Source organism: Streptomyces sp. NPDC097640 (assembly GCF_040302705.1).
In the GTDB taxonomy this organism is placed as follows: Bacteria; Actinomycetota; Actinomycetes; order Streptomycetales; family Streptomycetaceae; genus Streptomyces.
In genome coordinates, this window is the sequence record NZ_JBEOSB010000008.1 from 1 (window position 1) to 57,671 (window position 57,671).

Below are 57,671 nucleotides of genomic sequence, written 5' to 3' on the forward strand. Positions count from 1 at the left end.
CAAATCCCTCGCCGACTACCTCACCAAGGTCACTCCGCCAGCCACCGAAAACCAGCAAGAGACTTAAGCCCGCGATTTCCGGCGCATCACACTAGTTCGCTCCGTCGCCCATGGTCGGCCAGCGGAACTGGACCCCGTCGTCCTCCCAGAAGCAGACGGGGCAGATCTCGTAGGAGCCGGGCATGTCTGCGAGCACGCGGTGCCGCAGCAGGTACAGGGGTAGGAGTCGCTCACCTGCGCAGTCTCGTTGCAGGTTCCGCCGGTGTGCCATGGATTGCTCTGACTCGGGACACCCGACCAGTCCGCAGCCAGTCCGCGGGACACCCGTAAACGGCAGTCGGGAGTCAACGCATGCCAACGCGGAAATTCCAGGTCAGAGTCCTGGAGGGGGCTCCGTCGCAGGTCAGGATCAGCCCGCAGGTATTCCGCTTAAACGTGTAGCGGGCCTCTTCCGGCAGGTCGACCGGCCCTTCCTGGTCGATGCGAGCGCACTTGAGACTCGCATCGGACAACTGCCCCTGACGTAGCACGCCGACTCAGTCGCCCAGACCATGGACGTGCACCGGGTCAGGGCCGGGAGCTGCCGGGACGGGATCCACTCGACGCCGTCCATCCCGCCGTTCAGCAGCCACCAGCGCCACGCCTGGCAGTCTTACTCGTCTTCGGCGACCTGGATGATCGTCTTGCCGGGGGTTCGCTTTTCGGGCGCGAAGGCGGCGGCCGCCTCTTGTAGCGGCCGTACCGCTCCGACGATCGGCTTGAGCCGCCCCTCGCGCAGCCGCTGCGCCAGGTCGGCGAGGCGGACCCGGTCGGGTTCGACGACGAAGAAGACCGCGCGTCCGTCCGTGGGGTGGACGGTGACCGGCTCCGCGATGGTGACCAGCGTGCCGCCGGCCCGCACCAGCGCCGTGGAGCGCTCCAGGATCTCGCCACCGATCACATCGAATACGACGTCCACCTCGCCGATGTCCTCCAGGCGCTCGGCGTGCAGGTCCATGAACGTGTCCGCGCCGAGTTCCAGCGCGGTGTCCCGGTCGTCGGCGCGGCCGGTGCCGAACACCCGGGCGCCCACCTCCCGGGCGAGCTGCACGGCGAGGGAGCCGACGCCGCCCGCGGCGCCGTGGATCAACACGGTCTGTCCGGTGGTGAGGCGGCCGTGGTCGAAGAGGCCCTGCCAGGCGGTGAGTCCGGAGATGGGCAGGGCGGCGGCCGTGGTGTGGTCGACGTCGGCGGGGAGCGGGGCGAGGTTGCGGGCTTCGACTGCGGTGTACTCGGCCAGCGAGCCGTTGCGGGCCCAGTCGGCGAGCCCGAAGACACGCTGTCCGACGGTCAGGCCGGTGGTGCCGTAGCCGAGCTCGGTGACCACACCGGACAGCTCGTGGCCGGGCACGGACGGCGTACGGTCGCGACCGGCCCGGTCGGTCCAGGTGCCGGGCCAGGTCAGCTCGCCCGGGGTGAAGCCGGCGGCGTGCACGCGGACGATCACGTCGTTCTCGGCGGCGTGCGGGTGGGGCAGCTCGGTCAGGGTGAGGCCGCCGATGCCGGCGTCGCGGTCCTGGACGGTGATGGCTCGCATGGGTTCCTCAGGCGTGGGGGCGGCGGGCAAAGGCCCTGGCGGTCGATGCGTGTCGGTTGTGATTGCATTTTCGACGATATGGGCGAAGCATTCCAGATGTCTGGTCCAATCCTGTGCCGCCCTGCTGGGTCATTTGCCGGGCTGCGGCAGGCTGCGGCGTCCTGGCCGAAATCGGCCAGTCGAGGACGGCGGCGCGGGAGTGGCCTTGCGCGCGGTCGCCCGCCGCGCCGAGGTCTCGCCGAGCATGTTGCTCACATAAACGTTACTAACATTGCTGTTAGTACCAGGCTCCCCGGCGAGGCGCTGAGCGATCCGGTCTCGGCCCTGCTGGTGTCGGCCGAACGCTCGCTGGCCGCCGAATTGCCCCGCAGGCTCAGGCCCGTACAGCGCTGGCGGCGATCGGCAGCGGCGAGCGCACCTTCGCCCGCGCGGCCGGCGGGATCGGCGCCACGCCGGTGAAGCGAGCCCTGGAGCTGCTCACGGACAAACGGATCGTGGCCGCGGAGCTGCCCGTATCGCTGCGTCCATCGAAGGACCGCTGCCACCGGGTGCACCTGCTCGGCCCGTCCATGCAGGAGGTCGAGCGAGGGCGGGGCGATCTGACCTTGGCGGGTCCGGGAGAGCTGGACCAGCCGGCGCGGCCGGTCGATCGAGCCTTTCGTCCGCGAGGCGCTCGCCCGGATCCTGCCCGACGACCGGCTGCCCGCGGCTCCCGCGGTGGGTGGCTACGGCCTCCCATGGGGGCCGACCCTGTTGTCGTACCCGCTGCGGGATCCGCGCTGGGACTGGTCTGTTCCCGGGTGCAGGGTCCACGCCGAGCGCGAGGTTGTGGGGATTCCCCCGATGTCGGCACCGGCACTCCGCGGTCACGATGCACATGGCGCCGCCGCGCCGCCTCCCGGGCCGCTCGCCTCAGCCGTGGACCCCGACAGGCACCAGCGGTGACGCCTTCCCGTCGAACCGGACAGAAAGCCGTCCCGTGCTCACCTTTCCGTTGCACAGCCTCGTGCGCTCCGTCCTCGTCGAACTGGGCGAGGGCGAGTGGACGGTCGAGGAGACCGACACCTGGTGCCATGTCAGTCCGCCGGCCGGCCGGGCGCGGATCCAGGGCTGGAAGCTCCATGTCTCGGCGACACCGCTGTCAGTGCCGCATGTCCTGCACCGCGCGGCCGAGGTTCTCGTCGCCGCGGGCTGCTCCTTCAAGTTCGCGGGCAGCCTGCGGCTTGTCGATGAGATGACGTCGGCCGGTTACGACCGTGCTCAGTGCGGCAAGATCATCACCGCGTATCCCCGCGACGACGATCAGTTCAGGTCGCTGGCCGGGGAACTCGACGCGGCTACGGCCGGCCTGCCGGGGCCGGCGATCCTCTCTGATCGTCCGTACCGCAAGGGCAGCCTGGTCCATTACCGGTACGGGGCGTTCCGCGGGAAGCCGGTCCTGACCGACGACGGCTCGTACGAGGCGCGGATCGAGGCGCCCGACGGCACCTTGGTGACCGACCATCGCAAGGCGTGGTTCGCTCCCCCCGAGTGGGCGGCTCTGCCGTTCGCCGGGCCGCCGGGGCGGGCGGCGAAGCCTCCGGCCGTGCCCGGGCCGGTGCTGCTGGACGACCGGTTCGAGGTGCGCGAGGCGATCCGCCACTCCGCGCGCGGTGGTGTCTACCGGGCGCTGGACCGCAAAACCGGGCGCGAGGTGGTCGTCAAGCAGGCGAGAGCTCACGTGGGCGGCGGCCTGACCGGGGAGGACGCCCGGGTGCTGCTGCGCCGTGAGGCCCGCAACCTGTCGGAACTGGCGAGCGTGTGCCCCGAGTTGGTGCACGAGTTCGACCAGGACGGCCACGCGTTCCTTGTCGAGGGCCTGGTCGCGGGGGAGCCGCTCGCGCAGTGGGTCCGCACGCGCGGGGTGGAGGCGCCGGACGACAGCGGAATGGTCCCCGCCGAGGCCGTCGCGCTCGCGGCGGACCTGACCCGGCTGCTCGCCGAGGTGCACCGGCGGGGTCTCGTCTACCAGGACTTCACGCCCAACAACGTGATGGTCACTCCCGAGCGGCGGCTGGTGCTGATCGATCCCGAGTGGGGCACCGCTCCCGGAACGTGGATCACGCGAGCGATGACTCCCGGCTTCGCCTCCCCGGAGCAGTTCGCCGGGCCGCGGTACGGTCCCGCCTTCGGCCCGGAGTCGGATCTCTACTCGCTCGGCACGGTGCTGTGCTACGTGGCCACCGGTGTCGCACCCGTCTTCGCCGCGGACGAACCAGATCTCCGCACGCACAGCGAACGGATCCGCTCGCTGCTGGAGGCGGTCACCGCGGAGCGCCCCGCGGCGCGGCTGCTGGCGCCTGCCGTGGTCGGCCTCACGCGGGAAGACCCGGCCCGGCGCTGGAGCGTGCGGCGCGTCCAGGACTTCCTGGACGGCCTGGGCGAGCCAGGGTGCGAGCCAGGGACCGTCCGCGAACCCGGCACGCGGCCGGCGGCGCGGGCCGAGTGGCTGCGGCTCGTCGACGACGGGCTGACGTACGTGCTGCGCACCATGGCGGACCCGGCCGACGGGCCGAAGCGGCTGTGGCCTGCCGGGCCGTTCGGCGACAAGGCCGACCCGTGCGCCGTCCAGCACGGGGCGGCGGGTGTCCTGGGGACCCTCGTCCGCGCCGGCGAACTGCTGGACCGGGGCGACCTGCGGGACGCGGTCGCGCGGGTCGCCGAATGGATCGATGCCAGAAGCATTGATGTGCCCCGCGTCCTTCCCGGCCTCTACTTCGGCCGCTCGGGTGTCGCCTGGGCGCTGTACGACGCCGCTCGCCATCTCGGCGACACCGGCCTCGCCGACCGCGCCGCCGAACTCGCCCTGTCCGTCCCCGTGTCCTGGCCCAACCCGGACGTGTGCCACGGGGTCGCCGGAGCCGGTCTCGCCCAGCTGCGCTTCCGGTACCGCACCGGGCGGGAGGAGTTCCTGGAGCGTGCGGTGGAGTGCGCGGACCGTCTGGTGGCGGTCGCGGAGACCACGGCACGGGGGGTTGTGTGGCCCGTACCGGACGGCTTCGACTCCGCACTCGCCGGTGCCCGCCACCTCGGCTTCGCCCACGGTGTGGCCGGCATCGGGGCCTTCCTGCTGCACGCGGCGCACGAGACCGGAGACCAGCGGTACGCCGACCTCGCCACCGCCGCGGGGCAGACCCTGGTGGCCGAGGCGGAACGCGGTCCCTGGGGCGCCCGCTGGCGCTCCGACGCGGCGCAGGAGCCCGGCACGGGGCTGCTCTACCACTGGTGCAGCGGTTCCTCGGGTGTCGGCACGTTCCTGCTGAGCCTGGCGCAGGCCACCGGCGACGACGCCTGCCTGGAACTGGCGAAGGAGGCGGCCACGGCCGTCCATCGGGTCCGCTGGTCCTCGCCCACCGCCGCCTGCCACGGGCTGGCCGGCGACGGCGAATTCCTGCTCGACCTCGCGGAGGCGGTCCCTGACGGACCGTACCGCCGCTGGGCCGAGGACCTGGCCGGTGTGCTGTACCAACGGCACACCGTTCGGGACGGCCTGCTCGTCATTCCCGACGAGACGGGCTCCACGCTCCGGGCCGACTACCAGACCGGCCTGGGCGGCCCGGTCCAGTTCCTGCTGAGGCTCGCACACGGCGGCCCTCGCCCCTGGATGCCGTGGTCCTGACCTCGGTGATCACACCCACTCCGACGATCGACAAGAGACCGACAAGAGACTGACGAGAGACAGAGGAAGAGACATGGACATCGATCTCGACGCGTTGCAGCTCCTCCCCGCCGCGGAGACCGCCGCCATCTGCTGGTTCACCTGCCTCGGCAGCTGCAACGGCTTCACCTGCGACGGCACCTGCGGGCGTACGGACGCGTGACGCACCGAGCCGCACCGGAACACCGCTCAAGTTCACCTCCGAAAGGTCTCGCACATGGACATCGACATCGACATCGACGCGCTCCAACTCCTCTCGGGAGAGGAGACCGCCGCCGTCTGCACCGCCACCTGTGCCGACACGTGCCACCAGGGCGGCACCTGCACCCAGACGTCCGGCTGACATGTCCCGGCGTCCGATCGGAAGGCCGGCATGGCCTTGGGACAACCACTGCGGAAAGGCGACGACATGGAATTCGATCCCGACGCGCTCCAGCTCCTGCCCGCTCCGGGCCAGGTGGAGGGCGTGCCCACGACCTGCGGGGGGATCACCTGCGACACCGGAGCCACCTGCGGCGTCACCTGCCCGGTGACCAACTGACCTGACGTCCGTATCCATGGCCGACTACATGGCCGACCGAGAGGAACCACCGTGCCGGAACCGCAGGACGAGGCCGTGACGCAGCCGTCCTCCGGACGCCCCGCCCCCGGGCGGGGGCTGCCCGGAGTGACGCTGGAGCGGGGACGCGTGCTGTTCGTGTCCTCCGGCGCCATCGGCGTCACCGCCCTTCCCGAATGGGCCATGGCCCTGCGGTTCCGGTACGGCTGGTCCGTCCGCGTCTGCCTCACCTATTCGGCCGACCGGCTCGTGTCCAGGAGCGCGCTGGCCGCCGTGACACAGGCCCCCGTCGAAGGCCCTGGCTGGTCCACCGAGCGGGGCGTCGTACCCCACCAGGAGCTGGCCGAGTGGCCGGACCTCGTGATCGCCGCCCCGGCCACCACCAACTTCGTCGCGAAGTGTGCGGCCGGCATGGCCGACAGCCTCGCCCTGACCACCGTTCTGTGCACGAGCGCACCGGTACTGATCGCACCGAGCATTCCGGAGAACGCCCTGGCCCGGCCGGCCGTGCAGCGCAATCTGCGGCTTCTGAAGGAGGACGGCTACCACGTGGTGCCCATGAGCCCCGCGGTCTCGGCCCACCGCGGCACCGTCAGCCCGTCCGGTATGCCCGGCCTGCCGGCGATCCTGAACACCGCCGCCCGCGTGCTGGGCAAGCGGGGGCGCAACAGCGCCGTCGATGCGAAGAAGCAGCCCGTTGCCTGAGGTTCTCGCCGCCGCGGCCATCCCGTCCGGCCGTTCCCTGCTGTGGGATGCCGCCCGCGAGACACGAGGCCGGCTCACGCTCCTCGCCGTACTCATGCTGGTGCGCAGCGCCACCGCCCTCGCCGCGCCCGCCCTGCTCGCGGTCGCGGTCAACGGGGTCCTGCACGGCTCGAGCGACCCCGGCCCCGCGACGCGCTGGGCGGCGGTGGTGACGCTCGGCGCTCTCTGCGAGACGGTCATGATGCCGCTGGGCGCCTCCGGCGCCGCACGCGGCGCCCGACGGCTGCGCATGCGCCTGGCCCGGCATCTCATCGGCCTCGGAGCCGGACAGCCCCAGCCGCACGGCGAGTCCGTCACCCAGATCACCCAGGCGGCCGCCCAGGCCGGCATGCTGCCGATGGCTCTCGCGCAGTCGGCGGTGACACTGACCGGTTCGCTCGCCGCACTCGCCTGGCTGTGGACCACGGACTGGCGCTCCGCCCTCGCCTTCAGCCTGGCGGCCCCGATCACGGTCGTCATCGCCCGCCGGTTCATCGGCCGGGTCACACGGACCCACTCCGCGTACCTGGCCGCGCAGGCCGAGATCGCCAACCGGCTCCTCACGGCGCTCTCCGGCGCCCGGACCATACGCGCATCCGACACAATCGACGCGGAACGGGCGCGTGTGCTGCGGCCACTGCCGGACCTGTCGGCCGCGGGGTGGCGGATGTGGCGACTACAGCGGGGCACCGTCTGGCAGTTCGGCCTCCTGCTGTCGCTGACCGAGGCCCTCGTCCTGGCGGTCGCCGGACTCGGCGTCACCCAGGGCCGGTTGTCCCCCGCACAGCTGCTCGCCGTCACCGGCTACCTCCAACTCGCCTTCCAGGCACTCCAGCAGATCGACACGCAGCTGATGCTGGCCCAGGCCAGCGCCGCCGCACGCCGCTTGGCCGCCGCACTCGCCACCCCACCCCAGGCCTACGGCCGGGGGAAGGCCGCGGCCCCGACCGCCGCCCAGGGCGCGCTGAGCCTGCGCAAGGTCACCGTGCGTCGGGACGACGAGGTCCTGCTGGACGGCATCGACCTCGACATCCCGGCCGGCGTCTCGGCCGCACTCGTGGGCCGCACAGCCTCCGGCAAGAGCCTGCTCGCCGGCCTGCCCGGCCGGCTCACCGAACCGGACGAGGGCGATGTGCTCCTCGACGGCATCCGGGTGCGCGAGCTGACGGCCGCCGAACTGCGCCACGCCGTCGCCTACGCCTTCGAACGCCCGGAACTCATCGGAACCACGCTGCACGACACCATCGCCTACGGCCGCCCGGACACCTCCCGTGCGGCAGTGGAACGGGCCGCCCAGGTCGCGCGCGCGGACGGCTTCATCCGGCGCCTGCCCGACGGTTACGACACCCCGCTGGCATCCGCCCCCATGTCCGGCGGTGAACGGCAACGCGTCGGCCTCGCCCGGACCCTGACCCGCGACGCGCTCGTCTACGTCCTCGACGACGCCACCTCCGGCCTCGACACCGTCACCGAGGCCGAGGTCAGCGCGGCCGTCACCAACGCCCTGGCCGGCCGGACGAGACTCGTCGTGGCCCACCGCGTCACCACCGCCGCCCGCTGCGACCTGGTCGTATGGCTCGCGGACGGCCGTGTCCGCGCGGTGGCCCCGCACACCGAACTCTGGCCGGACCCCGCCTACCGGGCGGTGTTCGCCATCGCCGAGGAGGATCCGTCGTGACCGAGATCGCCGACTGGCGTCCCGGGCTGCGCCTGCTGCGCTCCGCACTGCGTGACACCGGCTCCCCGGCGCTGCGCCTCGCCGCCTGGTCGGCCGTGGAGGCGGCGCCGGCGCTGGCCTCCGGCTGGGTGCTGGCGCGCGCCCTGGACCAGGGGTTCCTGGACGGACGCCCGGCCACGGGCCTCGCCTGGCTGGCCCTGCTGGGCGTGCTCCACACCGTCCGGGCCGTGGCCGAACGCGCCGCCTTCGACCCGCTGGCCCACATCGTCGAACCGCTGCGCGACGAACTCGTACGGCGGCTCGTGCACGGCACGCTGTATGCCGCCGTTCACCGCGTCCGCGCCGCCGACGCGACCGATGTGTCACGGCTGACCAGCCAGGTCGACGCGGTGCGCGGCATCGTCGGTGCCCTGCTGCGCACGGCCCGGCCGCTGGCCGTGACGCTGATCGCGGCGCTCACCGGCCTGGCCGTGCTGGATCCGCTGCTGGCCGTCGTGGTCGGGGTGCCCCTCGCGGCGGCCGTCGCCGTGTTCCTGGTGAGCATGCGCGCGGTCACCCGCCGCCGACAGCTCTATCTGGCCGCCGAGGAAGAGGTGGCCGCCGTCACCGGGGCGGTTCTCGCCGCCGGGCGGGACATCACCGCACTGGGCGCGGAGGAACGGGCGGCCCGTGACGTCGAGCGCGCGGCGGACGCCTCTGTGACGGCCACCTCGGCGGTGGCACGGGCCGGCGCCGTCCGCACGCCGGTCATCCTCCTCGGCGGCCACCTGCCCGTCCTGCTGATGCTGCTGACCGGACCGGCCCTGGTACAGCGCGGTGGGATGTCGGCGGGCGCGGTCGTCGGCGCCGTCATGTACGTCACGATGTACCTGATCCCCGCACTCGAGCTGATGACCGGCTCGGTCGCCGGCTACTGGAGCCAACTGCGCGTCCTGACCGCCCGACTGGCCGCGGCCTCGGACACCCCGGACGAGCCCGGACCCCTTGCGGCGGCCGAGGAGCCGCGGGAAGGGGACCTGGAGGTCCACAACCTGACCTTCGCCTACGGGCCGCACGCCGAACCGGTGCTGCGCGAGCTGAACCTCGCCGTCCCGTCCGGCGACCATCTCGCGATCGTCGGCCCCAGCGGCATCGGCAAGTCGACGCTCGCCGCACTGCTCGCCGGCGTCGAGACACCCCTCCACGGCACGGTGACCATGGCCGGGCGGCCCGTGAAGGCGGGCCGGGTGGCCCTGCTGCCCCAGGAGGCGTACGTGTTCCCTGGCACCGTCGCCGACAACCTCCGCTATCTCGCGCCCGACCTGGGCACGGAGGCGCTGGACCGGGCCGTGGAAGCGGTCGGGGCGCGGGAACTCATCACCCGCCTCGGCGGATACCACGCCGAGATCACCGATCCCGCCGGCACGCTCTCCAGCGGGGAACGTCAACTCATCGCGCTGGTACGCGTGTACGCCTCACCGGCCGCCGTCGTGGTCCTGGACGAGGCGACCAGCCACCTCGACATGGCGGCCGAGGCCGTGGCGGAAACGGCCTTCGCGGCCCGCCCCGGCACCCTCATCGTGATCGCCCACCGCCTGACCAGCGCCGCCCGCGCCCGGCGCGTCCTGCTCCTCGACGGCGAACACCCCGTTCTCGGCAGCCACACCGAACTCGGCGCCACCAGCCCGGCGTACGCGGCACTCGTCGGCCACTGGACGGCACAGGCACCGCGACTCACCTGAGCACCGCGCTCTCGCCTGCCCCGGCGGCCAGGGCCGTCCGGGACCGTACGCCGGTCTTGCGGAAGATACGGGTGAGATGCGCCTCGACGGTCTTCACGGAGATGACGAGCGTGTCCGCGATGTCACGGTTCGGCAGGCCCAGCCGGACCATCCCGACGATCTCCGACTCCCGGGCCGACAAAGGGGACGTCAAGGCGGTGTCGGCCCGGGGCCGGCGCCCACCGATCGCACGCTGCTGGTCGATGGCCGCACGCCGGAGCCACGCGGACCTCGTCGCGACGGCCAGCGCCTTGGCGCGGCCCGCCTCCTCCGCGGCCTCCGGCAGCCGGCCGGCGCGGGCCAGCCGCCGGGACAGCAGGAGGCGGGTACGGCACTCCCACAGAGCCATGCCCTGGCCGGCGAAACCCGACACGGCCTCGTTCAGCAGCCCCAGCGCGACGTCGTCATCGGCGGTATCCGCCCGGGCACACAGGTCATGGGCCTCGCGTCCGGGTGCGTTTTCGGTGCGCACGTCGTTGCCGCGGCCCGGCACTCCGGGGACGCCTTCGGGCGGCACAACGGCCCACCACAGCCGCTCGGGGGCGGGCATGGCCGATGCCATCGCCACGGTCGCCGTCCCCCGGCGGCCGTCGCGCCACGCGAGGACCGACGAGCGCAGCAGACGGGCCGGACCGGCCAGGTCGGGACGGTGCAGGGTACCCGCGCGTGTCTCGCAGTCCTCCGCCGTCCGCAGCGCCTCCTCCAGCCCCCCCAGGGCGAGCAGCGCCCACCCGTGCCCCAGCAGGAGCCGGGGCAGCAGCCCGGACCGTCCGGCCCGGCGCGCCGCCCGGCTCCCCCGGGCGAAGAGGCCGGCGGCGGCCGGGAAGTCCTCGGCGAAGTTCGCCGCCCAGCCCAGCCGTACGACCGTCTCCAAATGCTCCGCCAATGCCGTGGCGTCCAAACCGTGCAGGAAGGCCCCCGCGGCAGCCGCCCCCGTACGGTAGGTGGTGGCGTGACCGGCCATGGCACCGGCCAGCGCCACCACGGCCGCCGCCTCCGGTCTCGTGTCCTCGGCCAGCAGCCGCCGTACGGTGGGGATTTCACCGCGGACGGCAGCCATGAGAGCGAGCCGCAGCCGCAGGGGAGGGGCCTCGTCCTCAGAAGCGGCCCGCAGGCCCCCGGCGAGGAGCTCGCGTGCCTCGTCATGCCTGCCCAGGTCGATGGCCAGACGGGCACGGAGGTCGGCCATGACGGTGGGGTCCTCCAGAGCACCGAGTTCCGGCAGCAGTTCACGGCGCGCACGATGATCCCCGGAGTGCTCCGCCGCCTGCCAGAGGGAGACCGCGAGTCGACGGCGCAGCGCGGACGGCACGTCGAACGGCGCGATCCGACGCGCGGCGCGCAGCCATTCCACGGCGCGTTCGGGGGACGAGCCGAGAGCGCGGTCCGCCGCGTCGGCGAGCAGCCGCACCGCGGGCAGGTCGCCGGGAGCGGCGGACCGGGTGACATGAACGGCCCGTTCGACGGGGTCGGCACCGGCCTCGTCCAGCACCTCGGCGGCCCGGGCGTGCGCGGCGATCCGGGCGCCGGGCGGCATCCGGGCGTACACGACAGCTCGCACCAGGGGGTGGCGGAAGCGGAACAGCGGTGTGCCGACGATATGGGCGCTGATGACGCCGCGCTCGACGAGGGCGTCCAGCGCCGGGAGCACGGCGGCCACCTCACGGCGGGCGACGGTGGCGACGAGCGTCACATCGAAGGGGTCTCCCAGTACGGCCGCGGCCCGGGCGAGCTCACGTTCGTCCGGGCCGAGCCAGGCGGGCTCCCGGGCGTGCTGGGAAAGCGGGGCGGCGAACAGGCCGGTCCGTGCCAGTGCGCGCAGTTCGAGGTCGCTGAGCGGGGCCAGGGTGGGCAGCCAGCCCGGAAGGCCGCGGGTCAGCTCGTACAGCAGGCACCGGCGCTCGACGGACAACCCCGAGCCGAGCAGCCCGGCGAACTGCTCCCGGGTCAACGGCGCGGTCCCGATGCGGTACGCCCGCTCGCTGACGGGCTGTTCGGGCAGGACGGTGCGGGCGACGACGGCGGAGGCCAGCGGCACCGAAACGGGGAGGGTGCCGGCCGAGCCGTTGTCGTCGAGACAGACGAGGGGGCGTGCGCTCGCCGGGGCGCCTGACGGATTCCACACGACAGCCAGTCCGCGCTTCTGCGCCTGTGCGGCCAGCTGCTCCAGCATCCGTGTCCGGCCGCTGCCCGGCTCGCCGGCTATCTGGATCTCGCACACCGCGGGTGTTCGCGGCCGGAAGGCCTCGGCGATGGCCTGGTCCAGCACGGCGGTCACATCGTTCATGGGATCAGCCAGAGAAGTCTCGACGCGGACCGACAGCCAGCGACGCGGTGGTGTGCGTCACTGGGCTGGTCGGCTGTTCGGCGGGCTGTCAGCAGACGATGACGCTCGTGTTGCTCTCGCAGCCGAGGGCGATGCTCATGCTGCTCGCGGCGACGAGGCCTTCTTCGTCCGGACCGTTGTCGGTGTTGAGATCCTGAAGTTGCAGAACCTGCGGCATGGCGTATTCCTTAATGAGGCGAGCGCTGTGACGCCTGCGGCGGAGTGTGGAAGGACCGCCGGAGACCCCCTAGTGGGCGGTGGTGAACGACGGCGGGCTGCAGAGGATCACGCTCGGCGTGCTGATCTCCACCGCGCCCTCCTCCGCGCCTTCGATGTCGGAGGTGAGCTCCTGAAGTCTCAGAATCTGATCCACGGCTGAACTCCTTCGGCGGGGGTGAGGAGGTGTCAGCCACCTGACACCTCCCCACCGATGGTGCGACGCTGTCGGGCCGGCGTTACTAGCAGACGATGAGGCTGAAGTTGCTGTCGCAGGCGAAGCCGCTGAGCGAGCTCCAGGCCTCGACGCCGTCCTCGTCGTGCCCCTGGCTGGTCTCGAGCTCCTGAAGCTCCAGGATCTGAGGCATGGTGGTGTTCCTTTCACTGATCGGATTGTTGGTGACCCCGGCCGACAACAGACGCGGCCGGGAGCTTGTGGGGTCTCATCGGGGGACCGCGTCCACGGTGAAGAAGGGATCCGGGGCGGGATCGAGCAGTTGGCTGAGGAAGAGCAGCACCCCCGAGGAACCGCTCCAGAGTTCGGCGCTGAACCGGAGCGTCTGGTCGCCCAGGAACCGCACACCGTCCGCGTGCGGAACGGCGTGTGTGTACAACGCCTGTGCGACGCGCAGGGCCGCCTCCCGGGCTTCGGTGTCGCCGGTGAGACGGGCGTGCTCGGCCAGGACCAGGCCGAGACCCGAGAGCCCTTGGTACAGCCCGGGCATCGCGGTGAACCTCGAGTCGAGCCGGGCGAGCAGCCGGGGCAGATCCCCGGCCAGCCGCTCGTCATCCACGGCGGCGGCGTATCGGGACACCGCGAAGGTGACTCCGGCGGTACCGCTGTACACGTACGGCATGGCGCGGCGGTCGGCCGCGGAGACCGGGAAGGACAGGTCGGGGGCGAGCGGGTCGGAGGCACGGTCGAGTTCCGCATGGAGCAGGCGCATGCCACGCGCGAGCGGGCCGCTGTCCCCGGTGACATGGGCGAGTTGCTGCAACATCAGGGCGATGCCGCTCCGACCGTGCAGGAGGCCGACCGCGTCGTCGGGACCGAGGTACGGGGTGAGCTCGCTGTCCGGTGGCAGCGCGGCCGCGATGGCCAGGGCTCGGTCGAGGTGACGTTCGTCGCCCGTGTGGCGGTACAGGGCGAGATGGGCCATCGCGATACCGGCCGAGCCTTCGGACAGGGTGGCGCTCCGCGCGGCGAGGGGATGCGGGGTGGCGGTGGACAGCAGGTCGGCCGCTTCCTCGATCAGGCCGTGGTCCGCGAGGACCCACGCGATGCCCGACAGGCCGACGTGCAGGCCGGGTGGCAGAGTCGGTGCGGCCGAGAGCGCGTCGCGCCGCAGCCGTTCCAGCGCCCCCTCGGGCAGCGGCCGGCCGGCCCGGGTCAGGGCGTGCAGGACACCTGCCGTGCCGTAGGCCACGCACAGCGTGTTGGCCAGGTACCCCTCCGGGACGGTGGGGAACACGCGCTCCGAGTGGGCCGGATCGGCCATCGCGACGAGGGCGTCCGCGGTGCTTTCCCGCAGTGCGGCCAGATGCGTGAGCGGGTCGCTTTCCACGTCCGCGGGCGTGGGGAGCGAGGGGCTGTCGGACGGGGTGTGATAGCGGGTGGCGTGCGTCCACAGAGAGTCCGGTACCGGCGCCGTCTTCTCGATACCATGACGCAGATGTGTCAGAACGTCGGGGTTGCGGTGGGCGACCAGGTTCAGCGGGAAGATCAGGAACTCGGCGATTCCGCTGAGCCCGTAGTGGTCGTAGATCTCGGGATCCGCGCCGGTCAGGCTGCGGGGCGGGCTGAATCCGGGCGTGCCCATGGGGGCGAAATCGCTGCCGACGCGCGCTGCCGCCTCGAAGTCGATCAGCCGGACCGCGCCGTCGTCGGTCGCCATCACGTTGCCGGGGCTGACGTCGACGAATACGAAGCCGAGGGAGTGCAGCCTGTCGAGGGCCTCTTGGGCCCCCGTGAAGACCCGTTCGCACCGGGCGAAGTAGTCGGCGAAGTCGTCGTGCGTCGGTGCCGTTCTGATGCTCGGGTTGTGGGCGACAGTCCACGCGTTCAGGGTGCGGCCCTCGATGAACTCCGTGACCAGGAACTCGTGCTCCCACTCCCGGAAGTACGCGATCGGTTCGGGTGCGAGCCCGGGGGCGGCGGCGTGCAGGGCCTTGAGGGTCTCCCACTCGGCCCGCAGCCGCTCGGGCGCGGTGGTGTTGCCGGCACTCACGCCGGTGTGCGGCCGTGCCTCCTTGATGAACACGCTGCGGCCGGTGCTGTTCTCGCGCCCCCGGTAGGCGCCTCCGCCGTTGCTGGGCCGGAGCACGGCCTCGAAGGTGAACCCGCCGAAGGACAGTTCCTCGGAGGGGGCGGAAACGGATTCCGCGAAGGGGTCTTCTATGCCGGCCGGCAGGTGGAACGACACCCCACGCTGGTCCTCGACCAGGTTTCCGTGGCCGTCACGGACGAGCGGCAGGCGCGTACCGTCCGGATTCAGCCGCTCGGACCGCCGGTAGGCCCCGTAGCGGTAGTGCACCGTGCGGGATGCGCCGAACCGCCGGTCGCTGAGGACGTACGGGCCCTCCTCATCCTTCAGCGCCTCGCTCAGCGCCTCCATCACCTTGCGTGAGGCCGCGACATCCGGGGGATAGGCGGCGATGAACTTGCCGCTCTGCGGACGGGCCGCGTGTTTCTGGTGCATCCACTCGTAGAACAGCTCCGCGGTGATGTGCTTGAAGGCTGTGCCCTGTTCGAAGAGGACGCCGGCGGCGATGTCGAGGACCTCGTCGAGGCGGTCGGGCCGGGCCGAGACATGCACCTTCCAGCCGCAGTCGGCGAGTGCGCCGTCCTCGGGCAGCCACATGGTCCACACGCCTGCCTGGCTGGACGTCCACCCGTCCGGGACCTGGCTCGGACGGAACAGCCAGCCGGGCGCGGGAGCGCTCTCCAGCGGTGCGTAGAAGTCCGGGTCGGCGACAGTGAATCCGTACGGTTTCCTCATCCGTCTCTCCAGTGGGCCGCGTACGAGACCGTCCAGTACGGCGAAGCGGTCGGGCCCGCTCTTCTCGCACCGGTTGACGCACCACACGATGGGCGAACCGCATGCGCCATGTCAACTGAAATGAATGACCTTCAAAAACTCATTCACATGAGCTAATCTGCCGTCCGGTCAACCCACAAGGAGACAGTCATGAGCAGAGTTCTGGCCCTCCAGTCCCTGGAGCCGGCGGAAACCGAGGTCGCGGACGCGTTGCCCACGACCATGACCATCACGACCAGCAACAGTCATCTGAGCGTGTTCATGGACTGCTCCACGACCGTCACGCGGGCAGTGGAGTAGGGAACACGCGGGACGTGCACAACTGACGGCGTCTCGAACGACTCTGGCTGACGGCGCATCGGCGGACATCGGGGATGTCCCTCGTCTCAGGCGCGACCCGAGCTTTCGGTTCCCGCCGCGACGTGGTCGCGCATACGGTCGAGAACGTCGCCGACCACCCGGGAACGGACGAGCGCGCGAGTGACCCGAACCAGCCAGGCCGCCTCGTCCTCGGTGGTTTCCAGGTGCGCCGTCGGAGTCCGGCGGTGCTGGTCCGGTGTGCCGCTGTGCGTGCGGCCGGCCCGCTTGTTCTCCAGGGCCGCGGCGATGACGGCGGCCTCGAGGACGGCCTCGGGGTCGGCCGCCGCCGGGTCGGCGCGGTCGAGCGCCTCCATGGCCCAGGTGAGTGCTTCCGCCTGCTGATAGGCCCTCAGGGCCAGGCTGCCGTCCCGGATCTCGATGACCCTGCGGTAGAGGGCGAACTCCGCCCGGCGCAGCCCGGGGCGCCGGACGGCGGCGTCCGGGTCCAGCGCGATCTCGGGCAGTTCGGCGTAGAGCGCCGACCACAGCGGTTCCAGGTTCTTGTGCGCGCGGCGGGCGCGCAGCCGGCGCAGCGGGGCGGTGATCCGGTCGCCCCATCGGGTGGCCGTGGCACCGGCCGTGGCGAGGACGGCGGTGACCATGCCGAGCGTCGTGGACACGACGTCCTCGCCCAGGCCCTGGCTGCCCTGGGAGAGGTTGGCGGCGGCGTCGTCCAGAGTCCACAGGGCCCACACCGCCGCGGTGGCCGCGGCCAGCGTGGCCAGCCTCAGGCCCGTGCGCAGCGAGCCCGGTGGCGTGCGCCGCGTCTGCCGGATCACGGCTTGCGCGAGGACGTACAGGCACCAGCAGGAGTAGCCGGCGAAGAGGACGTTGTACGAGGCGAGGACCCAGCCGCGGCCGGGCGCGGCCACCGCCGACGCGCCGACGGTGGTGACGCCGGCGCCGAGGAACAGTCCCACCGCCGCGGCCTGGACGAGGACGGCGGCGCGGATGCGGCGCCGGCGGCATAAGACTTTCTGTTCGGCCGCCGGTGGATCGATGGTCAGCGCGATCAGTACGAGGAAGGCGGCGGCGGCGACGTTCAGCTGGTACGTGAGGAGCAGCTCGGCATCGGGCGAGGGAAGCAGCCGGTCCAGCGAATCCATCACCGCCGGGGCGTTGAGCAGCATCGCCGTTCCCGCACACAACGCGAACCCGGCCACGTCGCGGTGGGCCGGATCCACTCTCCCGCCGCGGGTGGTCACGAGGCGGTGCACGGCGAACACCAGGAAGACGAGGGCGGCGAGAGACGCGGTCAGGTTGGTCACGGGTGCCGCCGCCGGTGCGCGTTGCGGGGCGAGTCCCGGTGCTGTCCGCGCGGGCCGAACAGCGAGTGCAGCCGGGCCTGTTCCGGATCGGCCGACGATGCCTTGGCGTGTCCGGCCCGGTCGAGCTGAGCCGCACGGCTCAGGATGAGCGACGCCACGAGCTCGGCCTCTTCCTCCTGCGGCTCGCTGTAGACGGTGCGTCCGAGAACCCGCTGGACCAGCGAAGGCGGCAGATGGGGCAGTAACACCTCGACGGCCGAGGACACCGCGGGAGACGTCTCGTGATGGCCGCACAGCAGGTGGGCCACCTCGTGCAGCTGGATGTGCTGCTGGTGGAGTGGTGTGGTGTCCGCGGGGAAGAGGATGCGGTCGGCGCGGTCGGTGGTGACGAGCAGCCCGCACGGAAGATGCGGGCGGGCCGCGACCGGTACGAGCTCGATCGGCCGGCCCCGGGCCTGTGCCAGCATGCCGATGAACGTGGCCGTGTCGAACGGGGTCGGCAGGTCGAGGTCGTCCACCAGACGCCGACATCGTTGCCACAGGTCCTTGCTGCTCAGGCCGCTGCGCACGCGCATCCTCTTCCCCCGGTCGCTGTGTGGCCGTTGTCGCGGGTCAGCCCTCGGTGCGGTCCGCGCCCTCACGGCGGGCGAGGACGTCGATCATGTCGCTGATCGTGCTGACCGCCTCCGGCGAGAGGTTCACCGCGCGCAGCGCCATGCTCCGGACCCCGGCGTCCCGCAGGGCTCCCAGCAGCTCCAGCTCCTTGGCGATGGCCGCTCCCTTGTCGTCGTCGAAGAAGTACGCGACCGGGACGTCGAAGAACTGGGCGAGCGCTTCGAGGTGCCGCTTGGTGGGGTTGTCGCGGCGGCCCGTGCGCAGCTGCCACAGGTAGGTGGTGGAGAAGCTCTCCCCGGTGACCTCCCGGCAGGCGCGCGCGACCTCCTCGTGGCTGAACTGTTCGCGGTTGGGGCGCCGGACGATGCGGAACAGCGCGTCGATCTTGTCCGCGAGAGTCGTCGGCGCGGACGGCTCGGTGTCGCTCACGTGCGGCTCCCTTCCACCACGGGGTCAGCCTGAATGAAACACCCATGAAAACACGTCCATCTTAGCTTGCGTCCGCGTGGGGTGGCCGGTCACTTGAGGCCGGAGGTGGCCGTGCCCGTGACGAAGCCGCGCTGGAGGATCAGGAAGAGCACCAGCACGGGCACGATGTACATCACGGAGCCCGCCGCGACGAGGTTGAAGAGCCCGCTGCCGTGCTCGTTGACATAGCCGGTGGCGATCTTGATGGAGAGGGTGGTGCGGTCGTCGTCCAGGAGGAGGGCGGGCGCCACGTAGTCGCCCCAGCTCCAGCTGAAGGAGAGGATCAGGCTGGTGGCGACGACGGGCCAGGACTGGGGGAGGAAGATCCGCCAGAAGATGCGGATCTGTCCGCAGCCGTCGATGATCGCCGCCTCCTCCAGCTCCTTGGGCATGTTGGTGAAGAACTGCCGGAAGAGGAAGATCAGGTACGGTGCGCCGCACAGGCCCCACAGCACCCAGGGGACATAGGTGTTGACCAGGCCGGCCTTGACGAACAGCAGGTAGGTCGGGATCAGGGTGATGATCTGCGGCATCATCATCGTCGACAGCATGAGGCCGAAGACGAACCGCTTGCCCGGCGCGTGCAGCCGGGCGAAGCCGTACCCGGCCCAGGCCGAGGCCAGGGTGATCAGCACGGAGTAGACACCGGCGATCGTCAGCGAGTTACGGGCGTAACCGAGGTAGTCGAAGAAGGTCAGGGCCTGCCGGAAGTTGTCCCAGGACGGGTCGTGCGGCCACCAGTGGATGGGGATGGCGCGCAGTTCGGAGGGCGCCTTCAGCGAGGTGATCAGCAGCCAGCCGAAGGGGCTGAGGAAGAAGACCAGGGCGGCGACCAGGAGGAGGTAGACGACTTTGCGCCGGGCCAGGACCATCACTTGCCTCCGATCGTCCGGGACGTGGACTTCGCCTGTTCGGGGTCCACGGAGTAGAAGACCGCGCCCTTGCTGATCCGGAACACCAGGAAGGTGACGGTCATGATGAACGCGAAGAGCACCCACAGCAGCGCGGACGCATAGCCGTAGCGGCCGTTGGCGAAGTACTGGGAGAAGACATCGATCATGATGAAGTAGTTGCTCTCGGGAACCGCCCCGACGCCCTTGGGGGTGGGGTCGAGGGAGATGAGGAGCGGGACGAAGGTCTGGAGCGTGGCGATGATCCCGGTGACGAACTGGAAGAACAGCACCGGGGAGAGGAGCGGCAGGATGATCCGGGTGAAGGACTGCCACTGGCTCGCCCCGTCCACCCGCGCCGCGTCGATCAGCTCCCTGGGGATGTCCTGTAGCCCCGCCAACGAGATGATCATGACGTTGCCCGCACCCCACACCGTCAGCATGATCAGCACATAGCGGGCGTAGGGATCCGCCAGCCAGGCGACGCCGTTGACGCCGAAGAGGTCCAGCAGGCCGTTGGCCGATCCGGAGTCGCGGTCGAAGATCAGCTTGAAGGTGAGAGCGGCGCCGACCGGCGGGACGACGGCGGGCAGGTAGAGCAGGGTGCGGAACAGGCCGCGGCCACGGATCGGCTGGTTCAGCAGCACCGCGAGGAAGAGTCCCGCGACGATCGTCAGTGGCACCGTGATCGCGGCGAACAGCCCGGTGCGGGCCAGGGAGCTGAGGGTGTCGGGGTCGGTGAAGACCTCCCGGTAGTTGTCCAGCCCCACGAAACGGGCGTGGGGGGACAGGCCGTCGGAGTTGGTGAAGCTCAGCCACAGCGCGTAGCCCAGCGGGAAGACTGTCAGGCCCAGGAAGCCCAGCAGCCACGGCCCGGTGAACAGGTAGAAGGAGGCGGCCCGTCGCAGCCGCGGCGAGCGGGGCCGGAGTGCCCGGCGGGATCCCGGCCGGGGGATCGCCGCCCGCGCCGGCGAGGCCGCCTCCGGTCCGGTGAGCTGATCGGCGCTCACCCCACCAGCTCCTTGCCCCGCGCGAGCTGCTGGTTCATCCGGGAGTTCAGCGCGTCGGCGATCTTCCCGGCCGAGGTGCCGGACTTGATCGCGCCGGGCAGCACCTTGCTGAGCACGGCGTTCAGGGCGTCCGTCTGGGCGTACGGGCTGACGGGCAGCACCGAGAAGTACGGCAGCTCCTTCTCCTGGACCGCGTAGGCCTGCTTCTGGAGCGGGGTGTCCACGGGCAGCTCCGTGCGCAGCGAGTTCAGGGACGGCATGCCCCAGCCGTAGTCCACCCGGTCCTTGGCGGGCCGGCCGGCGAAGTACCACTCGAAGAGCTTCCAGGCCGCGTCCTTGTTCTTGGCGTCCTTGGGGATCCAGAAGCCGGTGCCGCCGAAGCAGGGGCTGACGCGGTGGCCGCCGAGCTGCGGTGCGGGCGCGAGGCGGGAGACCTTGGCCAGCCTGGCGTCACCGGCGATGGTCCCGCCGAACCAGTGGCCGTTGCAGCTCATCGCCATCCGGTTCGCCTGGTAGGTGGGCCCGTCCCAGCCGTCCGGGTTGGGGTTGACGAGGTTCGGGCCGATGTCGGCCCTCGCGTAGTCGAGGTACCACGTCAGTGCTTTGCGCGCCTCGGGGGAGGAGAAGTCCACCGAGGCCATGTCGTGGGCGAACAGGCTGCCGCCGGCCGACGCCGTCATCCACATGAGCTGGGAGAACACCCCCATCCCGGTGGCGTTGAGGCCGTACACCTTCACCTTGCCGAGCCGGCGCGTGGTCAGCCGCTTGCCGAGGTCCAGCCACTCGTCGCAGGACAGCGGCTCGGTCTCGCTGGGCAGGTCAAGACCGGCCTCCTCGAACAGGTCGGCGCGGTACCAGAACAGGCAGTCCTGCGAGTAGTCCCTGGCGAGGCCGTACCGGGGGCCCGCGCCCTGCTTCCTGCCGTCGAAGCGCCACACGTCGTTGGCCGGGGCCAGGTCGGAGGCCTTGAGCACCTCGCTCTTGGCCAGGTACGGATCCAGGTCGGTCATCAGTCCGCGGACGGCGAAGTAGGGCGTGTCCGTCGCGCCGATGCCGCGGACCACGTCCGGCGGGTTCTTGCCGGCCAGCATGGCGTTGAGCTTGGTGACGTCGTAGGTGATGACCCTCAGGGTCACATTCAGCGTCTTCTCGATGCTCCTCTTCGTCTTCGCGTCCCACTCGTCCGTCAGCGTCATGACGGTGAGCGTCTTCCCGCCGCCCCCGGAACCGCCCCCGGAGTCGACGGAGGCGGCACAGCCGGGCAGGGCGGCGGCGGTGAGCGCGGCACCGGCGGAGGCGGCGAGGAAACGGCGCCGGTCGAGAGAGGCTCTGGCTGAAACAGGCATGACGGTGAGGCCTTTCGTGCGGCAGGCGTGCGGGGATGCGCGGGAAACGGGTGCTGCCGCGCAGGACGGCACGAGGAAGGGAAGAGGAGAGAGAGCGCTGTTCCGCACCCGGCCGCGGTGGACGGCCCATGGGTCGTGCGGATGGCGATATCGCCCGCACCGGTGGGTGCCGAGCGTCGGTGATCCGGTTCTTCGGCGGTGTGGCGTCACGCCCCGAAACGTCTGCCTGCCCGAACCGGTTGCGGAAGACTTCGGCGAAGGTAGGCGGCGCGGCCGGGCAGTGTCAAGAGGCCGGAACACCTCCATGACCACGGGGGTTGGCGGCGTGCCGCCCCCGTCGGCAACAACCTTGAGGCAGCCCTCTTGACTCCTCCGGTGCTGCGGTGGCAGCGTTTTGTATCGCTACAAGAAACCGGTTGTTAATCAACCATGACGCCTCGATCGAGGCAGCCATGGGTGGGGAATGCCGCACCACCCCTGCTTGCGCCCCCGCGACCCAGCGCCCCCGCAGCCATCGCACGCTCAGCAGCCCATCGCACGCTCACGCATCACGACACCCACGCAGGAGTACGTCCGTGCCCAACGCCACCGCGGTGATCAACCTCGACATCGAGGGCCCGACGATCAGCCGCCATCTCTACGGCCACTTCGCCGAGCACCTCGGCCGCTGCGTCTACGGTGGTTTCTGGGTCGGGGAGGACTCACCGATACCCAACGAGGGAGGCATCCGCCTCGACGTCGTCCAGGCCCTGCGCGCCCTGAACATCCCCAATCTGCGCTGGCCCGGGGGCTGTTTCGCCGACGAGTACCACTGGAAGGACGGCATCGGCCCCCGGGACCGGCGGCCCCGCATGGTCAACACCCACTGGGGCGACATCGAGGAGAACAACCACTTCGGCACCCATGAGTTCATGGCCCTGTGCGAGCTGCTCGGCGCCGAGCCGTACATCAGCGGCAACGTCGGCTCCGGCACCGTCCAGGAGATGAGCGAGTGGGTCGAGTATCTGACCCGCGACGGCGACAGCCCCATGGTGCGGCTGCGCAAGGCCAACGGCCGTGACCAGCCCTGGCGCGTGAAGTTCTGGGGCATCGGCAACGAGACCTGGGGCTGTGGTGGCAACATGCGCGCCGAGTACTCCGCCGACCTGGCCCGCCAGTACGCCACGTACTGCCGCGACCACGGGGACAACAAGCTCTACCGCATCGCCTCCGGCGCCTCCGACGACGACTACAAGTGGACCGAGACGCTGATGCGGCAGATCAGCTGCTTCGGCTGCGAGGCCACCCCGAAGAACTTCTTCCAGGGCCTGTCGGTGCACTACTACACGATCGCCGGCCCCTGGGAGGCGAAGGGCAGCGCCACCGACTTCGACACCGCCGACTACTACCGCACCATGGTCCAGGCCCGCCGCATCGACCGCATTCTGACCGGCCACTCCACGGTCATGGACGTATACGACCCCGGCCGCACGGTCGGTCTCGTCCTGGACGAGTGGGGCACCTGGTGGGACGTCGAACCGGGCACCGACCCCGGCTTCCTGTTCCAGCAGAACACCCTGCGCGACGCGCTCGTGGCGAGCACCCACTTCGACATCTTCCACCGGCACGCGGCCCGCCTGCACATGGCCAACATCGCCCAGACCGTCAACGTCCTCCAGGCGATGGTCCTCACGGACGGCGACGCACTGGTCCTGACCCCGACCTACCACGTGTTCGAGATGAACAAGGACCATCAGGACGCCACCTCGCTGGCCGTGCATCTGAGCGCGCACGACGCCCGCCGCCGGGTGGGCGACACCGAGCTCGACACGCTGTCCGCCTCCGCCAGCGTCAAGGACGGGCAGGTGCTCGTCTCCCTGACCAACCTGGACGCCGAGGAGCCGGCCGAGGTGACGCTCGACCTGCGCGGCGGCTCCTTGGGCGCACCGGTCGCCCGTCTGCTGACGGCCGACAAGCTCCAGGTGCACAACACCCCGCAGGACCTCGCGGCGGTCGCCCCGCGGCCGTTCCACGGCCTGACCGTCACCGACCGGGGGCTGTCCCTGACGCTGCCGCCCCACTCCTTCCTCACCGTACGGGCTCCGCTGGGCTGACCTGTCCACCGCGGCCGTCCACACCCTTTCCGCACCCGCAAGCACCCGCAAGCACCCGCAAGCACCCGCAAGGAGTCACGCATGGCCTCGTCCCCGTCCCGACGCACCGCCCTCCAGGCAGCCGGTGCCACGGCGCTCGCGGCAGGACTCACCAGCCTGACGGCCACACCGGCCCGGGCCGATGAGACGGCCGACACCCCCGCGCCCCAGCTCGTCACCTACCCGGTGCCGTCCGGGGTGGGGACCAGCGCCGGTTTCAAGGTGCGCGTGCGCACCGCGCCCGACGGCGACTGGCAGACCCTCGGCGTCTACGGGGTGGGCACGAAGGAGATCAACCCCACCACCGGCTCCGGCAAGGTCTGGGGCTCGTCGCTCGTGTACTTCGACTTCTGCGGCCCGGTGGAGCTGGAGGTCACCTATCTCAAGGGCGGCACCGAGAGGGCCCGGGTGAGACCCGACTCGTACGGCATCAAGCCCGACCTCCTCGGCGACACCCTGCGCTTCACGCTCGACGAGCCGAAGGACGTCGTCGTCCAGATCAACGACGAAGTCTTCGACTGTCTGCACGTCATCACCAACCCCGTCGAGCGGCACGCCCCGTCCGCCGACGACCCGGACGTCGTCTACTACGGCCCCGGACTGCACACGGTCACCGGCAACATCCTCACCGTCCCCAGCGGCAAGACCGTCTACCTGGCGGGCGGCGCCGTCCTCAAGGCGCGGATCGACGCCTTCGACGTCGAGCGGGTGACCGTCAAGGGGCATGGCGTGCTGCTGGCCCCGACCTCCACGGTCGGCGGCGTACACATCGAGGGGAGCAAGAACTGCCGGGTCGAGGGCATCATCATGCTCGGCAGCGGCGTGGGCTTCGGGGAGGCCGAGAACGTCCACGTCACAAAGGCCCGTGTGTTCACATGGGGGCAGTGGGGCGACGGCTTCCCCGTCTACTGCTCCCGGAACATCACCTTCGACGGCTGCTTCGCGCGCACGTCCGACGACTGCTTCTCCATCTACGCCCACCGCGGGGACTTCTACGGCGACACCCGCCACATCACCATCAAGAACAGCACCCTGTGGGCCGATGTCGCCCACCCGGTCAACGTCGGCACACACGGCAACAGCGACAACCCCGAGATGATCGAGAACCTGGTCATCAGAAACGTCGACATCCTCGACCACCGCGAGCCCCAGATGAACTACCAGGGCTGTATCTCCCTCAACGCCGGGGACTCCAACCTGATCAGGAACGTCCGCGTCGAGGACCTGCGGATCGAGGACTTCCGCTGGGGCCAGGTCCTCAACTTCAGGGTCATGTACAACGCGAAGTACAACACCTCGGTCGGCCGCGGCATCGAGGACGTCTACATCAAGAACCTCACCTACACGGGCGAGAACGCCAACCCGTCGCTGTTCCTCGGCTACGACGCCGATCACGCCATCAAGAACGTCACCTTCGAGAACCTCGTGGTCAACGGCGTGGTCATCGCCGACACGATGCGCAAGCCCACCTGGTACTACACCACCGACACCGTGCAGTGGCACGCGAACGAGCACGTGATCAACATGAGGTTCCTGACCACCGCCGAGGCGCAGGCGGCGGCCGCGTCATGACCGCCTCCCCGACGAGCCGCCGGGGCTTCCTCGGTGGCACGGCGGCCCTGCTGCTGGCGGCGGGCGCGAGCGGCACGCTCGTGCCCGGCGCCGCGCGGGCGGCCGCCCAGGATGGCGCCGGCAGCAGAGACTTCACCCATCCCGGGCTGCTGCACAGCGCCGGCGATCTGGCCCGGATGAGGGCCGCGGTCGCCGCCGAGGAGTCGCCCGTCCACGACGGCTACCTCGCGTTCGCCGCGCACGCCCGCTCCCGGCCGACGTACGTCATCCAGAACACGGGCCAGATCACCTCCTGGGGCCGCGGCCCGGCCAACTTCATGACCCAGGCCGTCGCCGACTCGGCCGCCGCCTACCAGAACGCCCTCATGTGGGCCGTCACCGGCAATCGGGCCAACGCCGACAAGGCCCGCGACATCCTCGACGCATGGTCGGCCTCGCTCACCATGGTCACCGGCGCGGACGGGCCGCTCGGCGCGGGGCTCCAGGCGTTCAAGTTCGTCAACGCGGCCGAACTGCTGCGGCACACCGGCTACGACGGCTGGGCGGAGGCAAACATCGCCCGCTGCGAGCGGTCCTTCCTGGACGTCTGGTATCCGGCGGTGTCGGGCTACACGCTGTACGCCAACGGCAACTGGGACCTGGCGGCCCTCCAGTCGGTCCTGGCCATCGGCGTGTTCTGCGGGGAGCCCGCCCTCTTCGAGGACGCGCTGCGGTTCGCCGCGGCCGGCCCGGGCAACGGCGGCGTCGCCCACCGCGTCGTCACCGACGCCGGCCAGGGCCAGGAGTCCGGCCGCGACCAGGGCCACGAACAGCTCGCCGTCGGCCTGACCGGCGACATCGCCCAGGTCGCCTGGAACCAGGGCGTCGACCTGTGGGCCTTCGACGGCAACCGCATCCTCGCCAACTTCGAGTACGCCGCCCGCTACAACCTCGGCGGCGACGTCCCCTTCACCCCCGACCTCGACCGCACCGGCAAGTACATCAAGAAGACGGTGTCCGCGACCGCCCGCGGCAACCTCCCCCCGGTCTACGAGATGGCCTACGCCCACTACGCCGGGGTGCGGGGCCTGGACACCCCGGACACGAGGGCGGCCGTCTTCCGCGGTGCGGGCGGCGCCCGCGTCGTCGAGGGCGCCAACGACGACCTGCCCGGCTGGGGCACCTTCGCCTACGCGGGCGCCACGGCCCCGCCACCGGGCGTGCCCACGGCACCGGCGGGGGCCACGGCGGTCGGCGACCCCACCGGGGCCACCGTGAGCTGGCTGCCCTCGGCGTGGGCCACCGGTTACACCGTCCGTCGTGGAGCGCGGTCCGAGGGGCCGTACGAGGAGATCGCCACCGGCCTCGACAAGCCGGCGTACCGGGACAGCCACACGCACCGGGGCCGGACGTACCACTACACCGTCACCGCCACCAACTCCCGGGGCACGAGCCGTACGTCGAGTCCCGTGGCCGCCACCGCCGGGCTTCCGGAGCCCTGGTCGACCCGGGACATCGGGGAGGTGAAGACCCCCGGTTCCGCCGCCTTCGACGGCGAGCGCTTCGTCCTGGAGGCGAGCGGCACCGCCGACACCCACCGCCTCGCGTATCTGCCCCTGCGCGGCGACGGCGCGGTCACCGCACGGATCGTGTGGCCGCTCAGCTCCCAGTACTCGAAGATCGGCGTCACCCTCCGCGACTCCCTGGACGCCGACGCGGCACACGCCGCCATGCTGATCCAGGGGCTGCCGCTGCACACCTGGAGCGGGGTGTGGACCGTGCGGCCGACGGCGGGCGCCGAGGTCTCGGCCACCGGCAGCACGCCCGTCCCGCCCGCCCAGCAGGACGCGATCACCGTGAACGCGGCCTTCCCGATCTCCGGCCTCGGCACCCTCCCGGAGTCGGCGACCCCGCTCCGGGCCCCGTACGTCGAGGGCGCGGGCGACGGCTACCGGCTGCGGGCGCCGTACTGGGTCCGCGTCGCCCGCAAGGGCCGCCGCTGCACGGGCGCGATCTCCCCGGACGGCGTCCGCTGGACCGAAGTCGGCTCCAGCGAGGTCGGGCTGGGACACACCGCCTACGCGGGCCTGCTGCTCACCTCCTGCCTCGGCGTCGACGAGGCCTACGCCGAGACCGGCACCGGCGCCTTCGACGACGTCACCGTGGTCTCCGCCACCGCCGGTGAGGTCTGGTCCGTGCCCGGGCCCACCCGCACCGCGGGCGACCTGAGGGCGGCGAGCGGAGCCGACGCGGTGGAGCTGGCCTGGACCGACCCGGACCCGTCCGCCCGCTACAAGGTGGTGCGTGCCACCGACGCCGACGGCCCGTATGTCACCGTCGCGACGGGCGTCGGCCCGGTCGGCTTCGGCACCCGCATCCGGTACGCGGACGCGACCGGCAGGCCCGGGACGACGTACCACTACGCCGTCGCGAAGGCCAACACCTCCGGGCGCGGCCCGCGGTCGGAGCCGGTCGCCGCGGTGATGCCGACGCCCTCCATACCCCAACTGACCTCGGCCGCGCGGGCCTTCGCCAACCAGGGCGTCGAGTTCCGGCACCTCCTGAGGGCCTCGCACGAGCCCATACGGTTCACCGCCGACGGTCTGCCCGGCGGCCTGCGCGTCGACAGGCGCACCGGCCTGATCTCCGGAACGCCCCGCGAGACCGGCGAGTTCACCGTCACCACCACCGCGGGCAACGCGGCCGGCGACGGCACCGCCACCCTCGCCCTCACCGTCGGCACACCCCCGCCCGCCCCCTGGACCTACGGCGACCTCGGCGATGTGATCCTCGACGACCGCGCCCACGGGACGCTCGGCGTGGTCGCGATCCGTACGCCGGGCAGTACGTCGTACGACGGCGGGACCTTCGAGGTCCGGGGCGCGGGCGTCGACCTGACGGTCAACAACCAGGGGATGACCGGGCAGTTCGTGCGGCAGCCCGTCACCGGCGACTGCACGGTCACCGCCCGGCTGGTCTCCCGTACCGGAGCCACCGCCGACCGGGTGGGCCTGCTGATGGCCAAGTCCCTGTCGCCGTTCGACCAGGCGGCCGGGGTGATCGTGACCGGCGGAACCAGCGCGCAGCTGATGCTGCGCAGGACCGTGGCCGGCGCCTCCGCCTTCTCCGGCACCGCGGCCGTCCGGCTGCCCCTGCTGCTGCGGCTGAGGCGTACCGGGACCGCCTTCGCCGCGGCCGTCTCCTCCGACGACGGCGCCACCTGGACCGACCTCGCCTCCGGCGAGATCCCCGGCTTCGGTGACGCCGCCTTCCATGTGGGCCTCGTGGTCTGCTCCCGCAACCCCCTGGCCCTCGGCACCACCGAGTTCGACGAGGTGAGCATCGACCCCGGCCGGATCTCGCCGGCCTCCGCCTGATTGGAGACGCACATCCGATGAGCCGCAACGACTTCCCCCCACCCACCTCCGCCACACCGTCGTCCCATCGGGCCGAGCCGAGCCGACGCGGAGTGCTGCGCGCCGTCGGCGGGCTCGCCGCCGTCGGGGCGTGCGGCGCGCTCACCGCCCGGTCCGCCGCCGCCGCGCCGACCGTCTGGAACCACCCCGGCGGGATACACCATCCCGGCGACATCAACCGGGCCAGGGTCAAGGTGGCCGCGGGCGTCGACCCGTGGTACTCGACCTGGCAGGTGCTGACCGCCAACGCCCACTCCGCGCCCACCTGGACGGCCCGCCCGCAGGCCACCGTCTACCGCGGGGCGGGGACCTCGAACAACTACACGCTCCTCTACAACGACATCGCCGCCGCCTACCAGAACACCCTGCGCTGGCTGATCAGCGGCGACACGGCCCACGCCGACTGCGCGGCCGCCATCTGCAACGCCTGGTCGGGCACCCTGACGGCGCTCGACGGGCCCACGGACGCCTGCCTGCTCGCCGGCCTCCAGGGCTGGCAGTTCGCCAACGTGGGAGAACTGCTCCGGGACTACGACGGCTTCGACCTCGAGGCCTTCCAGCAGATGATGCGGAACGTGTTCTACCCGTGGAACCACGGCTTCCTGACGTACCACAACAACACCTGCATCACCCACTACTGGGCCAACTGGGACCTGTGCAACCTGGCCTCCCTCATGGCCATCGCCATCCTCTGCGAGGACGGCGCCATGTTCGACGAGGCCGTCACCTACGCCAAGAGCGGCGCGGGCAACGGCGCCATCGGCCACGCCGTCCCGTTCCTGCACACCGACGACGACGGCTACGCCCTCGGCCAGTGGCAGGAGGCCGGCCGCGACCAGGCCCACAGCGTCATGGGGATCGGCCAGATGGGCGTGGTCTGCGAGATGGCCTGGAACCAGGGCGTCGACCTGTACGGCTATGACGACAACCGGTTCTTCAAGGGGGCCCAGTACGTCGCCAAGTACAACATCGGCCTGGACGTACCGTTCACCACCTACAGCTGGGGCAGCGGCCACAACTGCGCGTACAACGAGCAGACCGTCATCAACGACTACGCCCGCGGAACCATCCGCCCGGTGTGGGCCATGCTCCACTACCACTACAACCGGATCAAGCGCCTGGACGACAAGTACATCGCGGCCATGTGCGACCTCGTCGGCATCGAGGGCGGCGGTGGCGACTACGGCGGCAACAGCGGCGGCTACGACCAGTTCGGCTTCGGCACGCTGATGTACCCCAAGTAACCCCCGGGCGGCCCCGCGCCCCGGGCCCGGGGCCGCCCACCACGGCACGCGCACACCACCACACCGAAGCAGGAGTACATCCGTGTCCCACAGTGAACGTCCCCTCGAGACGGTGGTCGAGGTGGACACCCGGGCCCCCGGCACCCCCATCTCGCCCGACCTGTTCGGCGTGTTCTTCGAGGACCTCAACTACGCGGCGGACGGAGGCCTCTACGCCGAACTCGTACAGAACCGCTCCTTCGAGTACGGTCCCGCCGACCACCCCGACTGGCACGCCCTCACCGCGTGGGAGCTGCTGGAGCGGGACGGCGCCGCCGGAACGGTCACCGTGTCCACCGACGCACCGCTGCACCCGGCCAACCCGCACCACGCGGTCCTGCGCACCACCGCCGCCGGCGCGCAGGGGCTCGGGGCGGGGCTGCGCAACGAAGGCTTCGACGGCATCCCCGTCCGGGCGGGGGAGACCTACGACGTCAGCCTCTTCGCCCGCCTCGCCGACGGCACCGCGAACCGGCTGGTGGCGCGCATCGAGAGCCGGGACGGGGAACGGATCCACGGCCAGGCCGAGCTGGGGCCGGCGGGCGGATCCTGGCAGCGGCACGCGGCGGTCATCTCCTGTGAAGCGACCGATCCCGACGCCCGGTTCACCCTCGCGGCGACCGGCGCCGGCACCGTCCACCTGGACCTGGTCTCGCTCTTCCCGCAGGCCACCTTCCGGGGCCGGCCCGGCGGCCTGCGCGCCGACCTGGCGCAGGCGATCGCCGACCTGAAGCCGAAGTTCGTCCGCTTCCCCGGCGGCTGCCTCGCCCACGGGCAGGGGCTCGGCAACATGTACCGCTGGTCCGAGACGATCGGGCCGCTGCACGAGCGCCGTCAGCAGTTCAACATCTGGCACTACCACCAGTCGATGGGCCTCGGCTACCACGAGTACTTCCAGTTCTGCGAGGACATCGGCGCCAAGCCGCTGCCCGTCGTCCCGGCCGGGGTCTGCTGCCAGAACAGCGCGGGGACCGGTCAGGCCGGGCTCCCCGAGGAGGAGATGCCCGGCTACATCGCCGAGGTGCTGGCCCTGGTGGAGTGGGCCAACGGCCCCGCCGACTCGCGCTGGGGCGCGTTGCGCGCCGCCGCCGGGCACCCCGAGCCCTTCGGCCTCGAATACCTGGGCGTCGGCAACGAGGACACCATCACCGACGCCTTCCGCGACCGCTTCTCCCGCATCCACGACGCCCTGCGGGAACGCCACCCCGAGATCACGGTCATCGGCACCCTCGGCCCGGCCACCTTCGGGGAGGACTGGGAGAAGGGCTGGGCGTTCGCCCGCGAGAGAGACCTCCCGGTCGTCGACGAGCACTCCTACAAATCCCCGCGCTGGCTGCTGGAGAACACCCGCCGCTTCGACGCGATGGACCGCGAGGGCCCCCACCTGTACATCGGCGAGTACGGCAGCTGGCGCAACGACGGCCGCAGCGCCGTCGCGGAGGCGGCCTACATGATCGCCATGGAGCGCAACGGCGATGTCGTCCGGCTGGCCTCCTACGCCCCGCTGCTCGCCAAACGCGACCACATCCAGTGGCTGCCCGACCTGATCTACTTCGACAACACGCACGTCTGGCCCACCCTCAACTACCACGTGCAGCGGATGCACTCGGTCAACTCGGGCGACACCGCCCTGCCCGTCACCGTCACCGGGGCACCCCAGGCACCGTCCGTCCCGCGGAATCCCCGGCACACCGTCCACCTCGGCACCGGCTCCGGCACGCGTGCCGAATTCACCGACGTGTTCCTCGGCCCGCTGGACGCCGAGCCCGTGCCCGCCCCGGACTTCGGCGCCTGGCACGCCGAGTCCGGCACCTGGATCACGGACGGCCGGGGCCTGGTCCGGCAGGCGGCGGGCGGCACGGACGCCAGGCTGGTCCTGCCGGACGCGGTGGAGGCGGTGGACGGACGGTCGTACGCGTTGTCCGTACGGGCGAGGAAGACGGGCGGCGCCGAGGGCTTCGTGCTGGGCTTCGCCGGGACGTCGCCCGGGAACCGGTGCCAGTGGACGCTCGGCGGCTGGGACAACCAGTCGACGTGGCTCCAGCGCGTGGACGACGACGTACCGGATGACCTCAGCGACCGCCTGCCCGCGGGGGTCGAGAGCGGCCGCTGGTACGACCTGCGGGTCGAGGTCGACGGTCGGCGCATCCGCTGCTACCGCGACGGCGAGCTGGTCCACGACGTCGAGGACGTCCGGCCGGACCCGGAGGTCCTCGCCGTCTCGGCCGTCCGCGACAGCGCCGCCGGTGAGGTGATCGTCAAGATCGCGAACACCACGCCCGACCCCGTCCCGGTCCGGCTCCGGATGTCCGGCGGGGAGGGCGCCGTGGCCGGCTACGCGCGCACCACCCTCACCGTCCCCCCGGACGCCACCAGCCGGTTCGGGCCCGCCCCGGCCGAGCCCGTCCACGACCGGCCGACCGGGCCGGTCTGCACCCTTCCGCCGCACTCCTTCACCGTCCTGCGCGCCCGCGCCGGCCAGTGAGGGAAGGCAGGGGCGAGAGCGCGGGGCTTAGCATGCGAGTGGGTTCGGAGACTGGGGACAGGGGGCGAGTGTGGCAACGATCCAGGATGTGGCGAAGGCGGCCGGAGTCTCGCCGATGACCGTGTCGAACGTCATCAACGATCATCCGAACGTGCGCAGGGCGACCCGGGAGAAGGTCCTGGAGGCGATGGCCCGGCTCGACTACCGGGTCAACGTCGCGGCCCGCAATCTGCGCAAGGGCCGTACCGGAACCATCGGGCTCGCCGTGCCCGAGGTGAACAGCCTCTACTACGGGCGGCTGGCGGCCGGCATCATCGCCGCGGCCGAGCGCCGCAACCTGCGGGTGAGCATCGAGCAGACGGCCTCCCGGGAGAACGAGCTGGACGCGCTGTCCCTGTCCCGCAATCACCTCTACGACGGGCTCATCCTCAGTGCCGCGGGCATGGGACAGGCCGATGCCGAGCGGCTGAAGGTGGACCACCCGCTGGTCGTCCTCGGCGACCGGATCTTCGGCGGCCCTGTGGACCACGTCGTCATGCCCAACCTGGAGGCCGCCCGGGCGGCCACCCGCCATCTGATCGAGCGGGGCTGCCGGCGCATCGCGATGCTGTGCGGGACGGTGGACGAGGTGGACACCTCCAGCCTCCGCCTCATGGGCTACCAGCAGGCATTGCGGGAGGCGGGCCTGGAGCCGGACCCGGCACTGGTCCAGCAGGTGGACAGGTTCGGCATGCGCGAGGGGGTTCGTCACGCACACGAGATGGCGGAGCGCGGCCTCGCCTTCGACGGCGTGTTCTGTGTGACCGACACCCTGGCCATGGGGGTGCTGCGGGGCCTGGCGGATGTCGGCATCCGAGTGCCCGAGCAGGTGAAGGTGATCGGCTTCGACAACGTCACGGAGAGCGAGTTCTTCATCCCCTCGCTCTCCACCGTCGATCCGGATCACGACGGCATGGCCGAGCGGGCCGTCGACCTCTTGACCGAGCTCATCGAGCGGACCGAGCCCTCGACCCGGCACGAGGAGTTCGTCGGTGGCTTCTCGGTGGTGGTCCGGGAGTCGACCGGCGGCTGACCCGGCCGGAAGCCCTTGGCGCACCCGAAGCGCCCCGAAGTGCCCCGAAGTGCCCTCGCCCCCGTCCGGACACCATGGAGACCCTGTGATCCCCGCGGCCAGTGCCCCCCTCTTCCGCGACCCGGTATTCGACGGGGCCGCCGACCCCGTCGCCGTCTGGAACCGTCAGCGCGGCGAATGGTGGCTGATCTACACCAACCGCCGCGCCACCGCCCCCGGCCCCGGCGTCACCTGGGTGCACGGCACCGACCTGGGCGTGGCCGCGTCGGCGGACGGCGGCCGCACCTGGACGTACCGGTCCACCCTCACCGGTCTGGACACCGAGTGGGGCAGGAACACCTTCTGGGCACCGGAGATCATCTGGCACGACGGGCTCCACCACATGTACGTCAGCTATATCCGCGGCGTGCCGGACTCCTGGACCGGCCCCGCGCGCATCCGCCACTACACCAGTCCCGACCTGCTGGACTGGACCCACCACGGCGACCTGGACCTCGCCTCCGACCGGGTCATCGACGCGTGCGTGTATCCGCTGCCGGGCGGGGGGTGGCGGATGTGGTTCAAGGACGAGACCCGGGGCTCCCTCACCTACGCCGCCGACAGCCCCGACCTCCACCACTGGCGGCCCACCGGCCTCGCGGTCGGCCACCGTCCGCACGAGGGGCCCAACGTCTTCGAACTCGGCGGGCACTACTGGATGCTCGTCGACGAGTGGCGCGGACAGGGCGTGCTGCGGTCGGACGACCTCACCACCTGGGAACACCAGGGGCTGATCCTGGACAAGCCGGGCCGCCGCCCCGACGACGGGACGATCGGTCTCCACGCCGACGTGGTCGTCCAGGAGGACACCGCCTACGTCTTCTACTTCACGCACCCGGGCCGCGGCCCTTCCGGCACCGAGGACGACGGCACCCACGCCACCCGCCGCTCCTCGCTCCAGGTCGCCACCGCCCGGGTCGTCGACGGAAGGCTGCGCTGCGACCGCGACGAGCCCGCCCGCCTCGATCTGGCTCCCGCGTCCGGGTGACGTACCCGGGGGTTCAGGCCGGCTCGATGGAAAGGCTGTGGCGGAAGGCGTTCGTGGGGTCGTACCGCGCCTTCACCCGCTTCAGACGCGGGTAGTTGTCCTTGTAGTAGAGGTGGTGCCACGGTGTGTCCGAGGTGTTCCAGGCCGGGTTCCGCAGGTCGGCGTCGGGGTAGTTGATGTACGCCCCGTCGTTGATCTCATCCGGGACGGGGACACCGCCCGTGCCGGCGTACATCGCCCGGTAGAAGTTCCTGACGCCCGCCTCGAACGTGTCGGTGTCCGAGGAGTTGGCCCAGGCCGTCACATACCCGATCTTGAAGCGGGCCCCGCGGTGGGCGTACGCGGTGGCGTCGGGGGCGACGTCTCCCACCCTGGCGCCGTACGTCGACAGCGTCATCACGCCCGGTACGCGGCCCGGGTCGGGGTCGGTCATATGCGAGAACGCCACCTCGGTCTGGGCGCGGCTGAGCGTCTTCTTCGCGTAGGCCGACTTCATCTTCGTATAGCGGCGGCTCACGCCCTCCCCGGTGCCGATCAGCGCGGCCTGGAGCCAGGGCACTTCCTTCCGCAGCTGGGTGAGCGAGTAGGCCGCGGTGCCCGCGCTGATCGCGTCGAGGTGGTCGCGCATCAGCCGCTCGGCGTTCGACTCGGCGGAGACCTGGCCCATGATGTACGGGGCGCCCAGTACGGCCGGCATCAGGAGGAGGTCGGAGTGCAGCGCGGCGGCGGGTGAGCCGGAGTCGCTGTTGGCCTCGACCCAGGCGCCGTGGTTCTCCATCAGCCGGGTGAACGCCGCCCGGTCGAGGTCCTGCCAGCGCCACGCCGCCCGGAACGTCAGCACGTGCCGCGGCGGGGCCGGCAGCAGCCGTGCCGGGTCCGAGCCGCCGGCGCCGGGGGAGCGGAACCAGTAGCGGGTCACCACCCCGAAGTTGCCGCCGCCGCCCCCGGTGTGCGCCCACCACAGATCCCGGTGCGGGTCGTCGTCCTCGCGGGTGGCCACGACCGTGCGCACCCGCCCGCCGCCGTCCACGGTGACGACCTCGACCCCGTACAGGTGGTCGACGGTGAGCCCGTGCAGCCTGCTCAGCGTGCCGAAGCCGCCGCCCTGTACATGGCCGCCCGCGCCCACCGAGGGACACCAGCCGCCCGGGATGGTCACGCCCCAGCCCAGGTACAGCCTGCGGTACACCTCCCCGAGCGTGGCGCCCGTCTCGACCGCGAAGGCGTTGCGGTCCGGGTCGAAGGAGACGGCCGTCATGCCGGACATGTCGATGACCATCCGGACCTCGGGATTGTCGACGAAGTCCTCGAAGCAGTGTCCGCCGCCGCGCACCGCGACGCGCAGGCCACCGCGCACCGCGTCCCGCACCGCCTCCTCCACGTGCTCGGTGGTGCCCACGACGCGCACGTGATCGGGCGATCCGGTGAAGCGCGCGTTGGTGCCGCGACGCACCAACTCGTAGTAGCGCGGGTCTTTGCTGCCGACCCGCACGGGGCCGAGCGGCGGCGGGCAGGCGGCGCCCTGGCCGGGCGCCCCCGTCGCACTCGCGGTCCCGGCGGCCGGGATCCCGATCCCGGTACCGACACCGACCGCCGCCGCCGAGCGCAGCACGGAACGTCTGGTCTGCTCCCGCATGGTCCCCCCTGGGTAGGGGCCAAAGGTGCCTGAGCGTCGTTAAGCGGATCTAAAACCGGGCGGCGGATCCCGGTTGATCGGGGTCGCCGGGGCGGGCTGCGGGCCGGCGGGAGGGCTGGGAGAATGTCGCTTATGTCGCTGTCCCCTCGCATCGGCGGGACGGCCCACGGAAGGGGGCGACCCGTGCGCGCCTCTCTGGTCCAGCTCGCGGTCTCGGACACGGAATCCGCCGACGACCGCCGGGCGCGCGCCGCCGCGTTGGTCCGCGGCCGGGCCGGTGACGACCTCGTGGTGCTGCCCGAACTCTGGCCGACCGGCGCCTGGGCCTACGACGACTGGCGGACAGGCGCCGAGCCCATCGGCATCGACGGGCCGACCCTGCGCGCCATGTCGGCGGCGGCCAGATCCGCGGCCGTCTGGCTGCACGCGGGGACGGTGGTGGAGCGCGACGGCGGCGCCCTCTACAACACCGCGCTGGTCTTCGACCGGACGGGGGCGCTGCGCGGCACGTACCGCAAGATCCACCGCTATGGCTTCGACACCGGTGAGGCCGCCTGGATGGCCGCCGGGCGGGACGTCGTGACGGTCCCCGACCTGCGGTTCCCCGAGCTGTTCCGGGCACTGGTCGATGCCGGTACGGAGATCCTGGTCGTGCCCGGCGCCTGGCCCGCCGGGCGCCGGGAGCAGTGGCGGATCCTGGTGCGCGCCCGCGCGGTCGAGGAGCAGGCCGTCGTCCTGGCCTGCTGCGCCGCGGGCACCCACGGCGGGATGGAGCAGGCGGGCGGCAGTCTGGTGGTCGATCCATGGGGCACGGTGCTCGCCGAGGCCGGTGCGGGCGAGGAGGTCCTCACCGCCGAGGTCGACACGGCCGCGGTCGCGGCGATCCGGGCCGAGCTCCCGGTCCTGCGGGACCGCGTCCTCGCCATCCCGGCCCCCGGGGCGGGGCGCTACGAGCCGAGCTGAGCTGAGCGCGTCACGGCTTCTTCGGCTTGCCGTCCCCGTACAGCCAGACGTCGAAGAGGTCCTGGAGGTCCTTGCCGGACTTCTTCTCGCACAGCGCGATGAACTGCGCGGTGTCGGCGTTGCCGTGGCGGTGGTCGCGGGTCCAGGCGCGCACGATGGCGAAGAAGGTCTTGTCGCCGACGGTCTCGCGCACCTTGTGCAGCACCATCGCCCCGCGTCCGTAGACGGGCGGGTCCGAGACCCGGCCGGCGCTGGGCGGGGAGGCGGGCGGGAAGTCCCAGATGCCCTCGCTCTCGTCGTCCGTGCCGTCGTAGAAGTCGTCGAAGATCTCCTGGGCGCTGCGGCCGTTGTGGTCCTCCTCCCACAGCCACTCGGCGTAGGTGGCGAACCCTTCGTTGAGCCACATGTCCTTCCAGGTCCGGGGCGTGACGGAGTTGCCGAACCACTGGTGGGCGAGCTCGTGCACGATGAGCGGCTCGCTCGGCGGGGAGGGGTAGAGCGGCTTGGTCTGGGTCTCCAGGGCGTAGCCGAGGTCGGGTACGTCGGCGACGATCGCGCCGGTGGAGGAGAAGGGGTAGCGGCCGAAGGTCCGGCTCTCCCAGTCGATGACCTCGGTGACCTGGTCGGGGACTTCGGCGGCGCGGTCGGACAGCTCGGGGTCGATGGCGACGTACTGGGGGAGCGTGCCGTCGGTGGTCGTGGTGTGGATGTCGAAGTCGTCGATGGCGACGGTGGCCAGATAGCTCGCCATGGGCTCGTCGGTGCGCCAGTGGAAGGTGGTGCGGTCGTGGTTCTCGCTCCGGCGGGTCAACTCGCCGTTGGAGACGGCGGTGTAGCCCTGGGGGACGGTGATGGTGATGTCGTACGCGGCCTTGTCGGAGGGGTGGTGGTTGCCCGGGAACCAGGCCATGGAGCCGGTGGGCTCGCCGACCGCCAACGCCCCGTCGGCCGTCTTGATCCATCCCTCTTCCGAGCCGTCGGGGTCCTTGATGGTCCTGGGCTTGCCGTCGTAGACGACCGTGGTCTTGAAGGCGCGGCCCTTGGGGAGGGCGGCGGCGGGGGTGAGCGTCAGCTCGGTGCCGGAGCGCGCGGTCCTGGCGGGCTTGCCGTCGACCCTGGCCTCGCGGACCCGCAGCCCGGTGAGGTCCAGGTGGAAGGAGGTCAGGGCGCGGGTGGTGCGGGCGCTGATCTCGGCGGTGCCCTTGAGACGGCCGGAGTCGGGGGCGTAGTCGAGGGTGAGGCGGTAACGGGTCACGTCGTAGCCGCCGTTGCCGAGCTTCGGGAAGAGCGGATCGCCGACGCCGGCGGCGCCGGGCTTCGCCCCGGGGACGTCGTCGGCGGTGTCCCGGGCTCCCGAGCCGCCGGTGCAGGCGGCGCACAGCAGCAGGGCGAGGGCGGCGGGCAGTGGCCGCGGGGAGGGACGGGTGCGCACGGCGGGGCTCCTGAGGGACTGGCGGATAAAACCTTTAACGGCACTGAACAACACTGAACAGCACTGAGCGCCGGGCGGACGGCGGTGTACGGGAGGTGTACGGCGGTGTGCGGAGATGTTTCGGGCGTTGATCGCCATTGATAGCGGCCTTATGCGCCGTTGTCGAAGTAAACGTCTCTGAGCTGCGGTTCACCACTTCTGGTGAAGCTCTGGCCTGTAGTTGCGTACGACAACCCTCGGTTGCGAAGCTGTTGCCGACTGTCAACCACTGGGAGCGCACGTGGCCTTTGGTGACCAGCCCGCATACCTCCGCGTCGCCGACGACCTCCGGAAGAAGATCACCACCGGCGAGCTGCCACCGCATACCCGTCTCCCCTCCCAGGCCCGGATCCGCCAGGAGTACGGGGTCTCCGACACCGTCGCCCTCGAGGCGCGCAAGGTGCTGATGGCCGAGGGTCTGGTCGAGGGGCGCTCCGGCTCGGGTACCTATGTCCGCGCGCTTCCCGTCCCGCGCCGGCTGATCCGCACCGGCTACCACGACCGCGGCAGGTCCAACCCGTTCCGCCAGGAGCAGGCCGACGACCGGATCATCGGCACCTGGGAGTCGAGCAGCGAGCGGGAGGAGGCCGGGCGCGAGACCGCCCGGCGGCTGGGCATCGCGCCCGGCGAGCGCGTCATGCGCACCCGCTATGTGTTCCGCGCCGCGGGGGACGCGGTGATGATCTCCACGTCCTGGGAGCCGCTCGCCGTCACCGGCCGTTCGCCCGTGATGCTGCCCGAGGAGGGGCCGCTGGCCGGGCGCGGCGTGGTCGAGCGGATGGCGGCCATCGACCTGGTGGTGGACAACGTGACGGAGGAGGTCTCCGCGCGGCCCGGCCGGGCGGAGGAGGTGCTGACGCTGGGCGGGGTGCCGGGCCATGCCGTCCTCGTCATCTCGCGTACGTATTTCGCGGGCGGCCGCCCCGTCGAGACGGCCGATGTGGTGGTGCTGGCCGAGCGGTACCGCGTCGCATACCACCTCCCGGTGAAGTGAGCGGAAACATTCCTCAACTCCAGTTATCGGATAAGGGTTTGAGCTGAATTTGAGCTCGGTGGAATTTGAGGTAGATTTGAGGTCCGTGGCTGCTGCATGAAAAGCGGCACATCGTACGCAACTCGCGTCACTCAGCCATCCGGGCCCATTCGCGGTATCTGTGCACGAACATTGAGGAAGGGTCGTCGCTTCCTCGGTGGGTTATAGGCGATTGCGGGCGGGATCAATAAGTCCCGTGCCCGGCCGGTAAAGATCCCGCGAAGGGTCCACCAAACCCCCCTTGACTTATGCTTCTCATGGATTTTACCAGTGATTGACCTGCGTTGATGCGGTAAAGAGCGCATCCGTGAGGGGTGGACCTCAAACTCAGCTCAAACCCGCGAAGAACCCCTTCAATTCGCTTGTACGATGACGCGCGTTTGCATCAGGTACAGCTATCGGGGACGAAGGGAGTGTCAGGGACGTTGAGCAATGAACAAGGTTCCCACTCGCATTACAAAAGGTCGCTCGGAACGGTGTCGCTCACCGCGGTCGGCCTCGGTTCCATCATTGGCTCCGGCTGGCTCTTCGGTGCCGAGCGAGCCGCGTCGCTGGCCGGCCCCGCCGCAATTCTCGCGTGGGTGATCGGTGCCGCGGTGGCACTGACCATCGCGCTGACCTACTCCGAACTCGGCTCGATGTTCCCCAAGGCCGGCGGCATGGTCCGGTACGGGCAGTACTCGCACGGCTCGCTCGCCGGCTATCTGGCCGCCTGGGCCAACTGGATCGCCATCGTCTCGGTGATCCCGGGTGAGGCCACGGCCTCCATCCAGTACATGAGCTCCTGGGACTTCGGCTGGGCGAAGCACCTGTACGACGGGAAGGAGCTGACCGGCACCGGCGTCATCCTCGCCTCCGTCCTGCTGGTCTTCTACTTCTTCCTCAACTGGTTCGCGATCACCCTCTTCGCGAAGACCAACACCGCGATCACCGTCTTCAAGCTGGTCGTCCCGGCGCTGACCGCGGGCGCTCTGCTGCTGGCCCACTTCGACAGTGGCAACATCAGCGGCAACGGCGGCTTCACCCCCAACGGCTGGAGCTCGGTGTTCACCGCCGTCGCGGTCTCCGGCATCGTCTGGGCGTACAACGGCTTCCAGTCCCCGCTCAACATGGCGGGCGAGGCGCGCAACCCCGGCAAGTCCCTGCCCAAGGCCGTCATCAGCTCCATCCTCATCTCGCTGGTGATCTACGTCGCCCTCCAGGTCGCCTTCCTGGGCGCGGTCCCGGCCGCCGACCTGTCGCACGGCGGCTGGTCGAGCCTGTCCTTCAACTCCCCGCTCGCCGACCTGGCCACCGCCTGGGGCCTGAACTGGCTGGCGCTGCTGCTGTACGCGGACGCATTCATCTCCCCGTCCGGCACCGGCATGATCTACGCGGCCACCACCTCCCGCATGATCCACGGTGTGCAGGAGAACGGTCATCTGCCCAAGATCTTCGGCAAGGTCGACCCCAAGACCGGCATCCCGCGCCCGGCGCTGGTGCTCAACCTGGTGATCGCGTTCGCGTTCCTCGCGGTCTTCCGCGGCTGGGGCTCGCTCGCCGAGATCGTCTCCGTCGCGACCGTCATCTCGTACATCACCGGCCCGGTGGCCGTGATGTCGCTGCGCCGCCTCTCCCCGGACCTGCCGCGCCCGGTGAAGCTGCGCGCGATGCCGATCATCGCGCCGATCGCGATGGTCTTCGGCTCGCTCGTCCTCTACTGGGCCCGCTGGCCGCTGACCGGCAAGGTCATCTTCATCATGGCCATCGGTCTGCCGATCTGGGCCTGGTACGAGCTGCGCAAGCCGTGGGCCGAGCTGAAGCCGCATCTGCTGGCGGGCGCCTGGATGGTGGCGTACCTGCTGGTCATGGCGCTGGTCTCGTGGGCCGGCGGTAAGGACTACGGTGGTCGCGGCTATCTGCCCGAGGGCTGGGACCTGGTGATCGTGGCCGTGATCGGTCTGTTCTTCTACGGCTGGGGCGTGACCAGCGCATGGCGCAACCCGTCCCTGGTGCAGGCCGAGCAGGAGCTGGCCGCCGAGGCCGAGGCCGCGAACGCGGAGGGCACCGACGGCGCGGGCGAGGCGGGCGACGACCGTCGCGAGAAGGCCGCCGCGGGCGTCTGACACGATGCGGTCCGGACGAGAGTGTCGCCTCGGCGAGGCGACACCTCGACCGGCCACACCGCCGATGACCGGCCGCGTGGCCGGATGAGTACCTCGTTGTAAGAAGGCGTATCCGGTGCGTGAAGGTTGGGCGTAGGCTCGGGCATATGCGGATCGGGAATTCCTTACCGGAGTCACGGAGGCGTGCGTGGGGGCGCGCCAGATTGGAGGGGGCGGACCGATGAGTGACACCAATGCCGTCCTGCCATGGCTCGTCATCCGCCAGGACGACAACGGCAATCGCTATCGCGTCGGCCGTTACGCCACCAAGACCGAGGCCCAGGAAGTGGCCGACCGGCTCGATTCGCGGACCGAGGAGCGGCTCTACGTCGTCGAGCGGACCGAGGCCTCCCGCCAGGTCCGCTGAGCCGTCCCGCTCCCCCTGTACGCCTCCCCCCGCGCCTTTGCTCCCGTAGGGTGCGGCGCATGACGGTGCGCGTGGTGGTGGGCGGAGCGGTGTTCGACCAGGGGCGGCTGCTGGCCGCGCGGCGCAGCGCCCCGCCCGAGCTCGCCGGCCGCTGGGAGCTGCCCGGCGGCAAGGCCGAGCCGGGCGAGACCCCGCAGCAGACCCTGGTCCGGGAGCTGCGTGAGGAGCTGGGCGTCGAGGTACGGCCGCTGGAGCGGCTGCCCGGCGAGTGGACCCTGAAGCCGGGGTACGTCCTCCAGGTGTGGACCGCGGAGCTGTGCTCCGGCGAGCCGCGCCCGCTGGAGGACCACGATGAGCTGCGCTGGCTCCCGCCCGACCGCGTGAACGAGGTCGACTGGCTGGACGAGGACCGCCCGGCGGTGGCCGAGGCGATCCGCCGGCTGCGCGGCTGAGGACTTTCCCCCAGCCACCCCACCCCGCCCCTTCCCGCGGTCGCGGAAGCCTTCAGAGCGGTGACGGTACCGGGCCCGGATATCGGGTATGTACTGATTAACCTCCCTGAATCCGCACATTCCGGCGGGGATTGCACATGTCGGGGGAAGTGATCGGCGTGACGGACAGCTCAGGAGCGCCCGGCTCCGGGTCCGGCGGGCTCGGCTTCGTCGAGTGGGTCTTCCCCGCCGACCCCGTGGCCGTGCGGACGGTCCGCTCCCGGGTGCGCCAGGCGCTGGACGGCTGGGGTCTGACGCCGCTCGGTGATGTGACAATGTTGCTGGTGAGCGAGTTGGTCACCAATGCGCTGCGGCATGCCAGCGGTCCGATCGGCGTTCGTATGTACGCCCTTCGCGAACGCGCCGCGGCCGACCCGGTCCTGCTGGTCGAGGTCTCCGACCCGCTCGCCGACCCGCCGCGCGAGCGCGTGGCCGCCCTGGAGGATGAGGGTGGCCGCGGTCTCCAGTTGGTGGCTCGCAGCGCGCTGCGCTGGGGCTCCCGGCGGGACGGCGCTGGGAAAACGGTGTGGTTCGAGCTGGCTCTGCCCGGTTAAGAGTGTGAGAGAGCACTGATCTTGAGCGCTTGTCAAAAAGCCGGGACGGAACCTGAACGCGGGCTGAGATAGTGCTGTGATCGTGAAGACCGTACTCCGGATGGCCGAGGTGCTGGATACTCGCTATCTGAGAGCCGGTCGGAGCACCTGAGCCGGAGGGGACGGGCGCATGAGCGAGAAGCCAGCGGGGGCGGACATCCCCGAGGAGGCGGTTGGTTCGCAGATGTCGCCGGATTCGCGTACATCCTCATCGTCGGATTCGTCCGCCTCGCGCGCGAAGCCCTCTTCATCTCTTGTGCCCGTTCCATCCCGGTTGCCAGCACTGTCATCCAGTTCGCACGAACCCTCCCTTTCGTCCGCTCCGACGGTGTGGCAGAGCAGCCCGCCCGGCTCGATCTACGACTACATCCGGGTCGCCTCGTTCTCGCTGGGGCCCGACGGCCGGATCGCGCAGTGGAGCGGGCGCGCCACCGAGCTCCTCGGGCTGACCGCCGAACAGGCCATCGGCAAGGACCCGGTGGAGGCGTTCGTGCCGCCGGAGCTGCACGAGGCCAGCCGCCGCACGGTCGCGGACATCCTCGACGGCAGAGAGTGGACGGGGCTCGTCCCGTATCACAACCCCCGGGCGCCCCACGGGCATGGCATCGCCGAGGTCTATGTGATGCCGGCGGAGACCGAGCACGGTGAGCGCTCCGCCCTGTGCATCGCCGTGGATGTGACGGCCCTGCGCGGGCTGGAGACCGACCTCGCCGCCTCGCAGGCCGTTTTCGGTCAATCTCCGCTCGGTTTCTTTCTCTTCGGTACCGATCTGCGCATGCTCCGCGTCAATGAGCGGTTTGCGACGGTTTTCGGCCGCCCCGCCGAGTCGTACCGCGGCGCCTCCGCGTACGACCTGCTGCCGCGCGGCGAGGCCGACCGGCTCGCCGCCGCCCTGCGCCAGGTGCTCGACAGCGGGCAGTCGCTGACCGACATGCCCATCGTGGGCACCGTGCCCGGCAACCCCGAGCGGCGCCGCTGGTCGGTCTCGCTGTACCGGCTGCACAGCGGCTCGGGCCGCCCCATCGGCGTGGCCGGTCTCGCCACCGATGTGACCGGCCGCCGCCGCGCCGAGCAGGAGGCCGCGGGCGTACGCCGCAACCTGGCACTGCTGAACGAGGCCGGGGCCCGAATAGGCACCTCCCTCGACCTGGAGACCACCGCGCGCGAGCTGCTGGACGTGGCCGTACCGCAGTTCTGCGACCTGGCCTCCGTCGACCTCTACCAGGGGCTGCTCTCCGGCGACGAGACCCCGCCCGGGCTGGCCGACGGCAGCGCCGAGTTGCGCCGCGTCGCCTTCGCCAGCGCCGTCTCGGACGGCCCGGTCGCCTTCGGCGACAGCTACCGCGCAGGTAGCGACGGAGAGGGCGGGGCCACCGAGCCCGTCCAGGTCGGCGAGGTGCACCGCTACCCCTTCAACTCGCCCTGCGCCGTGGCCCTGCGCACCGCCCGGGCCCGCGTCGTCCCCGGCCGCGACAGCGCCGAGAGCCTCGAACTGGGCACGATGCTCCAGTCCACCCTGGTGGTGCCGATGGTCGCGCGCGACACGATCGTCGGCCTCGCCCAGTTCTCCCGCACCAAGGGCAGCGAGCCCTTCGGCGAGCGGGACACCGCCCTCGCCGTGGAACTCGCCGCCCGCGCCGCCGTCTCCATCGACAACGCCCGCCTCTACCGCAGGGAGCACGAGCGCGCGCTGATACTTCAGCGCAGCCTGCTGCCGCCCGGCGACCCCGAGGCCGCCGGGCTCGACATCGCCTGCCGCTATCTGCCGGGCAACGCGGCGACCGAGGTGGGCGGCGACTGGTTCGACGTCATCGAACTGCCCGGACACCGCACGGCCCTGGTGGTCGGCGATGTGATGGGCCGCGGCCTGCGCGCCGCCGTCGCCATGGGCGAGCTGCGCACCGCCGTACGGACGCTGGCGCTGCTCGACCTGGAGCCCGCCGAGGTCCTCTCCGCGCTCGACGAGATCGCCCGCGGGCTCGGCGCGCCCGGCGGCTCGCAGGGCGGCGGGCGGTCCGGCTCGCGCGCCCGCGGCGGCAGAGCCGCCGACGGCTCCTCCGACCTCGCGGGCCTGGCCGAGGTCTACCTCGCCACCTGCGTCTACGCGGTGTACGACCCGGTCACCCGCCGCTGTACCTTCGCCAACGCCGGCCACCCGCCCCCCGTCCTCGTCGAACCGGGCGAGTCCGCCCTGCTGATGGACGTACCGCCCGGCATGCCGCTCGGCGTCGGCGGCGAGCCGTTCGAGGAGATCGAGGTCGAACTCCCCGACGGCGCGCTGCTCGCGCTCTACACCGACGGCCTGGTCGAGTCCCGCGACCACTCGCTGGACGAGGGCCTCCAGGCCCTGCGCGCGTCCCTGGACATCCCTGCCGGCTCGGACGGGGCAAAGGCCGTGGCGGGCTCCCTGGAGGACGTCTGCGACCACGTTCTGTCCACCCTGGACACCCACCACGGCGAGGACGACATCGCCCTCCTCATGGCCAGGATGCAGGGCCTGTCGGCGGAGTCGGTCGGCGACTGGCAGCTGCCCAGCGAGCCCAAGTCGGTCGGCCGCGCCCGGGAACTGGCCCGGGAGCAGCTGGAGTCCTGGGGCATGGACGACCTGGTGGACACCACTGAGCTGCTGGTGAGCGAGCTGGTCACCAACGCCCTGCGGTACGGCGAGGGCGAGATCCGGCTGCGCCTGCTGCTGGACCGCACGCTGGTCTGCGAGGTCTGGGACGGCGGCCTGGTCCAGCCCCGGCGCCGGCGCGCCCGCGACACCGACGAGGGCGGGCGCGGACTCCAGCTGGTCGGCCTGCTCAGCGCCGGCTGGGGCAGCCGGCGCACCCCGCACGGCAAGACGGTCTGGTTCGAGCTGGCGCTGCCGAACGGGCAGTCGTCCACCCCGGACTCGGTCGAGGCGCTGCTCAGCATGTGGTGACGGGCCGGGCCGCAGGCGGCCCGGCCCCTCCGCAAACGGTCAGGACGACTCGCGGCGGCGGATCTTGTTGCCCAGCCACACCAGCGGGTCGTACTTGCGGTCCACCGTCCGCTCCTTGAGCGGGATCAGCGCATTGTCCGTGATCTTGATCCCCTCGGGGCAGACCTCGGTGCAGCACTTGGTGATGTTGCAGTAGCCCAGGCCGTGCTCCTCCTGGGCCGCGCGCTTGCGGTCGAGCCCGGTCTCGGCCGCCGCGTCCAGCGGGTGCATGTCCAGCTCGGCGACGCGCATCAGGAACCGGGGCCCGGCGAAGGCCTCCTTGTTCTCCTCGAAGTCGCGCACCACATGGCAGGTGTCCTGGCACAGGAAGCACTCGATGCACTTGCGGAACTCCTGGGACCGCTCCACGTCCTCCTGCCACATCCGGTACTCGCCCGGTCCCAGGTCCTCGGGCGGCACGAAGGACGGCACCTCGCGCGCCTTGGCGTAGTTGAACGACACATCCGTCACCAGGTCCCGGATGACCGGGAAGGCCCGCAGCGGGGTGATGGTGAGCGTCTCGTCGCGGCCGAAAACCGACATCCGGGTCATGCACAGCAGCCGGGGCCGGCCGTTGATCTCGGCGCTACAGGAGCCGCACTTGCCCGCCTTGCAGTTCCAGCGGACCGCCAGGTCCGGGGCCTGGGTCGCCTGGATGCGGTGGACGATGTCCAGAACGACCTCCCCCTCATTGACCTCGACGTGGAAGTCCTTCAGACCGCCGCCTTCCACGTCGCCCCGCCACACCTTGAAGTGGGCCTCGTACGCCGTCACTGGGTGAGCTCCTCGTCCGTCAGGTACTTCGCCAGCTCGTCCTTCTCGAACAGGCCCAGCAGATCGGGGCGGATGGGCGGGGTGCTGCGCCGCTCCAGCCGGATCTGCCCCTGCCGCGCGTCCGGTGCCGCCAGCCCGCCCGAGGGGTCGGAGAGCCGGCAGACCAGGTTGACCGGCCGCCACTCGCGGTCCATCTCCGGATAGTCGTCGCGGGTGTGCCCGCCGCGGCTCTCGGTCCGCTCCAGCGCGGCGCGCGCCACGCACTCGCTGACCAGCAGCATGTTGCGCAGGTCGATGGCCAGGTGCCAGCCGGGGTTGAACTGCCGGTGCCCCTCCACTCCGGCGCGCCGCGCCCGCACCCGCAGATTGGCCAGGCGGTGCAGCGCCTCCTGCATCTCGCCGGCCTTCCTGATGATGCCCACCAGGTCGTTCATGGTCTGCTGGAGCTCCTGGTGGAGCGAGTACGGATTCTCGGCCGGGCCGCTGGAGAGCTGCGGATCGCCGCCCTCGGCGCTGAACGGGCGCAGCGCCTCGGCCGCGGCCAGGTCGATCTGCGCTTCGTCCGGCTCCGGCCGCTGCTCGGCCGCGGCCGCCTCCTCCGCGTACCGGGCCGCGTGCAGCCCCGCGCGCCGGCCGAAGACCAGCAGGTCGGAGAGGGAGTTGCCGCCCAGCCGGTTGGAGCCGTGCATCCCGCCCGCGACCTCGCCCGCGGCGAACAGGCCGGGTACGCCGGTGGCGGCCGTGGTGTCCGGGTCGACGTCCACGCCGCCCATCACGTAGTGGCAGGTCGGGCCGACCTCCATGGGCTCGGCGGTGATGTCGACGTCCGCCAGCTCCTTGAACTGGTGGTGCATGGAGGGCAGCCGCCGCTTGATGACCTCGGCGGGCATCCGGGTGGAGACATCGAGGAAGACCCCGCCGTGCGGGGAGCCCCGGCCCGCCTTGACCTCGGAGTTGATGGCGCGGGCGACCTCGTCGCGGGGGAGCAGCTCGGGCGGGCGGCGGTTGTGGTCCGGGTCCTCGTACCAGCGGTCGCCCTCGTCCTCGGTCTGGGCGTACTTCTCCTTGAACACATCCGGGATGTAGTCGAACATGAAGCGCTTGCCCTCGCTGTTGCGCAGCACCCCGCCGTCGCCGCGCACCGACTCGGTCACCAGGATGCCCTTGACCGAGGGCGGCCAGACCATGCCGGTCGGGTGGAACTGCACGAACTCCATGTTGACCAGCGGCGCCCCGGCCAGCAGCGCCAGCGCGTGGCCGTCTCCGGTGTACTCCCAGGAGTTGGAGGTCACCTTGAAGGACTTGCCGATGCCGCCGGTGGCCAGCACCACCGCGGGGGCCTCGATGAGGAAGAAGCGGCCGGACTCGCGCTCGTAGCCGAAGACCCCGGCGACCCGCTCGCCCGCCTCGTCCTTGAGGACGCGGGTGACCGTGCACTCCTGGAAGACCTTCAGCCGCGCCTCGTAGTCGCCGAACTCGGCCTTGTCCTCCTGCTGGAGGGAGACGATCTTCTGCTGGAGGGTGCGGATCAGCTCCAGGCCGGTGCGGTCCCCGACATGGGCGAGGCGGGGGTACTCATGGCCGCCGAAGTTCCGCTGGGAGATCTTGCCGTCGGAGGTGCGGTCGAAGAGCGCGCCCCAGGTCTCCAGCTCCCAGACCCGGTCCGGCGCCTCCTGCGCGTGCAGCTCCGCCATCCGCCAGTGGTTGAGGAACTTCCCGCCGCGCATGGTGTCCCGGAAGTGCACCTGCCAGTTGTCGCCCTCGTTGACATTGCCCATGCTGGCGGCGATGCCGCCCTCGGCCATCACGGTGTGGGCCTTGCCGAAGAGCGACTTGCAGATGACGGCGCACCGCTTGCCCTGCTCGCGCGCCTCGATCGCGGCCCGCAGCCCGGCGCCGCCGGCGCCGACCACGACCACGTCCCACGACTGCCGTTCGACTTGCGTCATGTTGTTGGGCACCTCTCCTAGAAAAAGCGCGGGTCGTCGAAGGCGCCGCTCGCGAGCAGATAGACATAGAAGTCGGCCACGGCCACGCTCACCAGCGACGCCCAGGCCAGCTGCATATGGCGCGCGTTGAGCTTGCTGACCCAGCCCCACAGCCGATAGCGCACCGGATGCCGGGAGAAGTGCTTCAGCCGGCCGCCGACGATGTGCCGGCAGGAGTGGCAGGAGATGGTGTACGCCCAGATCAGCGCGATGTTGACGAGCAGCACCAGGGTGCCGAGGCCCATGTGGCCCCACCGGCCGTGCTCGTCACGGAAGCCGAGCACCGTGTCGTAGGTGAGGATCCCGGCGACGATCACCGCGAAGTAGAAGAAGTAGCGGTGGATGTTCTGGAGGATCAGCGGGAAGCGGGTCTCGCCGGTGTACTTGGCGCGGGGCTCGGGGACCGCGCAGGCCGGGGGCGAGGCCCAGAAGCCCCGGTAGTAGGCCTTGCGGTAGTAGTAGCAGGTCAGCCGGAAGCCCAGCGGGAAGATCAGGATCAGCAGGGCGGGGGACAGGCCCCACCACGCGCCGAAGATCTCCCAGTTCGCGCCGCCCTTCATGGGCACGCAGTTCTGCGCGATACAGGGCGAGTAGAAGGGCGAGACGTACGGCTCGGCGTAGTAGTCGTCTCCGGAGAAGGCCCGCCAGGTCGAGTAGACGATGAAGGCGAACAGCCCGGCGGCGGTGGCCGCGGGCGCGAGCCACCAGCGGTCGGTTCGCAGATGGCGGGCCGGGACGGCGGCTCGCGAGGGCGTGTGTACGCCGTGCGGGGCCCGGGGGTCGGTGCCTGTGGCCAAAGGGAACTCCGTGTGGAGTGTGTGCGGGCGGGATGGGATGGCGGGGCGGCGCTCACGCGGTGTGGGCGGCGGGACGGTGGGCGTAGGCGCCCGCCCGGCGGGTCACCTCGCGTCGCGCACCGGTCACACAGCGTACGCGCCTCAGGGTGCGTGATGGTCGCGTACGCCGAGTCCCTCGTCGTCGACGTCCAACCAGAGCGCACTGTTGTACGGCGCGTCGGGAACCAGCACCATCTCGGGGCGCGACCGCTCGCCGGGGGCGGACTCGCGGAGCAGGGCGAGGCTCTCGCGCAGGTGGTCCGCGTCGGTACGGACGCGGCGTATCTCCAGGCCCTGGGTGCCGACCGACTGCTCGAGCCGGGTGACGGAACGGACCAGGTCGTCGAGACAGCGTTGGACGGCCGTCAAGTCGTCGTTCAAGGACATGGCTAGCCCTCACTTCCGCGGTTGCGGTTGGCGACGCTCATGCGACAGCGAGTGTTGCGCGTCATGGTCACGGTTGGGAAGGGATCTGTCGCGATTCGCGGAGCCACCGGGGCGATCGCCCCCTCGCGCGCGGGGGCGTGCGCCCGCCGGATTGACCCGGTCGAGTGATCCTTTCCCCTCCATGGCCGTCTCGGCGTGCTGTTCCCTGAACCGTCGCTTTGAGTGAGGAGTATATGCGATGAGTGTCACAATATGCCAAATGTGCATAATCCCGGCTCACCCGGTCCATCCGGGCGCTCAGGCCCACCGGAGGTACGCGTCATGTCCATCGCCAAGCGCCGCCGCGTCGCGCTGCTCGCCGCGGGAGTGCTGCTGCCGCTGCCCTGGGTGAGCGGATGCAGCTCCAGTGAGGACGACAGCTCGCCCACCGCCGCCCGGCGGGACGTGGCCCCGGTCGCCCGCGACAAGGTGGCCGGCACCGGGACGCTGCGCTGGGCCCTGGACGCGGCACCCGGGACGTTCAACGTCTTCCAGACCAACGCCGACAGCGGCACCCAGCGGATCGCCGGCGCCGTGCTGCCGTCCCTGTTCACCCTGGACGGCCGGGGCAGCCCGCAGCGCAACCCCGACTACCTCGAGGCCGCCGACGTGGTGGACCGCGAGCCCAAGCAGGTCGTGCGCTACAAGCTCAGCCCGAAGGCGGTCTGGACCGACGGGCGCCCGATCGGCGCCGAGGACTTCATCGCCCAGTGGAAGGCGCTGCGCGGCGCGGACGGCGCGTACTGGACGGCCCGCAACGCCGGGTACGACCGCATCGCCAAGGTCGCGCGCGGTGACGGGGAGCACGAGGTCGAGGTCACCTTCGCCAAGCCGTACGCGGACTGGCGCTCGCTGTTCACCCCGCTCTACCCGAAGAGCGTGATGAGCACCGCGGCCGCCTTCAACGACGGCAGGCGCCGGGGCCTGGCGGTCAGCGCCGGCCCGTTCATGATGCGCAGCAACACCGGCGGCACCAAGAACGTCACGCTGGTGCGCAACCCCCGCTGGTGGGGCGATCGGGCCCGGCTCGACAAGCTGGTCTTCAAGACCGTGCCGGCCAAGGAGCGGGCGGCCGCGCTGCTGGCCGGGCAGGTCGATCTGGCCGAGGTCGACCGGGCGACGGCCGAGCGGATCCAGGACGCGGGCGAGACGCCGAGGAAGAAGGACGCGAAGAAGGAGAAGGCGAAGCAGGCCGCGGCCGAGCCCTCGGCCCGGCCCGGAGCGGCCCAGGACCAGCCCCCGCGCGAGGACCCGGCGGACCTGGCGGCGGACGGCCGGGACGCGGCCGACTCGCTGCGCGCCTGGGCCGAGGAGAACGGCTCGAAGAAGGCGCGGGCCGAGGCGGCGGCCCTGCGCAGGTTCACCGTGCGCAAGGCCCTGGAGCCCGCGTACACCCAGCTCGCCCTGAACGGCACCAAGGGCCCGCTCGCCGACGAGCGGGTGCGCCGCGCGGTGGCCCGCGCGATCGACCGCAAGGCCCTCGCACGGCTGGTGCTGGCCCCCGTGGGCCTGCCGGACAAGCCGCTCGGCAACCATCTGCTGATGGCCGGCCAGCAGGGCTACAAGGACCACAGCGGCGCCATCGGCGGCCAGGACACCCACGCCGCCCAGTCCCTGCTCGCCGACGCGGGCTGGCGCGCCGCGTCCGCCTCGGACCGGCGGAAGGCGCTCGGCGCCGGGACGGACGACCAGGGCCGTGACAAGGGTGACAAGGCGCGGGACGGCGGCAGCGGGGCGGGCCCCGACGCGGGCGACGCGGGCCGCTCGGGCAAGGCCGGGCGCGCCGCCGCGGCGGTCGTACGCAAGAACGGCCGGCCGCTGGAGCTGCGCTTCGTGGTGCCGACCGGGTCCGGCACCGCCCCGCTGGGCACGGTCAGCCGGCGCATCGCGCGGATGCTGGAGGCGATCGGCGTGCGCACCCGGATCACCAAGGTCTCGGGCAGCGGCTACTTCAAGGACCACATCGCCTCGGGCGACTACGACCTCGCCCTCTACTCCTGGCCCGCCAGCGCCTACCCCGCCACGGACGGCCGCCCGATCTACGCCAAGCCGCAGCCCGCCACCGACGGCTCGCTGGTCGTCGAGCAGAACTACACCCGGGTCGGCACGGACCAGATCGACCAGCTGTTCGACCAGGCGGTCGCCGAGCTGGACGCCGGCTCCGCCCGGGCCCTGGTCAGCCGCGCGGACGCGCGGATCTGGGCGGCGGCCGGGTCGATCCCGCTCTACCAGCGCCCGCAGCTGGTCGCGGCCGGGAAGAAGGTCGTCAACGCGGGCGCCTTCGGCTTCGCCACCCCGCGCTACCAGGACATCGGCTTCCGGGAGTAACTCTCAGGGCTGGCTCAACTCCCTTGCCGGAGAAGCCAGTCGACATGGATCATGGCACCTGACCAGGACATTGGACACACGGGGGAGCGACATGAAGCGCGGACTGACCACGGCGGTCGCGGCTGTAGCGATCATGGCGGGGGCGGTGGGCTGTTCGTCCGGCGGCTCCGACGACTCCGACGACTCCGGCGGGGCCGCCCGCGGCGGCGCCCAGAACATCGCGGCCAAAAAGGCGTGCGCCGACGGCACGTACACCTGGCTGAATGTCTCCCGGCGCCCGGCGGTGACCGATATGGCGGTCGCCACCAAGGTCAAGAGGGGCGCCAAGGTCAGTACCGATGGCGTCGAGACGGTGGCCCGCTACACCGTGTCCGTCCGGACACAGGGCGCGACTCTGCCCGCGAAGCAGTCGATCCGCAGTCTGGCCCAGCAGGCGAAGCCGGTCGTCCCCCTGGCTGACCGTATCGGGCAGACGACCGCGTACGACAAGGACAAGGACTCCTCCTACGGCGAGGCCGGAGTACCTGGCCGCTATGTCATGGCCCGCGCGTACGACCTGGTCGAGGCCGATTTCCGCTATGCCTGCGGGGACGAGACGGTCAGCTCCGGCCACGTGGTGACCTGGGACGACGGCGGGATCGAGATCATCCTGGCGTGCGGCGAGAAGCTGGGCAAGGACGCGACCGACGCCGCGCGCGAGGCCGCCAGGCTGGGCTGTCGCGAGGGCGACCGCGCGCGGGACTGAGCCCGGCCCACCGGCCGTACGTGGGCGGGGCGCCCGTTACCTCCCCGCCCACGTACCATGGGGTGAGGCCGTGGCGTGATCTGCCCGGCGGGCGGGCGTACCGGACCGGGCGCGCCGCCATCCACGATTCCGGGAGAAGCGCCGCAGTGCCCACGCGCCACGACATCCGTAACGTTGCCATCGTCGCCCACGTCGACCACGGCAAGACGACCCTCGTCGATGCCATGCTCAAGCAGGCCGGCGCGTTCGCCGCCCACCAGCACGTCGACGACCGGGTCATGGACTCCAATGACCTGGAGCGCGAGAAAGGCATCACCATTCTCGCGAAGAACACCGCCGTCAAGTACCACCCGGCGGGCGGCGGGGACCCCGTCACCATCAACATCATCGACACCCCCGGCCACGCCGACTTCGGCGGCGAGGTCGAGCGCGGCCTGTCCATGGTCGACGCGGTCGTGCTGCTGGTGGACGCCTCCGAGGGCCCGCTGCCGCAGACCCGCTTCGTGCTGCGCAAGGCGCTTCAGGCCAAGCTGCCGGTCATCCTGTGCATCAACAAGACCGACCGCCCGGACGCCCGGATCGACGAGGTCGTCAACGAGACGTACGACCTCTTCCTGGACCTGGACGCGACCGAGGAGCAGATCGAGTTCCCGATCGTCTACGCCTGCGCCCGTGACGGCGTGGCCTCGCTGAACAAGCCGGAGGACGGCACCGTCCCGGCCGACAGCGACAGTCTCGAGCCGTTCTTCTCCACCCTCCTGGGGACCATCCCGGCCCCCGAGTACGACGCGAGCGCCCCCCTCCAGGCCCATGTCACCAACCTGGACGCGGACAACTTCCTCGGCCGTATCGCGCTGCTCCGCGTCGAGCAGGGCGAGCTGAAGAAGGGCCAGACCGTGGCCTGGATCAAGCGCGACGGCTCGATCTCCAACGTCCGGATCACCGAGCTGCTGATGACCGAGGCGCTCACCCGCAAGCCCGCCGAGGTGGCCGGGCCCGGCGACATCTGCGCGGTGGCGGGCATCCCGGAGATCATGATCGGCGAGACCCTGGCCGACCCCGAGAACCCGATCGCCCTCCCGCTGATCACGGTGGACGAGCCGGCCATCTCGATGACCATCGGGACCAACACCTCGCCGCTGGTCGGCCGGGGCCCCGGCGGCAAGGGCGCGGACAAGGCGGTCGTGAAGGACCGGAAGGTCACCGCGCGCCTGGTCAAGGACCGCCTGGAGCGCGAGCTGATCGGCAATGTCTCGCTGCGCGTCCTGCCCACCGACCGCCCGGACGCCTGGGAGGTGCAGGGCCGGGGCGAGCTGGCGCTGGCCATCCTGGTGGAGACCATGCGCCGGGAGGGCTTCGAGCTGACCGTCGGCAAGCCGCAGGTGGTCACCCGGGAGGTCGACGGCAAGGTCCACGAGCCCATCGAGCGCATCACCATCGATGTGCCCGAGGAGCACATGGGCGCGGTCACCCAGCTCATGGGCACCCGCAAGGGCCGGATGGACAACATGTCCAACCACGGCTCCGGCTGGGTCCGCATGGAGTTCATCGTGCCCTCCCGCGGCCTCATCGGCTTCCGTACGGAGTTCCTGACCCAGACCAGGGGCACCGGTATCGCGCACTCCATCCACGAGGGCCACGAGCCGTGGTTCGGGGAGCTGAAGACCCGCAACAACGGCTCGCTGGTGGCCGACCGCTCGGGCGCGGTGACCGCCTTCGCGATGACCAACCTCCAGGAGCGGGGCACGCTGTTCATCTCCCCGGGCACCGAGGTGTACGAGGGCATGATCGTCGGGGAGAACTCCCGCTCCGACGACATGGATGTGAATATCACCAAGGAGAAGAAGCTCACCAACATGCGGTCCTCGACGGCGGATGTGACCGAGTCCCTGGTCCCGCCGCGGGTGCTGTCGCTGGAGCAGTCCCTGGAGTTCTGCCGCGACGACGAGTGCGTCGAGGTGACCCCGGAGACGGTCCGTATCCGCAAGCTGGTGCTGGACCAGAAGGACCGCGCCCGGACCGCCGCCCGCGCGAAGCGGTAAGGCCTGCGCGAAGCGGTAACGCCGCGCGCGACCGCTCGTAAACGCGATATCAAAAATAATACCGGCCGATTACCCTACGTAATCGGCCGGTATGGCGTCTGCGCTATTCGGCGGCCCGGACTCTCGGCTTCTTTGACCGGGGTCCGGGCCGCTGCCATGTCAGCAACTTGCCAGTCAAGCTCTTATCCGACAACCAGTGTCCGATTATCGGTGAATGCGCTCCGCATGATGTGTTAACAGTCCGTTTCGCGTGTGTCTGTCTGCGGCAGTTTTGTCCGGATTTCGAAGCTCCGCGCGTAGATCCTGTGACCAAAGCGAGACCCTTAAAGTGTGGTTAACGGGACTGCCGTGCTCAATTATTGGGTCCGTTGGGCTCGGGTCGATGGGTCACGCGCTGTGGGGAGCGCAGGCCTACGAGCACACGGGGGGTTCCGGTCCCTTTCGCTGTCAGGGGTGTCAGCGTGTCTCCGGCGGCCCCCTTTTTTTCGTAGTGACAGTGGACTCCTGAGGAGGCTTACCCATGCGCGGTGCGATGAGCGCCAAGTGGGTCGCGATGGCCGCGGTTGTGGCGCTGGCCGCAACCGCCTGTGGTGGCGGCGACAACAAGGACAGCGGCAGCAAGGACATGAACAAGGGGTCGGCGGACCCGAACGGGATCCTGACCGCCCAGCTCGGCGAGCCGCAGAACCCGCTCCAGCCGGCGAACGCCAAGGAGAGCCAGGGCAGCCGCGTCATCCGCTCGGTCTTCTCCCAGCTGGTGGGCTATGAGCCGGGCACCGGCAAGCTGACCTACGTCAACGCCGAGTCCGTCACCCCGAACAAGGACTCCTCGGTCTGGACCGTCAAGCTGAAGCCGGGCTGGAAGTTCCACAACGGCGAGGCCGTGACCGCCCAGTCCTACGTGGACTCCTGGAACTGGTCGGCCAACGTCAAGAACGCCCAGACCAACTCCAGCTGGTTCCAGGACATCAAGGGTTACGAGGATGTCCACCCGGCGAAGGGTGACCCCAAGTCGGACAAGATGTCCGGTCTGAAGGTCGTCAACGACAACGAGTTCAAGATCGAGCTGGCCAGCTCGGTCTCGTACTTCGCCTACAAGCTCGGCTACGACGTCTGGTCCCCGCTGCCCAAGGAGTTCTTCAAGGACCCCAAGGCCGCCGGTGAGCACCCGATCGGCAACGGTCCCTACAAGTTCGTCTCCTGGGACCACAAGAAGATGATCAAGGTCCGGAAGTTCGCCGACTACCAGGGCCCGGACAAGCCCAAGAACGGCGGCATCGACTTCGTCAACTACACCACCGCCGACGCCGCCTACTCGGCCCTGCGCTCCGACACCCTCGACTGGATCGAGCAGGTGCCCACCACGGCGCTCACCAACTACAAGAGCGACCTGGGTGCCCGCGCGATCGACCAGGAGTACTCGGCGGTCCAGTCGATCGTCCCGGCGTTCTACACCAAGCAGTTCAAGAACATCGACCCCAAGGTCATCCAGGGTCTGTCGATGGCGATCGACCGCGACACGATCACCAAGACTGTGCTGCACGGCTCGCGCAGCCCGGCCGACAGCTATGTCGCCCGCGGCGTGCTCGGCTACAAGCCGGGTGCGCTCAAGGAGCAGGTCACCTACAACCCGGCCGAGGCCAAGAAGCTGGTCGAGGAGGGTGGCGGCGTCCCGGGCAACAAGATCTCCATCCAGTACAACGCCGACCAGCCGCACAAGGAGTGGGTCGACGCGGTCTGCAACAGCATCCGCAAGGCCCTCGACATCGAGTGCGTGGGCGACTCCAAGCCGGACTTCCAGACCGACCTGAACGCCCGTGACAAGCACCAGGTCAAGTCGATGTACCGCGGTGGCTGGGTGCTCGACTACCCGGTCAACTCCAACTTCATGCGCGACCTGTACGGCACCACCTCCGCCGGTAACACCAGCGGCTACTCCAACAAGGAGTTCGACAAGCTGAGCAAGAAGGCCGACGAGGCCCCGACGCTCGACGAGACGGTGAAGCTGTACCAGCAGGCGGAGCAGCTCCTCGCCAAGGACATGCCGGCGATCCCGCTGTGGTTCTACAAGGTCAACAGCGGCCAGTCCAAGAACGTCCTCGGGAAGATCCCGTACGGCCAGGACGGTGACCCCATCTTCACCGACGTTCAGGTGAAGAAGAAGTAAGCATCGGGACCGCCTGCCGGTGTCGCCGCTGCCCCTCACCCCGGGGAGCGGCGACACCGGCTCGCAGGCGTCAAGGCCCCGCCACTTGTCCCCCCACCCGGTGGCTGTAGACGAGACGAGACGAGGCCTTCGCCGCCCCCCAACGGCATGGAGGCATAATGGGGCGCTACGTCCTCAGGCGACTG

At 70.9% G+C, this 57,671-nt stretch carries 46 protein-coding genes and 1 pseudogene (1 of these 47 running past the window's edge); 28 read left to right on the forward strand and 19 right to left on the reverse strand.

Translation table 11 applies throughout. The features are described from left to right. Positions 1-91: 91 nt before the first annotated feature. Positions 92-184, reverse strand: coding sequence for a CPCC family cysteine-rich protein (locus ABTY62_RS13875; protein WP_352129638.1), 93 nt, complete (start codon positions 182-184; stop codon positions 92-94). Positions 185-652: 468 nt separating this feature from the next. Then, positions 653-1,576 (reverse strand): NADP-dependent oxidoreductase, encoded by a 924-nt coding sequence (locus tag ABTY62_RS13880; protein WP_352129639.1) that lies wholly within the window; start codon positions 1,574-1,576, stop codon positions 653-655. Positions 1,577-1,873: 297 nt separating this feature from the next. Between ABTY62_RS13880 and ABTY62_RS13885 the strand changes: the two are divergent. The 8 genes and pseudogenes from ABTY62_RS13885 to ABTY62_RS13920 form a co-directional block, all read left to right on the forward strand. Further along, positions 1,874-2,305, forward strand: a pseudogene (locus tag ABTY62_RS13885) (ATP-binding protein); the annotation flags it as partial. A 250-nt stretch (positions 2,306-2,555) separates the two neighbouring features. After that, positions 2,556-5,234 (forward strand): class IV lanthionine synthetase LanL, encoded by a 2,679-nt coding sequence (lanL, locus tag ABTY62_RS13890; RefSeq protein ID WP_352129640.1) that lies wholly within the window; start codon positions 2,556-2,558, stop codon positions 5,232-5,234. Between the two features lie 73 nt (positions 5,235-5,307). Further along, complete coding sequence (locus ABTY62_RS13895; protein WP_311727550.1) at positions 5,308-5,436, forward strand: ALQxL family class IV lanthipeptide; 129 nt, start codon at positions 5,308-5,310, stop codon at positions 5,434-5,436. A 54-nt stretch (positions 5,437-5,490) separates the two neighbouring features. Then, a complete protein-coding gene (locus tag ABTY62_RS13900) occupies positions 5,491-5,616 on the forward strand; it encodes an ALQxL family class IV lanthipeptide (protein ID WP_352129641.1) in 126 nt (41 codons plus the stop codon). Positions 5,617-5,682: 66 nt separating this feature from the next. Further along, a complete protein-coding gene (locus ABTY62_RS13905; RefSeq protein WP_352129642.1) occupies positions 5,683-5,814 on the forward strand; it encodes an ALQxL family class IV lanthipeptide in 132 nt (43 codons plus the stop codon). Between the two features lie 51 nt (positions 5,815-5,865). Beyond that, positions 5,866-6,537, forward strand: a complete 672-nt coding sequence (locus ABTY62_RS13910) for a flavoprotein (protein WP_352129643.1) — start codon at positions 5,866-5,868, stop codon at positions 6,535-6,537. Then, on the forward strand, positions 6,530-8,254 hold the full coding sequence (locus ABTY62_RS13915) for an ABC transporter ATP-binding protein (RefSeq protein WP_352129644.1): 1,725 nt from the start codon (positions 6,530-6,532) through the stop codon (positions 8,252-8,254). The genes ABTY62_RS13910 and ABTY62_RS13915 overlap by 8 nt, the downstream gene beginning before the upstream one ends. Next, positions 8,251-9,975 (forward strand): ABC transporter ATP-binding protein, encoded by a 1,725-nt coding sequence (locus ABTY62_RS13920; RefSeq protein ID WP_352129645.1) that lies wholly within the window; start codon positions 8,251-8,253, stop codon positions 9,973-9,975. Before ABTY62_RS13915 ends, ABTY62_RS13920 begins: the two co-directional genes overlap by 4 nt. Here the strand turns inward: ABTY62_RS13920 and ABTY62_RS13925 are convergent. The 5 genes from ABTY62_RS13925 to lanKC form a co-directional block, all read right to left on the reverse strand. Continuing rightward, positions 9,968-12,301: a helix-turn-helix transcriptional regulator gene (locus tag ABTY62_RS13925; RefSeq protein WP_352129646.1), complete on the reverse strand. Its 2,334-nt coding sequence runs from the start codon at positions 12,299-12,301 to the stop codon at positions 9,968-9,970. The two genes, ABTY62_RS13920 and ABTY62_RS13925, sit on opposite strands and share 8 nt — an antisense overlap. Positions 12,302-12,389: 88 nt before the next feature. Next, a complete protein-coding gene (locus ABTY62_RS13930; protein WP_311727557.1) occupies positions 12,390-12,518 on the reverse strand; it encodes a SapB/AmfS family lanthipeptide in 129 nt (42 codons plus the stop codon). 69 nt (positions 12,519-12,587) lie between these two features. Next, entirely contained in the window at positions 12,588-12,713 is a 126-nt protein-coding gene (locus ABTY62_RS13935; protein ID WP_352129647.1) for a hypothetical protein, read from the reverse strand. A gap of 85 nt (positions 12,714-12,798) precedes the next feature. Further along, entirely contained in the window at positions 12,799-12,924 is a 126-nt protein-coding gene (locus ABTY62_RS13940; protein WP_352129648.1) for a SapB/AmfS family lanthipeptide, read from the reverse strand. Between the two features lie 75 nt (positions 12,925-12,999). After that, the gene (lanKC, locus tag ABTY62_RS13945) at positions 13,000-15,555 is read right to left on the reverse strand and encodes a class III lanthionine synthetase LanKC (protein ID WP_352129649.1); all 2,556 of its coding nucleotides are present in this window, start codon (positions 15,553-15,555) and stop codon (positions 13,000-13,002) included. A 189-nt stretch (positions 15,556-15,744) separates the two neighbouring features. Between lanKC and ABTY62_RS13950 the strand changes: the two genes are divergently transcribed. Next, a complete protein-coding gene (locus tag ABTY62_RS13950; protein WP_352129650.1) occupies positions 15,745-15,894 on the forward strand; it encodes a class III lanthipeptide in 150 nt (49 codons plus the stop codon). Positions 15,895-15,980: 86 nt separating this feature from the next. Here ABTY62_RS13950 and ABTY62_RS13955 read toward each other — a convergent pair whose 3' ends face one another. The 6 genes from ABTY62_RS13955 to ABTY62_RS13980 all read right to left on the reverse strand — a co-directional run bounded on the left by ABTY62_RS13955 (position 15,981) and on the right by ABTY62_RS13980 (position 21,551). After that, positions 15,981-17,222: an MAB_1171c family putative transporter gene (locus ABTY62_RS13955; RefSeq protein WP_352129651.1), complete on the reverse strand. Its 1,242-nt coding sequence runs from the start codon at positions 17,220-17,222 to the stop codon at positions 15,981-15,983. Continuing rightward, complete coding sequence (locus ABTY62_RS13960; RefSeq protein ID WP_352129652.1) at positions 17,219-17,797, reverse strand: ParH-like protein; 579 nt, start codon at positions 17,795-17,797, stop codon at positions 17,219-17,221. Before ABTY62_RS13960 ends, ABTY62_RS13955 begins: the two co-directional genes overlap by 4 nt. Before the next feature lie 37 nt (positions 17,798-17,834). Next, the gene (locus ABTY62_RS13965; protein ID WP_352129653.1) at positions 17,835-18,266 is read right to left on the reverse strand and encodes a helix-turn-helix domain-containing protein; all 432 of its coding nucleotides are present in this window, start codon (positions 18,264-18,266) and stop codon (positions 17,835-17,837) included. Between the two features lie 89 nt (positions 18,267-18,355). After that, complete coding sequence (locus tag ABTY62_RS13970) at positions 18,356-19,177, reverse strand: carbohydrate ABC transporter permease (protein WP_352129654.1); 822 nt, start codon at positions 19,175-19,177, stop codon at positions 18,356-18,358. After that, the gene (locus ABTY62_RS13975; protein WP_502997456.1) at positions 19,177-20,205 is read right to left on the reverse strand and encodes a carbohydrate ABC transporter permease; all 1,029 of its coding nucleotides are present in this window, start codon (positions 20,203-20,205) and stop codon (positions 19,177-19,179) included. The genes ABTY62_RS13970 and ABTY62_RS13975 overlap by 1 nt, the downstream gene beginning before the upstream one ends. Next, positions 20,202-21,551, reverse strand: a complete 1,350-nt coding sequence (locus ABTY62_RS13980; RefSeq protein WP_352129655.1) for an extracellular solute-binding protein — start codon at positions 21,549-21,551, stop codon at positions 20,202-20,204. Before ABTY62_RS13980 ends, ABTY62_RS13975 begins: the two co-directional genes overlap by 4 nt. Positions 21,552-22,126: 575 nt before the next feature. On the opposite strand from ABTY62_RS13980, the gene ABTY62_RS13985 reads away from it, so the two are divergent. The 7 genes from ABTY62_RS13985 (at position 22,127) to ABTY62_RS14015 (ending at position 34,517) form a co-directional block, all read left to right on the forward strand. Further along, entirely contained in the window at positions 22,127-23,644 is a 1,518-nt protein-coding gene (locus tag ABTY62_RS13985) for an alpha-N-arabinofuranosidase (RefSeq protein ID WP_352129656.1), read from the forward strand. 81 nt (positions 23,645-23,725) lie between these two features. Beyond that, positions 23,726-25,255: a glycosyl hydrolase family 28 protein gene (locus tag ABTY62_RS13990; protein ID WP_352129657.1), complete on the forward strand. Its 1,530-nt coding sequence runs from the start codon at positions 23,726-23,728 to the stop codon at positions 25,253-25,255. After that, complete coding sequence (locus ABTY62_RS13995) at positions 25,252-28,611, forward strand: alginate lyase family protein (protein WP_352129658.1); 3,360 nt, start codon at positions 25,252-25,254, stop codon at positions 28,609-28,611. The genes ABTY62_RS13990 and ABTY62_RS13995 overlap by 4 nt, the downstream gene beginning before the upstream one ends. A gap of 17 nt (positions 28,612-28,628) precedes the next feature. Next, on the forward strand, positions 28,629-29,894 hold the full coding sequence (locus ABTY62_RS14000) for an alginate lyase family protein (protein ID WP_352129659.1): 1,266 nt from the start codon (positions 28,629-28,631) through the stop codon (positions 29,892-29,894). Positions 29,895-29,976: 82 nt separating this feature from the next. Further along, on the forward strand, positions 29,977-32,418 hold the full coding sequence (locus ABTY62_RS14005) for an alpha-L-arabinofuranosidase family protein (protein WP_352129660.1): 2,442 nt from the start codon (positions 29,977-29,979) through the stop codon (positions 32,416-32,418). A 70-nt stretch (positions 32,419-32,488) separates the two neighbouring features. Continuing rightward, positions 32,489-33,490: a LacI family DNA-binding transcriptional regulator gene (locus tag ABTY62_RS14010; RefSeq protein WP_352129661.1), complete on the forward strand. Its 1,002-nt coding sequence runs from the start codon at positions 32,489-32,491 to the stop codon at positions 33,488-33,490. 85 nt (positions 33,491-33,575) lie between these two features. Continuing rightward, positions 33,576-34,517: a glycoside hydrolase family protein gene (locus ABTY62_RS14015; RefSeq protein ID WP_352129662.1), complete on the forward strand. Its 942-nt coding sequence runs from the start codon at positions 33,576-33,578 to the stop codon at positions 34,515-34,517. Positions 34,518-34,530: 13 nt separating this feature from the next. On the opposite strand, the gene ABTY62_RS14020 is transcribed toward ABTY62_RS14015, so the two are convergent. Next, the gene (locus tag ABTY62_RS14020; RefSeq protein WP_352129663.1) at positions 34,531-36,153 is read right to left on the reverse strand and encodes an FAD-binding oxidoreductase; all 1,623 of its coding nucleotides are present in this window, start codon (positions 36,151-36,153) and stop codon (positions 34,531-34,533) included. 183 nt (positions 36,154-36,336) lie between these two features. Here ABTY62_RS14020 and ABTY62_RS14025 point away from each other — a divergent pair, with 183 nt between their 5' ends. Next, positions 36,337-37,116: a nitrilase-related carbon-nitrogen hydrolase gene (locus tag ABTY62_RS14025; RefSeq protein WP_352129664.1), complete on the forward strand. Its 780-nt coding sequence runs from the start codon at positions 36,337-36,339 to the stop codon at positions 37,114-37,116. A gap of 10 nt (positions 37,117-37,126) precedes the next feature. Here the strand turns inward: ABTY62_RS14025 and ABTY62_RS14030 are convergent, their stop codons facing one another. Further along, complete coding sequence (locus ABTY62_RS14030) at positions 37,127-38,548, reverse strand: M1 family metallopeptidase (protein WP_352129665.1); 1,422 nt, start codon at positions 38,546-38,548, stop codon at positions 37,127-37,129. A 280-nt stretch (positions 38,549-38,828) separates the two neighbouring features. On the opposite strand from ABTY62_RS14030, the gene ABTY62_RS14035 reads away from it, so the two are divergent. The 6 genes from ABTY62_RS14035 to ABTY62_RS14060 all read left to right on the forward strand — a co-directional run bounded on the left by ABTY62_RS14035 (position 38,829) and on the right by ABTY62_RS14060 (position 46,141). Continuing rightward, positions 38,829-39,581: a GntR family transcriptional regulator gene (locus ABTY62_RS14035; protein ID WP_352129666.1), complete on the forward strand. Its 753-nt coding sequence runs from the start codon at positions 38,829-38,831 to the stop codon at positions 39,579-39,581. 464 nt (positions 39,582-40,045) lie between these two features. Then, positions 40,046-41,725, forward strand: coding sequence for an APC family permease (locus ABTY62_RS14040; protein ID WP_352129667.1), 1,680 nt, complete (start codon positions 40,046-40,048; stop codon positions 41,723-41,725). Between the two features lie 220 nt (positions 41,726-41,945). Next, complete coding sequence (locus tag ABTY62_RS14045; RefSeq protein WP_352129668.1) at positions 41,946-42,131, forward strand: SPOR domain-containing protein; 186 nt, start codon at positions 41,946-41,948, stop codon at positions 42,129-42,131. Between the two features lie 59 nt (positions 42,132-42,190). After that, positions 42,191-42,583, forward strand: a complete 393-nt coding sequence (locus ABTY62_RS14050) for a (deoxy)nucleoside triphosphate pyrophosphohydrolase (RefSeq protein WP_352129669.1) — start codon at positions 42,191-42,193, stop codon at positions 42,581-42,583. Between the two features lie 137 nt (positions 42,584-42,720). Further along, complete coding sequence (locus ABTY62_RS14055; protein ID WP_352129670.1) at positions 42,721-43,176, forward strand: ATP-binding protein; 456 nt, start codon at positions 42,721-42,723, stop codon at positions 43,174-43,176. Positions 43,177-43,345: 169 nt separating this feature from the next. Further along, positions 43,346-46,141: a SpoIIE family protein phosphatase gene (locus tag ABTY62_RS14060; protein ID WP_352129671.1), complete on the forward strand. Its 2,796-nt coding sequence runs from the start codon at positions 43,346-43,348 to the stop codon at positions 46,139-46,141. A 39-nt stretch (positions 46,142-46,180) separates the two neighbouring features. Here ABTY62_RS14060 and ABTY62_RS14065 read toward each other — a convergent pair whose 3' ends face one another. The 4 genes from ABTY62_RS14065 to ABTY62_RS14080 all read right to left on the reverse strand — a co-directional run bounded on the left by ABTY62_RS14065 (position 46,181) and on the right by ABTY62_RS14080 (position 50,165). After that, the gene (locus ABTY62_RS14065; RefSeq protein ID WP_352129672.1) at positions 46,181-46,954 is read right to left on the reverse strand and encodes a succinate dehydrogenase/fumarate reductase iron-sulfur subunit; all 774 of its coding nucleotides are present in this window, start codon (positions 46,952-46,954) and stop codon (positions 46,181-46,183) included. After that, positions 46,951-48,903: a fumarate reductase/succinate dehydrogenase flavoprotein subunit gene (locus tag ABTY62_RS14070; protein WP_352129673.1), complete on the reverse strand. Its 1,953-nt coding sequence runs from the start codon at positions 48,901-48,903 to the stop codon at positions 46,951-46,953. The genes ABTY62_RS14065 and ABTY62_RS14070 overlap by 4 nt, the downstream gene beginning before the upstream one ends. A 17-nt stretch (positions 48,904-48,920) precedes the next feature. Next, positions 48,921-49,739, reverse strand: coding sequence for a succinate dehydrogenase subunit SdhC (gene sdhC, locus ABTY62_RS14075; protein ID WP_352129674.1), 819 nt, complete (start codon positions 49,737-49,739; stop codon positions 48,921-48,923). Between the two features lie 141 nt (positions 49,740-49,880). Next, positions 49,881-50,165: an Rv0250c family protein gene (locus ABTY62_RS14080; protein ID WP_311727578.1), complete on the reverse strand. Its 285-nt coding sequence runs from the start codon at positions 50,163-50,165 to the stop codon at positions 49,881-49,883. Positions 50,166-50,486: 321 nt separating this feature from the next. Here ABTY62_RS14080 and ABTY62_RS14085 point away from each other — a divergent pair, with 321 nt between their 5' ends. From ABTY62_RS14085 to ABTY62_RS14105, 5 genes are all read left to right on the forward strand, one after another. Next, positions 50,487-52,532: an ABC transporter family substrate-binding protein gene (locus tag ABTY62_RS14085; RefSeq protein ID WP_352129675.1), complete on the forward strand. Its 2,046-nt coding sequence runs from the start codon at positions 50,487-50,489 to the stop codon at positions 52,530-52,532. 91 nt (positions 52,533-52,623) lie between these two features. Continuing rightward, positions 52,624-53,277, forward strand: coding sequence for a hypothetical protein (locus ABTY62_RS14090; protein ID WP_352129676.1), 654 nt, complete (start codon positions 52,624-52,626; stop codon positions 53,275-53,277). Between the two features lie 146 nt (positions 53,278-53,423). Further along, on the forward strand, positions 53,424-55,319 hold the full coding sequence (gene typA, locus ABTY62_RS14095; protein ID WP_352129677.1) for a translational GTPase TypA: 1,896 nt from the start codon (positions 53,424-53,426) through the stop codon (positions 55,317-55,319). A 520-nt stretch (positions 55,320-55,839) separates the two neighbouring features. After that, complete coding sequence (locus ABTY62_RS14100) at positions 55,840-57,486, forward strand: peptide ABC transporter substrate-binding protein (RefSeq protein ID WP_352129678.1); 1,647 nt, start codon at positions 55,840-55,842, stop codon at positions 57,484-57,486. A gap of 158 nt (positions 57,487-57,644) precedes the next feature. Further along, a protein-coding gene (locus ABTY62_RS14105; RefSeq protein ID WP_352129679.1) for an ABC transporter permease crosses the window boundary here: on the forward strand, positions 57,645-57,671 show its 5' portion. Its footprint extends 900 nt past the window's final position; only the first 27 of its 927 coding nucleotides appear in the window; the start codon lies at positions 57,645-57,647; the stop codon falls past the right edge of the window.

Bases quoted from the DNA above. Each gene is read 5' to 3' on its own strand.
- ABTY62_RS14060 (WP_352129671.1), top strand. From the start codon at position 43,346: ATGAGCGAGAAGCCAGCGGGGGCGGACATCCCCGAGGAGGCGGTTGGT.
- ABTY62_RS14055 (WP_352129670.1), top strand. From the start codon at position 42,721: ATGTCGGGGGAAGTGATCGGCGTGACGGACAGCTCAGGAGCGCCCGGC.
- lanKC (WP_352129649.1), bottom strand. From the start codon at position 15,555: ATGAGGAAACCGTACGGATTCACTGTCGCCGACCCGGACTTCTACGCA.
- ABTY62_RS13930 (WP_311727557.1), bottom strand. From the start codon at position 12,518: ATGCCGCAGGTTCTGCAACTTCAGGATCTCAACACCGACAACGGTCCG.
- ABTY62_RS13980 (WP_352129655.1), bottom strand. From the start codon at position 21,551: ATGCCTGTTTCAGCCAGAGCCTCTCTCGACCGGCGCCGTTTCCTCGCC.
- ABTY62_RS13970 (WP_352129654.1), bottom strand. From the start codon at position 19,177: ATGGTCCTGGCCCGGCGCAAAGTCGTCTACCTCCTCCTGGTCGCCGCC.
- ABTY62_RS14070 (WP_352129673.1), bottom strand. From the start codon at position 48,903: ATGACGCAAGTCGAACGGCAGTCGTGGGACGTGGTCGTGGTCGGCGCC.
- ABTY62_RS13950 (WP_352129650.1), top strand. From the start codon at position 15,745: ATGAGCAGAGTTCTGGCCCTCCAGTCCCTGGAGCCGGCGGAAACCGAG.
- ABTY62_RS13925 (WP_352129646.1), bottom strand. From the start codon at position 12,301: ATGAACGATGTGACCGCCGTGCTGGACCAGGCCATCGCCGAGGCCTTC.
- ABTY62_RS13905 (WP_352129642.1), top strand. From the start codon at position 5,683: ATGGAATTCGATCCCGACGCGCTCCAGCTCCTGCCCGCTCCGGGCCAG.
- ABTY62_RS13960 (WP_352129652.1), bottom strand. From the start codon at position 17,797: ATGCGCGTGCGCAGCGGCCTGAGCAGCAAGGACCTGTGGCAACGATGT.
- ABTY62_RS13880 (WP_352129639.1), bottom strand. From the start codon at position 1,576: ATGCGAGCCATCACCGTCCAGGACCGCGACGCCGGCATCGGCGGCCTC.
- ABTY62_RS14000 (WP_352129659.1), top strand. From the start codon at position 28,629: ATGAGCCGCAACGACTTCCCCCCACCCACCTCCGCCACACCGTCGTCC.
- ABTY62_RS14080 (WP_311727578.1), bottom strand. From the start codon at position 50,165: ATGTCCTTGAACGACGACTTGACGGCCGTCCAACGCTGTCTCGACGAC.
- ABTY62_RS14090 (WP_352129676.1), top strand. From the start codon at position 52,624: ATGAAGCGCGGACTGACCACGGCGGTCGCGGCTGTAGCGATCATGGCG.
- ABTY62_RS14100 (WP_352129678.1), top strand. From the start codon at position 55,840: ATGCGCGGTGCGATGAGCGCCAAGTGGGTCGCGATGGCCGCGGTTGTG.
- ABTY62_RS13895 (WP_311727550.1), top strand. From the start codon at position 5,308: ATGGACATCGATCTCGACGCGTTGCAGCTCCTCCCCGCCGCGGAGACC.
- ABTY62_RS13990 (WP_352129657.1), top strand. From the start codon at position 23,726: ATGGCCTCGTCCCCGTCCCGACGCACCGCCCTCCAGGCAGCCGGTGCC.
- ABTY62_RS13940 (WP_352129648.1), bottom strand. From the start codon at position 12,924: ATGCCTCAGATCCTGGAGCTTCAGGAGCTCGAGACCAGCCAGGGGCAC.
- ABTY62_RS13875 (WP_352129638.1), bottom strand. From the start codon at position 184: ATGCCCGGCTCCTACGAGATCTGCCCCGTCTGCTTCTGGGAGGACGAC.
- ABTY62_RS14045 (WP_352129668.1), top strand. From the start codon at position 41,946: ATGAGTGACACCAATGCCGTCCTGCCATGGCTCGTCATCCGCCAGGAC.
- ABTY62_RS13900 (WP_352129641.1), top strand. From the start codon at position 5,491: ATGGACATCGACATCGACATCGACGCGCTCCAACTCCTCTCGGGAGAG.
- ABTY62_RS14085 (WP_352129675.1), top strand. From the start codon at position 50,487: ATGTCCATCGCCAAGCGCCGCCGCGTCGCGCTGCTCGCCGCGGGAGTG.
- ABTY62_RS14020 (WP_352129663.1), bottom strand. From the start codon at position 36,153: ATGCGGGAGCAGACCAGACGTTCCGTGCTGCGCTCGGCGGCGGCGGTC.
- ABTY62_RS13995 (WP_352129658.1), top strand. From the start codon at position 25,252: ATGACCGCCTCCCCGACGAGCCGCCGGGGCTTCCTCGGTGGCACGGCG.
- ABTY62_RS14050 (WP_352129669.1), top strand. From the start codon at position 42,191: ATGACGGTGCGCGTGGTGGTGGGCGGAGCGGTGTTCGACCAGGGGCGG.